Origin of the sequence: Sphingopyxis selenitireducens (genome assembly GCF_051550705.1) — a bacterium.
Lineage (GTDB): Bacteria > Pseudomonadota > Alphaproteobacteria > Sphingomonadales > Sphingomonadaceae > Sphingopyxis.
Map to the genome: position 1 here is coordinate 286,245 of NZ_JBPULG010000001.1, position 55,468 is coordinate 341,712.

At 63.8% G+C, this 55,468-nt stretch carries 58 protein-coding genes and 1 tRNA gene (1 of these 59 running past the window's edge); 19 read left to right on the forward strand and 40 right to left on the reverse strand.

What is annotated here, in order from left to right; all coding sequences use genetic code 11:
• The 4 genes in view from ACSYDV_RS01250 to ACSYDV_RS01265 are tightly spaced (each overlapping or abutting the next) and all read left to right on the forward strand, a layout consistent with a single transcriptional unit that may run on beyond the window.
• Positions 1-210 carry the final stretch of a hydroxymethylglutaryl-CoA lyase gene (locus tag ACSYDV_RS01250; protein ID WP_438321924.1) on the forward strand. The gene continues 768 nt to the left of window position 1, outside the view, so only the last 210 of its 978 coding nucleotides appear in the window; the start codon falls outside the window, past its left edge; its stop codon occupies positions 208-210.
• Complete coding sequence (locus ACSYDV_RS01255; protein WP_438321925.1) at positions 207-890, forward strand: isochorismatase family protein; 684 nt, start codon at positions 207-209, stop codon at positions 888-890. The genes ACSYDV_RS01250 and ACSYDV_RS01255 overlap by 4 nt, the downstream gene beginning before the upstream one ends.
• Complete coding sequence (locus tag ACSYDV_RS01260) at positions 887-1,777, forward strand: polysaccharide deacetylase family protein (protein WP_438321926.1); 891 nt, start codon at positions 887-889, stop codon at positions 1,775-1,777. Before ACSYDV_RS01255 ends, ACSYDV_RS01260 begins: the two co-directional genes overlap by 4 nt.
• On the forward strand, positions 1,774-2,691 hold the full coding sequence (locus ACSYDV_RS01265) for a polysaccharide deacetylase family protein (RefSeq protein ID WP_438321927.1): 918 nt from the start codon (positions 1,774-1,776) through the stop codon (positions 2,689-2,691). The genes ACSYDV_RS01260 and ACSYDV_RS01265 overlap by 4 nt, the downstream gene beginning before the upstream one ends.
• Positions 2,692-2,710: 19 nt before the next feature.
• On the opposite strand, the gene ACSYDV_RS01270 is transcribed toward ACSYDV_RS01265, so the two are convergent.
• The 4 genes from ACSYDV_RS01270 to ACSYDV_RS01285 all read right to left on the reverse strand — a co-directional run bounded on the left by ACSYDV_RS01270 (position 2,711) and on the right by ACSYDV_RS01285 (position 5,972).
• Positions 2,711-3,040, reverse strand: coding sequence for a hypothetical protein (locus ACSYDV_RS01270; RefSeq protein ID WP_438321928.1), 330 nt, complete (start codon positions 3,038-3,040; stop codon positions 2,711-2,713).
• Positions 3,037-4,176 (reverse strand): class I SAM-dependent methyltransferase, encoded by a 1,140-nt coding sequence (locus tag ACSYDV_RS01275; RefSeq protein ID WP_438321929.1) that lies wholly within the window; start codon positions 4,174-4,176, stop codon positions 3,037-3,039. Before ACSYDV_RS01275 ends, ACSYDV_RS01270 begins: the two co-directional genes overlap by 4 nt.
• 13 nt (positions 4,177-4,189) lie before the next feature.
• The gene (locus ACSYDV_RS01280) at positions 4,190-5,119 is read right to left on the reverse strand and encodes a hypothetical protein (protein ID WP_438321930.1); all 930 of its coding nucleotides are present in this window, start codon (positions 5,117-5,119) and stop codon (positions 4,190-4,192) included.
• A 97-nt stretch (positions 5,120-5,216) separates the two neighbouring features.
• Positions 5,217-5,972 carry a GntR family transcriptional regulator gene (locus ACSYDV_RS01285; RefSeq protein WP_438321931.1) on the reverse strand — a complete coding sequence of 252 codons (756 nt, stop codon included), beginning with the start codon at positions 5,970-5,972 and terminating at the stop codon, positions 5,217-5,219.
• Positions 5,973-6,085: 113 nt separating this feature from the next.
• Here ACSYDV_RS01285 and ACSYDV_RS01290 point away from each other — a divergent pair, with 113 nt between their 5' ends.
• A complete protein-coding gene (locus ACSYDV_RS01290; RefSeq protein WP_438321932.1) occupies positions 6,086-6,490 on the forward strand; it encodes a GlcG/HbpS family heme-binding protein in 405 nt (134 codons plus the stop codon).
• Positions 6,491-6,550: 60 nt separating this feature from the next.
• Here ACSYDV_RS01290 and ACSYDV_RS01295 read toward each other — a convergent pair whose 3' ends face one another.
• From ACSYDV_RS01295 to ACSYDV_RS01370, 16 genes are all read right to left on the reverse strand, one after another.
• Positions 6,551-7,402, reverse strand: a complete 852-nt coding sequence (locus ACSYDV_RS01295) for an SDR family NAD(P)-dependent oxidoreductase (RefSeq protein ID WP_438321933.1) — start codon at positions 7,400-7,402, stop codon at positions 6,551-6,553.
• A 16-nt stretch (positions 7,403-7,418) separates the two neighbouring features.
• A complete protein-coding gene (locus ACSYDV_RS01300) occupies positions 7,419-9,395 on the reverse strand; it encodes an oxidoreductase (RefSeq protein WP_438321934.1) in 1,977 nt (658 codons plus the stop codon).
• Position 9,396: 1 nt separating this feature from the next.
• Complete coding sequence (locus ACSYDV_RS01305; RefSeq protein WP_438321935.1) at positions 9,397-9,696, reverse strand: hypothetical protein; 300 nt, start codon at positions 9,694-9,696, stop codon at positions 9,397-9,399.
• A gap of 101 nt (positions 9,697-9,797) precedes the next feature.
• Positions 9,798-10,481: a hypothetical protein gene (locus ACSYDV_RS01310; RefSeq protein WP_438321936.1), complete on the reverse strand. Its 684-nt coding sequence runs from the start codon at positions 10,479-10,481 to the stop codon at positions 9,798-9,800.
• A 16-nt stretch (positions 10,482-10,497) separates the two neighbouring features.
• Positions 10,498-12,804: a TonB-dependent receptor gene (locus ACSYDV_RS01315; protein ID WP_438321937.1), complete on the reverse strand. Its 2,307-nt coding sequence runs from the start codon at positions 12,802-12,804 to the stop codon at positions 10,498-10,500.
• A 267-nt stretch (positions 12,805-13,071) separates the two neighbouring features.
• A complete protein-coding gene (locus ACSYDV_RS01320) occupies positions 13,072-13,662 on the reverse strand; it encodes a glutathione S-transferase family protein (RefSeq protein WP_438321938.1) in 591 nt (196 codons plus the stop codon).
• A gap of 32 nt (positions 13,663-13,694) precedes the next feature.
• The gene (locus tag ACSYDV_RS01325) at positions 13,695-14,504 is read right to left on the reverse strand and encodes an alpha/beta fold hydrolase (protein WP_438321939.1); all 810 of its coding nucleotides are present in this window, start codon (positions 14,502-14,504) and stop codon (positions 13,695-13,697) included.
• 2 nt (positions 14,505-14,506) lie between these two features.
• Entirely contained in the window at positions 14,507-15,934 is a 1,428-nt protein-coding gene (locus ACSYDV_RS01330; RefSeq protein WP_438321940.1) for an FAD-dependent oxidoreductase, read from the reverse strand.
• Between the two features lie 254 nt (positions 15,935-16,188).
• Positions 16,189-16,265: transfer RNA gene (locus tag ACSYDV_RS01335), tRNA-Met, on the reverse strand.
• Between the two features lie 55 nt (positions 16,266-16,320).
• The gene (locus ACSYDV_RS01340; protein ID WP_438322818.1) at positions 16,321-16,812 is read right to left on the reverse strand and encodes a 2'-5' RNA ligase family protein; all 492 of its coding nucleotides are present in this window, start codon (positions 16,810-16,812) and stop codon (positions 16,321-16,323) included.
• 145 nt (positions 16,813-16,957) lie between these two features.
• The gene (locus tag ACSYDV_RS01345) at positions 16,958-17,710 is read right to left on the reverse strand and encodes an alpha/beta fold hydrolase (protein WP_438321941.1); all 753 of its coding nucleotides are present in this window, start codon (positions 17,708-17,710) and stop codon (positions 16,958-16,960) included.
• A 53-nt stretch (positions 17,711-17,763) separates the two neighbouring features.
• On the reverse strand, positions 17,764-18,684 hold the full coding sequence (gene mltG / locus ACSYDV_RS01350; RefSeq protein ID WP_438322819.1) for an endolytic transglycosylase MltG: 921 nt from the start codon (positions 18,682-18,684) through the stop codon (positions 17,764-17,766).
• A gap of 282 nt (positions 18,685-18,966) precedes the next feature.
• Positions 18,967-20,226 carry a beta-ketoacyl-ACP synthase II gene (gene fabF, locus ACSYDV_RS01355; protein WP_438321942.1) on the reverse strand — a complete coding sequence of 420 codons (1,260 nt, stop codon included), beginning with the start codon at positions 20,224-20,226 and terminating at the stop codon, positions 18,967-18,969.
• Between the two features lie 166 nt (positions 20,227-20,392).
• Positions 20,393-20,629, reverse strand: coding sequence for an acyl carrier protein (locus ACSYDV_RS01360; protein ID WP_003039428.1), 237 nt, complete (start codon positions 20,627-20,629; stop codon positions 20,393-20,395).
• 103 nt (positions 20,630-20,732) lie between these two features.
• Positions 20,733-22,526 carry a tetratricopeptide repeat protein gene (locus ACSYDV_RS01365; RefSeq protein ID WP_438321943.1) on the reverse strand — a complete coding sequence of 598 codons (1,794 nt, stop codon included), beginning with the start codon at positions 22,524-22,526 and terminating at the stop codon, positions 20,733-20,735.
• 523 nt (positions 22,527-23,049) lie between these two features.
• The gene (locus tag ACSYDV_RS01370) at positions 23,050-23,568 is read right to left on the reverse strand and encodes a DUF3617 domain-containing protein (RefSeq protein ID WP_438321944.1); all 519 of its coding nucleotides are present in this window, start codon (positions 23,566-23,568) and stop codon (positions 23,050-23,052) included.
• Positions 23,569-23,672: 104 nt separating this feature from the next.
• On the opposite strand from ACSYDV_RS01370, the gene uvrB reads away from it, so the two are divergent.
• Together uvrB and ACSYDV_RS01380 are read left to right on the forward strand one after the other, a co-directional pair.
• On the forward strand, positions 23,673-25,859 hold the full coding sequence (gene uvrB, locus ACSYDV_RS01375) for an excinuclease ABC subunit UvrB (RefSeq protein WP_438321945.1): 2,187 nt from the start codon (positions 23,673-23,675) through the stop codon (positions 25,857-25,859).
• A gap of 96 nt (positions 25,860-25,955) precedes the next feature.
• Positions 25,956-27,464 carry a S10 family peptidase gene (locus ACSYDV_RS01380; RefSeq protein WP_438321946.1) on the forward strand — a complete coding sequence of 503 codons (1,509 nt, stop codon included), beginning with the start codon at positions 25,956-25,958 and terminating at the stop codon, positions 27,462-27,464.
• 38 nt (positions 27,465-27,502) lie between these two features.
• Here the strand turns inward: ACSYDV_RS01380 and ACSYDV_RS01385 are convergent, their stop codons facing one another.
• Positions 27,503-27,940 (reverse strand): hypothetical protein, encoded by a 438-nt coding sequence (locus ACSYDV_RS01385; RefSeq protein WP_438321947.1) that lies wholly within the window; start codon positions 27,938-27,940, stop codon positions 27,503-27,505.
• A gap of 108 nt (positions 27,941-28,048) precedes the next feature.
• Here ACSYDV_RS01385 and ACSYDV_RS01390 point away from each other — a divergent pair, with 108 nt between their 5' ends.
• On the forward strand, positions 28,049-28,798 hold the full coding sequence (locus ACSYDV_RS01390) for an NRDE family protein (protein WP_438321948.1): 750 nt from the start codon (positions 28,049-28,051) through the stop codon (positions 28,796-28,798).
• A 15-nt stretch (positions 28,799-28,813) separates the two neighbouring features.
• Here ACSYDV_RS01390 and infC read toward each other — a convergent pair whose 3' ends face one another.
• Together infC and ACSYDV_RS01400 are read right to left on the reverse strand one after the other, a co-directional pair.
• The gene (infC, locus tag ACSYDV_RS01395; RefSeq protein ID WP_438321949.1) at positions 28,814-29,350 is read right to left on the reverse strand and encodes a translation initiation factor IF-3; all 537 of its coding nucleotides are present in this window, start codon (positions 29,348-29,350) and stop codon (positions 28,814-28,816) included.
• Between the two features lie 172 nt (positions 29,351-29,522).
• Positions 29,523-30,659 (reverse strand): penicillin-binding protein activator, encoded by a 1,137-nt coding sequence (locus tag ACSYDV_RS01400; protein WP_438322820.1) that lies wholly within the window; start codon positions 30,657-30,659, stop codon positions 29,523-29,525.
• A gap of 61 nt (positions 30,660-30,720) precedes the next feature.
• Between ACSYDV_RS01400 and rsmI the strand changes: the two genes are divergently transcribed.
• From rsmI to ACSYDV_RS01420, 4 genes are read left to right on the forward strand one after another with little or no spacing between them, the layout of a single operon-like run.
• The gene (gene rsmI / locus ACSYDV_RS01405; protein ID WP_438321950.1) at positions 30,721-31,581 is read left to right on the forward strand and encodes a 16S rRNA (cytidine(1402)-2'-O)-methyltransferase; all 861 of its coding nucleotides are present in this window, start codon (positions 30,721-30,723) and stop codon (positions 31,579-31,581) included.
• Positions 31,578-31,928 carry a YraN family protein gene (locus tag ACSYDV_RS01410; RefSeq protein WP_438321951.1) on the forward strand — a complete coding sequence of 117 codons (351 nt, stop codon included), beginning with the start codon at positions 31,578-31,580 and terminating at the stop codon, positions 31,926-31,928. Before rsmI ends, ACSYDV_RS01410 begins: the two co-directional genes overlap by 4 nt.
• Before the next feature lie 53 nt (positions 31,929-31,981).
• The gene (gshB, locus tag ACSYDV_RS01415; RefSeq protein WP_438321952.1) at positions 31,982-32,932 is read left to right on the forward strand and encodes a glutathione synthase; all 951 of its coding nucleotides are present in this window, start codon (positions 31,982-31,984) and stop codon (positions 32,930-32,932) included.
• A gap of 19 nt (positions 32,933-32,951) precedes the next feature.
• Positions 32,952-33,563 (forward strand): DedA family protein, encoded by a 612-nt coding sequence (locus tag ACSYDV_RS01420; RefSeq protein ID WP_438321953.1) that lies wholly within the window; start codon positions 32,952-32,954, stop codon positions 33,561-33,563.
• On the opposite strand, the gene ACSYDV_RS01425 is transcribed toward ACSYDV_RS01420, so the two are convergent.
• From ACSYDV_RS01425 to ACSYDV_RS01445, 5 genes are all read right to left on the reverse strand, one after another.
• A complete protein-coding gene (locus ACSYDV_RS01425; RefSeq protein WP_438321954.1) occupies positions 33,560-34,468 on the reverse strand; it encodes a tyrosine recombinase XerC in 909 nt (302 codons plus the stop codon). The genes ACSYDV_RS01420 and ACSYDV_RS01425 overlap by 4 nt on opposite strands.
• Before the next feature lie 99 nt (positions 34,469-34,567).
• Positions 34,568-35,713: a radical SAM family heme chaperone HemW gene (hemW, locus tag ACSYDV_RS01430; RefSeq protein WP_438321955.1), complete on the reverse strand. Its 1,146-nt coding sequence runs from the start codon at positions 35,711-35,713 to the stop codon at positions 34,568-34,570.
• A gap of 149 nt (positions 35,714-35,862) precedes the next feature.
• Positions 35,863-36,489, reverse strand: a complete 627-nt coding sequence (rdgB, locus tag ACSYDV_RS01435; protein WP_438321956.1) for an RdgB/HAM1 family non-canonical purine NTP pyrophosphatase — start codon at positions 36,487-36,489, stop codon at positions 35,863-35,865.
• 121 nt (positions 36,490-36,610) lie between these two features.
• Entirely contained in the window at positions 36,611-37,327 is a 717-nt protein-coding gene (rph, locus tag ACSYDV_RS01440; RefSeq protein ID WP_438321957.1) for a ribonuclease PH, read from the reverse strand.
• Between the two features lie 48 nt (positions 37,328-37,375).
• Positions 37,376-38,176, reverse strand: a complete 801-nt coding sequence (locus ACSYDV_RS01445; protein ID WP_438321958.1) for a dienelactone hydrolase family protein — start codon at positions 38,174-38,176, stop codon at positions 37,376-37,378.
• A gap of 271 nt (positions 38,177-38,447) precedes the next feature.
• On the opposite strand from ACSYDV_RS01445, the gene hrcA reads away from it, so the two are divergent.
• Positions 38,448-39,491: a heat-inducible transcriptional repressor HrcA gene (hrcA, locus tag ACSYDV_RS01450; protein WP_438321959.1), complete on the forward strand. Its 1,044-nt coding sequence runs from the start codon at positions 38,448-38,450 to the stop codon at positions 39,489-39,491.
• Positions 39,492-39,495: 4 nt separating this feature from the next.
• Positions 39,496-40,041: a nucleotide exchange factor GrpE gene (gene grpE, locus ACSYDV_RS01455; protein ID WP_438321960.1), complete on the forward strand. Its 546-nt coding sequence runs from the start codon at positions 39,496-39,498 to the stop codon at positions 40,039-40,041.
• A gap of 181 nt (positions 40,042-40,222) precedes the next feature.
• On the opposite strand, the gene def is transcribed toward grpE, so the two are convergent.
• The gene (gene def / locus ACSYDV_RS01460) at positions 40,223-40,756 is read right to left on the reverse strand and encodes a peptide deformylase (RefSeq protein ID WP_438321961.1); all 534 of its coding nucleotides are present in this window, start codon (positions 40,754-40,756) and stop codon (positions 40,223-40,225) included.
• Positions 40,757-40,787: 31 nt separating this feature from the next.
• Positions 40,788-41,384: a recombination mediator RecR gene (gene recR, locus ACSYDV_RS01465; protein WP_438321962.1), complete on the reverse strand. Its 597-nt coding sequence runs from the start codon at positions 41,382-41,384 to the stop codon at positions 40,788-40,790.
• A gap of 195 nt (positions 41,385-41,579) precedes the next feature.
• Here recR and fmt point away from each other — a divergent pair, with 195 nt between their 5' ends.
• Together fmt and truA are read left to right on the forward strand one after the other, a co-directional pair.
• Positions 41,580-42,500: a methionyl-tRNA formyltransferase gene (gene fmt / locus ACSYDV_RS01470; protein WP_438321963.1), complete on the forward strand. Its 921-nt coding sequence runs from the start codon at positions 41,580-41,582 to the stop codon at positions 42,498-42,500.
• 151 nt (positions 42,501-42,651) lie between these two features.
• Positions 42,652-43,392 carry a tRNA pseudouridine(38-40) synthase TruA gene (gene truA / locus ACSYDV_RS01475; RefSeq protein WP_438321964.1) on the forward strand — a complete coding sequence of 247 codons (741 nt, stop codon included), beginning with the start codon at positions 42,652-42,654 and terminating at the stop codon, positions 43,390-43,392.
• 158 nt (positions 43,393-43,550) lie between these two features.
• On the opposite strand, the gene ACSYDV_RS01480 is transcribed toward truA, so the two are convergent.
• On the reverse strand, positions 43,551-44,081 hold the full coding sequence (locus ACSYDV_RS01480; RefSeq protein WP_088473059.1) for a CarD family transcriptional regulator: 531 nt from the start codon (positions 44,079-44,081) through the stop codon (positions 43,551-43,553).
• Positions 44,082-44,393: 312 nt separating this feature from the next.
• Between ACSYDV_RS01480 and ACSYDV_RS01485 the strand changes: the two genes are divergently transcribed.
• Positions 44,394-45,212: an SDR family NAD(P)-dependent oxidoreductase gene (locus ACSYDV_RS01485; RefSeq protein ID WP_438321965.1), complete on the forward strand. Its 819-nt coding sequence runs from the start codon at positions 44,394-44,396 to the stop codon at positions 45,210-45,212.
• A gap of 336 nt (positions 45,213-45,548) precedes the next feature.
• Here ACSYDV_RS01485 and ACSYDV_RS01490 read toward each other — a convergent pair whose 3' ends face one another.
• The 7 genes from ACSYDV_RS01490 to hisG all read right to left on the reverse strand — a co-directional run bounded on the left by ACSYDV_RS01490 (position 45,549) and on the right by hisG (position 53,269).
• Entirely contained in the window at positions 45,549-47,666 is a 2,118-nt protein-coding gene (locus ACSYDV_RS01490) for a sodium-translocating pyrophosphatase (RefSeq protein ID WP_438321966.1), read from the reverse strand.
• Positions 47,667-47,820: 154 nt separating this feature from the next.
• Positions 47,821-48,771, reverse strand: coding sequence for a tetratricopeptide repeat protein (locus tag ACSYDV_RS01495; RefSeq protein ID WP_438321967.1), 951 nt, complete (start codon positions 48,769-48,771; stop codon positions 47,821-47,823).
• A 133-nt stretch (positions 48,772-48,904) separates the two neighbouring features.
• Positions 48,905-49,834: a thiamine-phosphate kinase gene (thiL, locus tag ACSYDV_RS01500; RefSeq protein ID WP_438321968.1), complete on the reverse strand. Its 930-nt coding sequence runs from the start codon at positions 49,832-49,834 to the stop codon at positions 48,905-48,907.
• Positions 49,835-49,969: 135 nt separating this feature from the next.
• Positions 49,970-50,857 (reverse strand): SDR family NAD(P)-dependent oxidoreductase, encoded by an 888-nt coding sequence (locus ACSYDV_RS01505; protein ID WP_438321969.1) that lies wholly within the window; start codon positions 50,855-50,857, stop codon positions 49,970-49,972.
• 13 nt (positions 50,858-50,870) lie between these two features.
• Positions 50,871-51,323, reverse strand: coding sequence for a transcription antitermination factor NusB (nusB, locus tag ACSYDV_RS01510; RefSeq protein ID WP_438321970.1), 453 nt, complete (start codon positions 51,321-51,323; stop codon positions 50,871-50,873).
• A 10-nt stretch (positions 51,324-51,333) separates the two neighbouring features.
• The gene (gene hisD, locus ACSYDV_RS01515; protein ID WP_438321971.1) at positions 51,334-52,626 is read right to left on the reverse strand and encodes a histidinol dehydrogenase; all 1,293 of its coding nucleotides are present in this window, start codon (positions 52,624-52,626) and stop codon (positions 51,334-51,336) included.
• Complete coding sequence (hisG, locus tag ACSYDV_RS01520) at positions 52,613-53,269, reverse strand: ATP phosphoribosyltransferase (protein WP_438321972.1); 657 nt, start codon at positions 53,267-53,269, stop codon at positions 52,613-52,615. Before hisG ends, hisD begins: the two co-directional genes overlap by 14 nt.
• A gap of 38 nt (positions 53,270-53,307) precedes the next feature.
• Here hisG and ACSYDV_RS01525 point away from each other — a divergent pair, with 38 nt between their 5' ends.
• Positions 53,308-54,390 (forward strand): DUF2332 domain-containing protein, encoded by a 1,083-nt coding sequence (locus tag ACSYDV_RS01525; protein WP_438321973.1) that lies wholly within the window; start codon positions 53,308-53,310, stop codon positions 54,388-54,390.
• Here ACSYDV_RS01525 and ACSYDV_RS01530 read toward each other — a convergent pair.
• Together ACSYDV_RS01530 and ACSYDV_RS01535 are read right to left on the reverse strand one after the other, a co-directional pair.
• Positions 54,387-54,869 (reverse strand): DUF1465 family protein, encoded by a 483-nt coding sequence (locus ACSYDV_RS01530; protein ID WP_438321974.1) that lies wholly within the window; start codon positions 54,867-54,869, stop codon positions 54,387-54,389. The genes ACSYDV_RS01525 and ACSYDV_RS01530 overlap by 4 nt on opposite strands.
• 87 nt (positions 54,870-54,956) lie before the next feature.
• Entirely contained in the window at positions 54,957-55,154 is a 198-nt protein-coding gene (locus ACSYDV_RS01535) for a YdcH family protein (protein ID WP_088473174.1), read from the reverse strand.
• Between the two features lie 125 nt (positions 55,155-55,279).
• Between ACSYDV_RS01535 and ACSYDV_RS01540 the strand changes: the two genes are divergently transcribed.
• A complete protein-coding gene (locus ACSYDV_RS01540; protein ID WP_088473049.1) occupies positions 55,280-55,438 on the forward strand; it encodes a YdcH family protein in 159 nt (52 codons plus the stop codon).
• The last annotated feature ends 30 nt before the right edge of the window (positions 55,439-55,468 follow it).

The following is a 55,468-nucleotide window of genomic DNA, read 5'->3' on the forward strand; positions in this document are numbered from 1 at the left end:
CCCGGCGCCAGCGGCAATATCGTCACCGAGGATCTGGTGTTCATGTTGCAGGCAATGGGTCTGCGCACCGGCATCGACCTCAATGCCCTGCTTGCGGTCCGCGACATTGTCCACGCCGCACTGCCGGACGAAACATTATACGGGTTTACGCCGGACGCGGGCCTGCCGCTCGGCTTTGTGCCCGAAGCTGCCAATAAGGAGTTTGCATGAGCCTCGGAACGAAGATGGTCTCGGACGGCCGGACCGCGAAACAGATATTCGAAGACGTGATGGCCAATCCCGCGCGCGCAAAGTTCGGGTTCGGCGAGAAGCTGGCGATCGTGAACGTCGATTTCCAGAACGCCTATACGTGCATCGACGATTACAAGACCGCCTATGAGACCGATCCGCGCCAGATCGACTATACGAACATCATCTCGCGCCTCGCGCGGCGCGCGGGGATGCCCGTCATCTGGACGCACGTCGGTTACATGGACAATGCGGCCGACGCCGGGGTCTGGGGCACGCGCACCAACACGCCCGACAGTCTGCAGAACATCAAGATTCCGAGCCCGCGCCACGATTTCGACGCGCGCTGCGAGATCGATCCTGCCGTCGACGCCATTTACGCCAAGCGCATGCCGTCGGCATTCTTCGAAACGCCGCTCGCCAGCTACCTCGTGTGGCACAAGGTTGATACGGTGATCGTCACCGGCGGATCGACCTCGGGCTGCGTGCGCGCGACCGCGGTCGACGCCCTTTCACACGGCTATCGCACCATCGTTCCCATCGAGACCTGCGCCGACAAACATGAAAGCTATCATTTCGCGAACCTGACCGACCTTCAGCTGAAATATGCCGATGTCGAACCGGTGCAGACGGTGATCGACTGGCTGGAGGCGCGCGCATGAACGAAGGCGCCGCCGATCCCGGCCTTTATGATTTTAATCCGTGGCGGGGCCGACCGAAAATCCAATGGCCGGACGGCAAATCGGTCGCGGTGTGGGTGTCGCCCAACCTCGAATTTTACGAGATCGACCCGCCCGCCAACCCGCACCGCAAAAGCTGGCCCAAGCCGCATCCCGATATCGTCGGTTACAGCCACCGCGACTATGCCAATCGCGTCGGCCACTGGCGGATGGCCGAAGCGATGGAAAAGCACGGGTTCAAGGGATCGGTGTCGTTATCGGTTGCGCTGTGCGATCATATCCCCGACGTCGTCGAAAATGCGAATGCGCTCGGCTGGGAATTCTTCAGCCATGGCATTTACAACACCCGCTACAGCTATGGCATGGACGAAGCGCAAGAGCGCGCGATCATCGAGGATTCGATCCGCACCGTGCGCGATGCGACGGGACAGACGATCAAGGGCTGGCTGGCCCCCGCCCTCACCCACACTCCGCGCACGCTCGACCTGATCGCGGAATATGGGCTGACCTATACCTGCGACCTTTACCATGACGACCAGCCGCAGCCCGTGCATGTCCAGTCCGGCACGCTCATTTCGATGCCCTATAGCATCGAGGTCAACGACCATTATGGCTTCTTCGTCTATAATATGAGCCCGCGCGAATATGCCGACACGTTGATCCGCCAATATGAGCGGCTGGCAGCGGAAGGCGCGGCATCGGGCACGGTGATGTGCATTCCGCTCCACAGCTATCTGATCGCACAGCCGCATCGCATCCGCGCCTTTGAAGAGGTGTTGGAGCATATCGCGGCCGACGGCCGTGCATGGATCACCCGTTCGGGCGATATCGCCGATCATTATCTGACCCAGACGGAGGTGGGCACATGAGCCTCGATCCCGCTTATCTCGAATATCCCCGCCGCGCTCGCGGCATGGATCAGGACCTCTATTCCTGGTCAAAACTGGGCAACCGTGCGCCGATCGCCTGGCCTTGGGACAAGGGCGTCGCGGTGGCGCTGTTCGTCAACCTCGAATGGTTTCCGATCAACCCGACCGACAAGCCGTTTCGCGCGCCGGGGCACATGCAAACCGCCTATCCAGATTATCGCCATTATACCGCCCGCGAGTATGGCACGCGCATCGGCTTCTACCGCATGCTGGACGCCTTTGCACAGGCCGGCGCAAAGGCGTCGATCGCGGTCAATGCCGCGATTGCCGAACGCTACCCCTCGATCATCGCCGACATTATCGCCGGAGGGCATGAGATTGTCGCCCATTCGACCGACATGAACGGCACGATCGCATCGGGGATGGACGAAGCCGACGAGCGCGCGCTGATCCACTCGTCGCTCGACATGCTGGAAAAAGTGTCGGGGACGCGCCCTCGCGGTTGGCAGTCGATCGCCCGCTCGCAAAGCTGGAACACGCCGCGCCTTCTGGTCGAGGCGGGGGTCGATTATATGTGCGACTGGGTCAATGACGACCTGCCCTATCGGATGACCACCCCGGCAGGCGGCATCATCAATGTGCCGGTCAATCATGAGCTGTCGGACCGCCAGATCATCACTGTTCAGCAGCAGTCGGCCGACAGCTTCGCCGAACAGATGCAGGACGCCTTTGCGCTTTTCGCCGACGAATCCACGCAAGGCGGGCGGATGCTGACGATCCAGCTGACCCCCTATGTGATGGGCCTGCCGTTTCGTATCGAGGCGCTTGAACAGTTGCTCGCGTGGCTGGACGAACAGCCGCAGGCATGGTTCGCCACGACCGGCGAGATCGTCGACGCCTTCACTGCACCCTGACGCGGAAAACCCGGCGCGCTCAACGCGCGTCGGGATGTCCGTCGACGGCTTCGCGCGGATCGATGAGAACGCGCATCACGCGCATCTGCATGGCCTCGAGCGCTGCCTGCCGCTCGGCTGCGGCATCGCCATCGGGCAGCGCATTGCGCAGATCGTCGAGCGGCTCGCCGCGCGTTTCAGCAAGCAATCGCTCGAGCCGGTCGATGCGATCGTTCGACGCTGCCAGTTCGACCATGAGCGCGAGCGCGATATTCAATACCTGCTCTGCCTCCTGATTGCGCAGGCTGTACGGGCGGGCGCCCCGTCCGCTTTCAATGACGGCAGCAATGGCATCGGCCGAACCGGTCATACGGCGCCTCCCGCAGCGGGCTTGCGGCCGCTGATGACGTACCAGCGATTGATGTTGCTGACGGCTTCCATATTATGTTCCGCGATGTCGGCAGAGGCAAAGCCGGCGGCGGCCATGTCGGCGACCAGATCGGCCTCCCCATAGGTTTTCCAGAAAATTTCACCGTTGAAGGCGGTATCCCAGTTTTTCTCGACGCGATGGACGTCGGACGGCGCAAAGCGCGTGTCGACATCCTGAAAAATCACCAGCCCGCCGGGGCGCACAACGCGCAGCGCTTCCGCCATCGCCTGCCGGCGCTTTTCAGCGCTAATCTCGTGGAGCATATTGTGCGAAACGACGAGGTCGAAGCTGCCGTCGGCGAATTTCAGCTGCGCCGCATCCATCTGGTGAAAGGTCACCGGCACCCCGAGCGCTTCGGCCCGCGCATGGGCGTAGCGCAGCATCCCGGCGCCAATGTCGAGCGCGTGAACGTCGGCTTCGGGATACTCCGCCGCATAAGCCGCTGAGGCCGCGCCCGCCGAACAACCGAGGTCGAGGATACGGGTCGGCGTGAAATCGGGAAAGTCCGACCGCAGCAGGTTGAAGATAACTCCCGCCTTGCTGTCGCTTTTTCCAGCGCCCTGACCGAAGGAATAGATATTGCCGCCGGTTTCGTAAAAGGCGCCCGCGACGATGTCGTCGGAGCCGTCGTCGCGCGCATAGCCGCCGGGCTGGAGATGAATGTCGACGCTCGCGATTTCGGGCGACGGATCATATGCGGGATCGAGCTTCAGCGCGCCGAGCCTGGCCGGAGATTCCGCCAAAGCGCTTGCCGCGGCCTGCATCCGTGCACGATCGCGGAAGATCGGTTCGCCGACCGACAGCCAAATCATTTCCTGAACCGAGCGATTCACCGCGCTCCACATCCGGTATCCAGACGATTCAAAAAAGGCTTGCTCGATATCCTCGGGCGATTGCGGCTGGCGCCCTTGGCGCGCGGCGAAGGCGGGCGCACCCTCTTCCTCGAAACGGCGGACGTTCGCCGAGCGCACACGCGCGTTCAATATCTTGCGCAGCGAGACCACGGCCCGCTGGCGGCTTTGTTCTTCGGCTGTCGTTTCCGGCAACATCGGATGCTGGACATCACGAACCTTCATGACCCGGTTCCTTTCAATCTTCGATAAATTCCACACGCTCACCGGTCGGCCCGATCGCCGTCGCGGTCCGCCGCCCGTTATAGCCCGTGCCTTCATGCACCATGGCGGGCACGATCGCGACGTCAGCGACAAGGTCAATGTCGCTGACGCCAAAGCTCGCCATCGCGCACCCCGGCGGCAATTCCCCCGGGGTGCAAGTGCGCGGCCCCGCGATGCGGCCCGGTCCCGTCGGATAGGCGTCGAACTCGAGCAAATAGCCCGCCTCGCGAAGCCCGGCCGTCGTCATATCCATGATGGTGTCGGGGCCTAGGCCCTGCGCTTCCTGAATGATCCGGATCTTGCTTTGCCGCAGCGGTCGCCGTTTCAGGTCGAAGCGGTCGCAATACCAGAGGCGCAGCGCGTCGAAGTCGGACCCGGCGATCACGAAAATGAACGGCCGGTCGACGAAGGAGCGGGGCTGCGGCAGGATCGACGCCGCGCGGTCGCCGCTTTCCATGGTAAAATAGAGACACTCGCCCGCTGGCCCGATCGCCTGCATCGCTATGATCGACGGCATGAATTGCAGCGGGGTCGGCCCCGCGATGATCTGGAAGCCCGACTGGCGTAGCCGCGCATCGACGGCGTGGACATCGTCGACGATGATCTCGAATGCCGCCCAGCCGTAGGTGGTCAGCGGTTTGTAATCAGGCACCGGGCTAATCTGCACCGCCCGGACATAATCGTCGGGCGCGCCGTCGGTGCTCATCACGATATAGGGCCGCCCCGCCATCGCCGGCGCAGCCCAACTCGCCGCCAGCCCGGCGGACACCTCGCCGCGCTCGCGGACGCGATAGCCCAGCCATTCGCCATATTGATCTTCGATCGCGCGAAGGTCGGGCGCCCCGATCGTCGCGAAGCGGAACCGCGTCAGGCGCGGATCGCTTGTCGTTGTCCAATCACTCATCGCATCATCCCCGTCATGATCGGAGACTAGCATTAATTACTCATAATTCTATATCAAATCGATGTAGCGTAAGCCTCGGCCCGCCACGGCGGAAAAATCAAGGTTGGGCGGAATGAAGATCAAGGCGAATCTGGTAGCGATCGGGCCGGAACTGCGCGAAAACATGCTGCACGGCGCGCTTATTGACGTCGAACACGGTGCGGCTCACGCGCAGGATCGGCGACCCGATGTCGACGGCCAGGACGTTGGCCAGCGTGGCGTCGGCGAGCGAGGCCGAAATCGTCTGCGTGGCGGCGCCGATTTTGACGCCCGCCTTCTCGATCAAGCTCAGCATCGGGGTGTCGCGCAGCGTCTCCCGCGACAGTTCGACCCCCAGATCGGCCGGAATATAGCTGATCACATAGGACAGCGGCTGGTCGTCGAGCCAGCGGACACGCGCCACGCGCACCACCGGTTCCCCCACCTCAATCTCCAGCGCCTCGGTCAATGGTGGGCGCGCGGGAACGGTTTCCAGTTCAAGAATCTTGACCTTCGTATTGCGGCCAAAGGCAATCAGCGATTCGAGCGCCTGTTCGATGCTGCCCTCGATCGGCCGCGCAGGCGATTTGAAGGTGACATGCGTTCCCACACGCCGTTTGCGCGCCACCAACCCGGTATGTGCAAGCTCGTCGAGCGCGCGGCGCGCCGTGATACGCGAGACGCCGAAACTTTCGGCCAGTTCCTGTTCGGTCGGCATGCGCGACCCGAAGGCACGCTCCCCGCTCGTGATTTCCTCGCGAAGCTGAAGGAATATCTGATGATAAAGCGGAACCGCCTGCAGCCTGTCGACTGCCGTGATGTCGTCACCCGACATATTCAAAAACTTATCCCCTGCTCGCCACCGGATCACGGCCACTCCCGCGATCATTGGCGGGCGCCCTACACCATGCTCCCATAAAAGTTCAGCGCAAAGAAGGAAAAGCTTTCATGAAAAACAAACCGGTTCTCAATGCAGTAGAACTCGACGCAATGGTCGGGGCCGCGCTTGCGAAAGCGACCGAAGCCGGAATCGCCGCCACGGTCGCACTCTGCGACGACGGCGGCCATGCGCTCCGGCTCTATCGCATGGATGGAACGGGCGCGATGACGCCGGTCGTTGCAGCAGCGAAAGCCCGCACATCGGCGCTGATGCGCGCGCCCAGCGGAGCGCTGACCGCGCGACTGAAGGATGAACCCGAACTTTTGCGGCTGACCGAATATCTGCCGATGCCGGGCGGGCTGCCGATCATGTACGGCGGCCAGTGCATCGGCGGGATCGGAATTTCGGGCGGATCGGCCACGCAGGATGAAGCCATCGCCGAAGCGGGACGCGCCGCCCTGTCCACCGCCTGACGAACGCGCGCCGCGGCCCCTTTCCGCACGGGAACGGAGCGGCGGCGCGTGGCCCTGTTTCTAGTGCATTTCCTCGCCGCCCGAGACGTTCATCGCCTCGCCGGTGATATAGCGCGCCTGTCCCGAACAAAGGAAGGCGCAGGCGTTGGCGGTGTCCTCGACATCGCCGACGCGGCCGAGCGGGATGCGGCCGCGCATCGCCTCCAGATATTCCTCGACGCTCTGCCCGCGCATCTTCGCCATATAGTCGTTCTGCCACGCACCCAGCCCCGTGGTGACATGATTGGGACAGACCATGTTAACAGTGATCTGCTGCGGCCCCATCTCGATCGCCACCGATCGCGTCAGCCCGACAAGGCCATGTTTCGACGCGATATAGGAAGAGGTCAGCGCCGAACCCGATTTCGATCCGCGGCTGCCCACCGAAACGATCCGCCCGCGCCCCCATTTCGGCTGGTCATCCTGACGCTGCATCTGGCGTATCGCATGCTTCATTGCGAAGAAGGCGCCGCGCAGATTCACATCGAGCACCATATCCCACATGTCCTGCGTCTGATCAACGAAAGGACCGAAGAGGAAGCCGACGCCGGCATTATTGACCAATATGTCGAGTTTTCCGAAACGCTGGACCGCGCTGCCGATCAGCGCCTCGACCTCGCTTTCGACGCGCATGTCGGCCGTGCAGGTCGCGATATCGGGATGGATCGCGCGCAACTCCTCGGCCACCTCTTCGAGTTCTGCGGTTCGGCCGATGCCTTGATCGGGCGCCGTCGCATCCCTGGGGTCGCCCAGATCATGAAGGATGATGCGCACGCCGTCTTCGGCCAGCTTCCGCGCGATGCCCGCGCCCAGCCCGCCGTGGCGGCCGGCGCCGGTGACAACGGCCACCTTGCCTTCAAGATCGGGGTACATGCGCTTGTTTCTCCTGTCAGAATGTCATGGCGGTGCGATGGCCCTCGGCCGTCGCGGTGAGCACGCTCCGCGGGGCCCAGGCGTCGCCGATCGCGTGAACCTCGATGCCCGCTGCCTTCAACGGTCCGGCGAGCGCATCATTGGGGATGCGCGCGGTGGCATAGGTAAAGAGGGCAACGTCGGTGATCACCTGTTCCGCGCCATTATAGATGTTCGCGCAAGCGACCTCCGCTTCCTCGAACCGCGAGGATGGCAGCGGCCGCACCGAGCTGACGATCTCGATACCCTTGCGGTAAAGCCGGGCATAAATGCCCTGCCGCGTCACCACCGCCTCGTCGCTCGCGATGCGTTCGCGCTCGGTAAGGATCACGACGCGCTCGAAACGGTCGCAGAGCAGTTCGGCGGCGGCATAGGTGAAAGCACCGCCATCGGCATCGTGGATCACCGCAGTGCCGGGCTGCCGCACCGACAGCCGCGTCATCTGCTCCATCGCCTCGCGCAGGTCGGGGAAGAAGCCCTCGCCGCGATATTCCGCAGGCAGATAGTCCGGCCACGCCGGGGTCGCCCCGGTCGCCAGCACGACATGATCGGGCGCGAGCGCCAATATGTCTTCCAGCGTCGCCTGCCGGCCCCAGTGAAAATCGACCCCGCCGCGCTCGCCGCTGAGCCGCTGATAGTCATAAATGCTGCTAAGATTCTCGCCGCCGGGCAACAGCGCATGCAACCGCGCCTTGCCGCCGGGTTCGTCCGACGCGCCGAAAAGAGTGACGCGATGCCCGCGCGCAGCGGCGACCCACGCCGCCTCCATTCCCGCAACGCCCGCGCCGACCACGACGACATGTTTGGGCGTCGCGGCGGGCGACGGGCGCCAGTCGGCCTCGTCGCTTTCGCCGACACGTGGATTATTGTCGCAGCGCAGTCCGCGCCCAGTGGTGATCATGTGCCAGCAGGTATTGCACGAAACACAGTAACGTATCTGCGCCTCGCGTCCCTCCTGCGCCTTCACCCCCCACGCCGCATCGGTCACGAGCGGGCGCCCGAGCATCACCAGATCGGCAAGACCGTCGCGCACGATCCGTTCGCCCTCATTGGGATCGGTGATCAGGCCCAGCGCCCCCAGTGGCACCCCCGGCGCCGCTTTACCGAGCGCCGCAATCCGATCGAGATAGGGTGTGCGCGGTCCGTGAAGATCGGGAAGATGCTCGTACAGCGTCGTTCCGTGCGAGCCCCAGCAATAGGTGAGATAGTCGAAGCCACCCGCAGCATGGAGGTGGCGCGTAATCTGCTCGGCCTCGGCGAGATCGATGCCATCTGCCATACCGTCCTCGGCCGGCAGCTTCAGCCCGATGATGAAATCGGCGCCGCATTCTGCACGGAGCGCCGCGATCAGATCGGCCAGCAGCCGCGCCCGCCCGGCAAGGTCCCCGCCATATTCATCCTCGCGCCGGTTCGATCGGCGCGAGAGAAATTGATGGAATAAATGGCCGTGCCCGGCCGAAATCTCGACCCCTGCAAATCCGGCGGTCGCGATCCGCGCCGCCGACGCGGCAAACTCGTCGATCATCCGCCGCACATCGTCGGACGATAGCACGTGCGGAACCGTCCAGCTCAGATCGTCGGGAAGCGCCGATGGCCCGACGGCGGCATCGTTGCGAAAACCGGCGCGAAAGCCGCGGCCATTATCCTGAATCTGGCCCAGCATCAGCCCGCCCGCCGCCGCGACGGCGTCGGCCCAGCGCGCGAGCGCGTCGGCATTGATATCGCTGTGCACCGCCGGGCGCGTCGGCGCATTCTGCCGCCGCAGCATCGCCATCGGTTCGGTCACCAGCATCGCGGCGCCGCCGCGGGCGCGGTTCACATAATAGTCGATGAGCCGATCGGTAACGCGCCCCTGATCGGCAAAATGCGTCGACATCGATGCATGGACAATGCGATTTCGAAGGTCGCGCTGTCCGATACGGATGGGAGAAAAAAGATGGGGATAGGCCGTCATCTCAGCCAGGTTTGTGCATACGCATGACGCGCTGGAAATAGGCGTCGCGCCATGCCGTCCGCTCGGCCTCGACCGCCGCGTCGGCGCGATAAGCCTCGATCTCGGCGCGCGAGACGCTACCCTTGGCGTCCAGCAGGCGTTCTACCGTATCCATCCGTTCGCGCAGCACCGACACTTCCGTCATCAGTTCGAGGAAGAAGGTCATCATCTGGTCGATCGCGGGATCGTCGAAAAATTGCGGACGCTTTCCCTTGCTGACCCGGGGGAGTTTGACGTCCTTTGGATCTTCAACCTTGCTCATGCCATTCACCTTTGTTGGCTCTGCTCGCCGAGCGGGCGATCGCCCTTCCCGGCTCCCGTGAAAGAAAGCGCGATCATGTCACGCTTTCTTTCCTGATCCTATCACCAGACCGGTTCGCTGCCCGGCTTCTTCGTGGCGGCTTCGGACGATGCGCCCGCTTCCAGCCGCATCGTCAGATCCTTGATGAAGAGCGATTCATAATAGTTGGTGGCATCGCTGGCCGCCGCCGCCAAAATCTGCTGCATCTGCGGCACCGACGCCATATTCTTGCAGCCCTTGAAACGCCCGTTCAACCGCTCGCGCACATAGTTGACGCGCGCGGCCTGACGTCCGGCCAGCGCCGACTTCTGCCAATAGGCTTCGGTCAGGCACAGGTCCTTCGGCGCACCGTCGCGCTGATAGTTGATGAAGACGCCATAAACGAACTGCGCCTGCCGATAGCCGTCATCGGCCGCACCTTTCATGGCCTGCAGGCTTTCCTCGCGCTCGCCGCTGTAGAACAGCATGCGCGCCAGCTGATAGCGGACGCGCAGATTGCCCGGATCGGCGGCAGCAGCTGTACGGCACAGGCCGATCGCGGCCGGCAGGTCGATCTGGGCCTTCACATGGCCCGGCCCGACCTTGTCCGGATCGTCGGGATGCGCGGCGACCGCATCGCACGCCGCAACGGCGGCCGCCCCTTGCGGGACGGCCTCCATCGCTGTTCCGACACCAGCCCCCAGCGTGACAGCCCCTGCGACCGCCAGCACCCGAAGCGCATTCCTCAAAGCATCGGAACCGTTCATGCGATCGTCCCTTCGATCAGAAGTTATAGCCGAGCGTAATACCGACCTGACGCTTGCGCGCGAGCGGATACTGGAAGCCGCGCTCCTGGTTTGTCGTGCCGGGGACATTGTTCTGCGCCGGATTGGGGTTCACGACTTGCGGCACGTTCAGATTGAGCTGATCGACCCAGCGGATGACTGTCGAGGGTGCCCGGTTGTTGGTCACATTGTCGACGAACACCGAGAACTTCCAATTCTTGGCCTGAAGGCCCGCGCGCAGATTCAGCAGAATCTTGTCGCCGGTTTCCGCCAGATTATAAATCTGGTCGAACTTGCTTTCATTGAAAGACAGGTCGCCGCGCAAGCTGAAGTCGATCGTTTTCGATACCGGGCGCACATATTCGGCAAAGGCCGAAACCTGGTTGCGCGACACGTTAGGGACCAGATTGCCCGCGACCGACGGATCGCCGAACAGGTTTCCGGCCTCCGCATCGTCGAACTTCACAAACTTCGCGTCGTTCAACGAATAGCTGATGCCAGCGCTGAATTCCGGCGACAACTTCGCCTGCATTTCGATCTCGACGCCTTTGACTTCGGTTTCACCGGCGTTGATGATGTACGAACGGCTGCTGCCATCGGGGAAGATATAGGCCGAGCTCAGCTGCTGCTTGCTCCAGTCGACATAGAAGGCCGCAACATTGAGCAGCAGCGCGCCGTCAAGGAACCGGTTCTTCGAACCGATTTCATAGTTCCAGCTGGTCTCTTCTTCGGCGAACTGCACTTCGACGGGGAAACGCGGATCGGAGTTGAACGCGCCCGGCTTGTTGCCCTTGGCCAGCGTCGCATAGACCATCGAATCGTCCGACAGCTTATAGTCCATCGTGAAACGCGGGGTGGTCGACTTGAACTTGCGCTCGGCCAGCACATCGGTTGCGCTTTTGTAGTTTCCGATGCGGTCTTCTGCGTAACGCACTTCGACCGAGGCACTCAGACGATCGGTGATCGACGCGTTCAAGGCACCAAAGAAAGCGATGTTGTCGGTCCGGTCGATACCCGAATCGATCGTCGGTGCGGTGACGTCGAAATGCCGCTCTTCCAGCGCACGGCGGCGCTGATAATAGAATGCGCCAACCATCACGTCGAAGGTGTCGAGGAATTTGGGCGACTGAACGCGCAGTTCCGACGACCATTCCTCACGCTTGCCGACTTCGTTGCGCATCACATTGCCCGAACGCACGCCGTCGGCGACCGGACGCACAAAGCCCGGCGCATTCGGAACTGTCGTCCGTCCGAACGCCGTCGCGCCCTGATAGGTCGAGTCATGACCGAATTCGGTCTTGGTGTTGAAATAGCCACTGTTCGAGGTGATCGTGAAATCGCCCGCTTCATAGACCATGCTGAGGAAAGCGCGATAGCTGTCGCGGCGCAGGCCGACCGTGTCGCCCAGCCCTTCCAGATCGAGCGTCGTTTCATCATAGCGCTTGACGACACCGCAATAATATTGGCGCGCCGACTGCAGGTAGCAATTATTCTGGAACCGGTCCTGCGTCACGATCGCGGGATGGCCGTCGCGGTCGCGGATATAACCGCCGCTCAGCGTCGCGGTGAAGTTGCTCGTCGGACGGAATTCGAGCGACCCGTTGAGGTTGAAGCTCTTTTCATTGCCAACTTTACGGCCATCGAGCGAGTTGCGGTACATGCCACCAAACTCATAGTGGCGCGCGTGCGCCATATAATAGAGCTTGTCCTCGATGATCGGGCCACGCGACAGAAGGTTGAGTTCATAGTCGCCATATTGGGCGACCCGCGCGGTGATCGCATTCTCCGGGGTGTTCCCGCCCTTTTTGGTGACCAGGTTGATCGCACCGGCAAAGGTCGAACGGCCATAAAGTGCCGCCTGCGGCCCCTTGATCACTTCCACGCGCTCGACGAGGTCGAACGGGAAGGACAGGATCGATTCCGAAAAAGGAATGCCGTCGACGAACACCTGCGCATTGGGTTCGCCCAGCACATTGCCCATGCCGCGGATCACCGGACGGCTTGCGCCGCCCTGGGTGCCATAGCGATTGGCGCGTTCGAGCGAGAGGCCGGGCGTAAAATCGCCAACGGCCGAAAGATCGCGAACGCCGCGTTCGGCGATATCATCCGCCGTCATGGCCGAAACGGCAATCGGCACATCCTGGAGACGCTCTTCGCGCTTACGTGCGGTGACGACGATTTCGCCGGGATCGGCTTGGTCCAAGACCTCTGCATCGGCCGTGATTTCCGCCGCATAGGCCGTCTGCGATGCTTCGACCGCGAGCAGGCTCAAGCCGCCAACCAGTCCCAATTTAATTGCTTTCATTGATTCGCTTTCCCTCTTCCTTTGCCCCGCACGATCGGCAGAGCCATCCCGTTCAATCCTGGAATCGTCCAAATTGTTATAATTGACATACAAATCAACGCATAGACCAAACTCTCCCCGGGAGCGCCGAACATCGGTCCGAGCCCTCCTGCGAGAAAGCCAGCATATGCTTTATTTGACCTAGATGTATAACATATGTGTCATCGAGTCACGCCCTGTTTTCGTCCGTTTTCCGGGAGGGCGGTGGTGTGACAAATCCGCAACAATTCACCCCGCATAGGCGGGTCGCGCCATCGCGCGGTCGAGCCAGCCGGCAAGGTTCGGAAAGGCGGCAAGGTCCACCTTCCCCGGCTTCGCGATCGCCGTTACCGCGGCGACGTTGATATCGGCCACCGAAAAAGCATCGAACAGCCATTCGCGCCCGTCGAGCGCGGCATCGAGGACAGCGAGGGGCTTTTGCAAGTCGCGTTCAGCCGCATCCGCCACCGCCGCATTCCGCTGATCCTCGGGCCGGATCACGCGCTCCATCAAACAGGTCACGAGCGGTTTTTCGAGTTCTGCTACCGCCCACAATGTCCACTGCCAGATGCGCGCTTCATCCTCAACGGAAGCCGGATATAATGTGCCAGTGCCGTATTTTTTCGCGAGATACAGGCTTTGCGCCAGCGATTCAAAAATCGTCAGATCGCCATCGGTCAGCGCCGGAACCTTGCCGTTGGGATTGATCGCGAGATAAGCAGGCGCCTTGGCCTCTTCGGCGGACAGTTCGACATTTTCCACCGTCAGACCCAGCTCGCGCGCGACCCACAGCGGCCGCCGTGCGCGCGATCCGGGCTTTCCATAGATGGTGATCGTCATGTCATTATCTCCGCAGATTTGGGGAAGGACCGTCAGCCGGCCAGAAATTCAAGGATCGGCGCCGCCCATTCGGGCGTGCGTTCGAAGAGCATCCCGGCGCCCCCGGAAAACTCGGCATATTGCCATTCGGGCCGGCGGCTGACGAGCTTCTGCCCCATCGGAAACAGCCGGTCGGTCTTGCTCGATATCACCAGCGCCGGGCAGATGATGCGGTCGATGTCGGCGTCCAGATCATAGGCCGGGGCCGCGCGATGGCCGTCCTCTTTCCACGGACCATTGGCGAAATAGGCGACGATACCGACATGGATCGTTTCGTCCGTCCACGCCGGATCGGCGACGCCGCGCACCGCCGCCCAGCGATCGGTCAAATGGCTGCCGTCGGGCTTGATCTCCTGAACATCGTTCAGCGTCCCCGAACGCTCGGCCCGCTGCGCCGCATCATAATATGGCATATTGTCGGTCACGAGCGCCGACACCTTTTCCGGAAAGGCCGCCGCCAGCCGCGCTGCGACCAGCGCACCACCATGATGGCCGATGACAGCCGCCGGCCCAAGAGCCAGCCCGTCTATCACAGCCGCCACCGTGGCGGCATAAAGTTCGACGCTGGGCTCGCCATCGGGCGGGCTCGACATGCCGTGGCCGGGCAGATCGGGTACGATAACGCGAAACCCCTTTTCGGCCAGATATGGCATCGCGCGGCGATACTGGATCGACGACCAGGGCGCCTGATGGATCAGAACGACGGCGCGCCCGCTTCCCTGTTCGCGATAATGGACCTGCCCGCACGGGCCATCGACATAGCCGCGCCGCTCGCCGGGAAGAATATTGACCGAAGGCAGCATCGCTATGCCCCGACCAGCAGCAAACGCTGCCCCAGCAGGCGACCGAAGGTCATCGCCGGGGTGACCATCATCCCTCCCGCCGCGGCCTTGCCCATCGTCTGCGAGGATCCGAGCAGTTCGCCCGCCGCATAAAGGCCGGGGATCGGCGTCCCATCCTCGCGGATCACCCGCAAATCATCATCGACCGCCAGCCCGACCGCGCTCGATATCGAACATCCCTGCATTCGGATCGCATAAAAAGGCCCCTTGCCGATCGGCAACGGCGCATGAACCCGCCCGAAGAAGTCATGTCCGGTCGTCACGCCATAGTTGAAGCCGCCAACCGCCCGCCCCAGTCCGTCCGCGTCGATGCCCGCCGCCTCTGCCAGACCATCCAGCGTGTCGGCGCGAGCGAACGCCGGACCGTCGCGATCGAACGCCGCGAGCATATCCTCGCGCGTCCAGTCGATGATCAGCGGCGGCGCCGCATCGAGGATCGCCTGATCGAAGACGATCCAGTAACGCCGCCCCGGCTGGTCGAGCAGCGCCATTTCGCGCGCATCGACGCTTCGTATATCCTCGCGGATGAAACGCTGTCCGTCGGCGTTGACATAAATCTCCCACGGCTCGCGCCGTTCGGGGAAGGTTTCGGGCCGCGCCAGCATGCGCGCGGGAAAGCTGTCGGTGTCGAACAATGTGCCGAAGTTGCAATAGACCTTGTCGAAGCCGCACAGCCAGCCGCCGACCGATTGCCCCAGCCGCAGCCCCGCGCCCCGCGCATGGGGATAGGGCGCGGCGTTATATTGGGGATAGCCACTGAGTTCTTCGAACAATTCGGGCGCGCCGGCATAACCGCCGCTGGTCAGGACGACATGGGGGGCAGAGAAGCGATGCTCCGTGCCCGCAGCATCCTTCGCCGTGACGCCCGTCACCGCGCCATCGGCATCGACCTGCAGCCCGACGACCTCATGCTCCAGTTTGACCGTGATCGCGCCCGATGCCGCAAGGCGTTCGACGATCGGAACGAGCACGTCCTTGACGCTGAGACCGCCCTCCGCGCCCCAATAATAGCGCTTCTCGCGATAGGGTTCGTGTCCGAAACCCGCGACGGGATGATCGGGTATCGGCTCCAGCCCCTGATCCATCAGCCAATCGAACGTCTCGGCGGCATGATCGACGGCGAGACGGACCAGGCCGGGATTGGCCGTCCCCCGGCTGATCCGCATCACATCGTCGAAATGCGCGTCAGGGGTGTCGGAAATTCCCTTATCCTTTTGCAGACGGGTGCCCGCCGCGCTCATCTGTCCGGAGGCAACCCAAAGCGTTCCGCCCAGTTGGGCGGCAACGTCGAGCAACAATATGCGCGCGCCGCGTTCGGCAGCAAAGATCGCAGCGGGCAAGCCAGAGGATCCGCCCCCGACGACGATGATATCCCAGCTTTGCCCGCCCATGCCTCACTCCGCAAATGTTCCATTATTCAGAACAGTGTTTCATATAACGCTAGGCAGCAATCGCCAGCCCGTCAAGCACGAGAATAGCCGAGGGCATTCGCGACGCTTCTGCGCCCGGCGATGGAGGGGGCGGCTTTCGATCGATTGCGGACGTTCTGGTCCTCCCTGTGCCGCAGGCATGGGGAGGTGGCAGCGCCAAGCGCTGACGACCGGCAAACCTCCGATCGAAACGAGAACATTTGGGACTGTAACGATGGTAGCGGAGGAGGGACTTGAACCCCCGACACCCGGATTATGATTCCGGTGCTCTAACCAGCTGAGCTACTCCGCCCCGAAAGGCCGCCGCGTTGGGCGAGCCGCGCCTATAAGCAGGGTCTCGCTCCCGGTCAACACCATCTGCGCGCGCCGCGAAAATTGCGTGTCGATGCGGTTTCCCACGGCCCGCCGCGGTAATGATGGATTGCAAGGCCCGCGATCAAAAGCGGCCGCGGATGGAAATTGCGCGTCAAATCGGCGAGCAACGCCCGAGCCTCCGACCGCGCAACCTTGTTCTGAATCGTGATGTGGAGCCGCGGCACGCCCTGATCCTGCGCCGTGAGCGCGCCGGTGAAATGATCGGCAATATGTTCGCGGATCGCGAGCAGGTCGGGACTGTCGATACGAAAGGCGACGCCGGTGCCGAGCGAATAAATGTCACGGATCGTGGCGACCGGCGGTGGATTGTCGGCGGCGATGCGGCGAAGCAGCCGGTCGAGCTCGTCGAGGCATGATGGCGGCAGTTGGTGAAAAAGCGTGATGTGGGCGCGAAGATGGTTGCGTTCGGGCGGGAAGTGCGCGGCGCGGAGCGCATCGAAATGGCGCTGGTCCGCCGCACCCATCGTCGCGGTCACGATGATGGGCACGGCGCCAGCGGCCTGGACGGGAGGGGGGATGCCCGGGCCTGCTATCTCGAAGCGCCCAGATAGGGTCGCGCCGCGCCCGGGTCCAATGGAGTGCGCCGGTCACACTGATGGGATATCTCGATCACAGCCCGTTCCAGAAGGCGGTCAGGGCCGCCGCGACCTCGGCGGGTCGCTCGGCGATGGCCCAATGCCCTGCTCCTTCGATCACCGCCAGCGGGGTGCCGGTGTTCGCGGCGAAACGCTGCGCAACCGACAGATCGACATAGGGATCGGCCTCGCCCCAGATCAGCGTGCCGTTTTCCGGCAATATGCCAATGTCGCGCGCCCAGTCATGTTCGAAGCTCAGCCCCTTCGCCGAGCGATAGAGGCGAAGGATCGCGCGGCGCTTGTCCTTGTTCGCCCATTGCGCCGCCTCCTCGGCAGCGATGTCGTCGGGCATGCCCTGTCCCGCCAGCCCTTTGGCGAGTGCAGCGGGGCGGCTGATCGCCATGAAGATTTCGCCGAGAATCGGCGTGTTCCAGATCCGCGCGATGCGGTGACCGCGATAATCGGGGTCGATCACCGCATTGGACACGGCCCAGCTGCGGAAGAGATCGGGACGCAGCATCGCGGCGCGCTGCGCGATCAGCGCACCCCAGTCATGACCGACGATGTCGATCGGGCCATGCGCCGCGAACAGCGCCTCCGCCTGCCCCACGGCCCAATCGGCATAAGCCTCCTTCGTCGCGGGAAATCCGGCGGGGAGCGGCCCGGTAAAGCCGGGAAGCGCGGGCACAGCGACGGGCGTGTCGCCGAGATCCAGTGCCGCGAGCAGCGGACGCCAGATTGCGGGACTGTCAGGGACGCCGTGGAGAAACAACTTCGCGGTGGTCATATCGTCCCTCCCCTGTCCGCCGCCCCTGCAAAAGGCAGGTGCAGCGTCGTTCCTTATTCCATCTCGCCCCGTTCGCGCCGCAGCTGATACCATTTCTGCACATTGGCATTATGCTCGGCCAGCGTGCGGGCGAAGATATGGCCGCCGTCGCCCTTGGCGACGAAGAACAGATAATCATTGGGCTCGGGATCGAGCACCGCGGCGATCGACGCCTTGCCGGGATTGGCGATCGGCCCCTTGGGCAGGCCGATCATGCTGTATGTGTTATAGCCGTTCACCGCCTGAATTTCGCTGCGCAGGATGCGGCGGCCGAGCGGCTTGCCCTTGGTGATCGGATAAATGATCGTCGGATCGGCCTGGAGCCGCATGCCGACCGCGAGGCGATTGGTATAGACGCCGGCGACGGTGCGGCGTTCTGCGGGAACGCCGGTTTCCTTTTCGACGATCGAGGCGAGCGTGATCGCTTCGTTGCGGTCCTTGACCGCAGTGCGCGGGCTGCGCTTGGCCCAGAGTTCAGCGAACGCCTTGTCCATCGCGGTTTGCATGCGCTTGACGACGGCCGCGCGGCTCTCGCCGGTGGTGAAGGCATAGGTGTCGGGGAGGACGCTGCCCTCGGCAGGCACGTCGACTTTTCCGGTCAGGCGTTTTTCGGCCATCAGCCGGTCCCAGACCATGATCGACGGCATCCCTTCGGGGACCATCACGAAACGCTGGACTGTCTTGCCCGATTGCAGCAGTTCGAGGATATCGCCTGCATCCATGCCGGCCTTGATCTCATATTCGCCGGGCTTGATCGGATCGTCGCCGCCGAAGAAACGAACCTCGTTACGGAAGCTGGAGGCCGAGACGACGCCCGCCTCCTCCAGTATCTGCCCCGCCTTCGCGATGCTCGCGCCCTGCGGGATGACGACGACCGTGTCCTCGGGCGCGCCGCCCGAGCAGGCGGCGAGCAGAAGAGCAAACATCGTCATCATCAACCAGCGGAACGGATGCACGAAAATCTCCCAAACGGCGCAAAAGTGACAAAAGTTACAGACGCGCATGCCAAAAGCCGCCGTAGGCCGAAGCCCGACGACAGGGTGATAGAGCATGGCGGCACGATGTAGGAAAGAGAGTTTTCAATCCTCCCTGTTGCGAAGCAATGGGGAGGTGGCAGTCCCGCGGGACTGACGGAGGAGCGCAACGTCGGCGCCCCTCCACTACCGCTTCGCGGCGGTCCCCCTCCCCATTGCTTCGCAACAGGGAGGATAAATCGCTTAGTCGATCGCTTTGACGATGACGCTGGCGTTGGTGCCGCCAAAGCCGAAGCTGTTGTTGAGCGCGGCCTTCACTTCACGCTTTTTCGCCGTGTGCGGGACGAGGTCGACGCCGTCGGTACCCTCATCGGGATTGTCGAGGTTGAGCGTCGGGGGGACGATCTGATCGCGGATCGCGAGGATGCAGAAGATCGTCTCGACCGCGCCGGCGCCGCCGAGCAGATGGCCGATCGCCGATTTGGTCGAGCTCATCGACACGTCGCCGATCGCATCGCCGAACAGGCGCTTGACCGCGCCGAGTTCGATCGTGTCGGCCATCGTCGAGGTGCCGTGCGCGTTGATATAGTCGATATCGGCGGGGGTCATGCCCGCCTTTTTCAGCGCCATTTCCATCGAACGATAGGCGCCCGAACCTTCGGGGTGCGGCGCGGTGACGTGATAGGCGTCGCCCGACAGGCCGTAACCGACGACTTCGGCGTAAATCTTGGCACCGCGCGCCTTGGCATGTTCATATTCCTCGAGCACGACGACGCCCGCGCCCTCGCCCATGACGAAACCGTCGCGGTCCTTGTCATAGGGGCGGCTCGCCTGTTCGGGGCGGTCGTTATAGCTCATGTTGAGCGCGCGCGCCTGCGCGAAGCCCGCGATGCCGATCGGGCAGATCGTCGCCTCGGCGCCGCCCGCGAGCATGATGTCGGCGTCATCGTCGCGAATCATCCGCGCCGCGTCGCCGATCGAATGCGCACCGGTCGAACAGGCGGTGACGACGGCGTGGTTAGGCCCTTGCAGGCCATATTTGATGCTGACCTGGCCCGAGATCAGGTTGATCAGGCGGCCATGGACGAAGTGCGGCGAAACGCGGCCCGGGCCTTTTTCGGCGAGCAGCAGGCTTTCGCTTTCGATGCCCGGCAGACCGCCGATGCCCGACCCGATCGAGCAGCCGGCGCGCAGCTTGATGGCCTCGGACATATCCTCAAGGCCCGCATCCTCGATCGCCTGACCTGCGGCGTCGATGCCGAAGATGATGAAGGGGTCGACCTGGCGCTGCACCTTGTGATCGACGCGCTTGCCGGGATCGAAACCATATTCATGGTCGGGGCCCTTCACTTCGCAGGCGATCGTGCATTTCTGGTCCGACGCGTCGAAATGGGTGATTGTGCCCGCGCCCGATTTGCTGGCGAGCAGATTGGCCCATGTGGTTTCCACATCGGCGCCAAGCGGCGTCACCAAACCCAATCCCGTCACCACAACCCGGCGCATAATTCGTCCTTTCGTCGGCCATCCGCCACGGCGGCATGGCCCATATATGGTTCGCGCGTACCCAAGAAAAAGGCTTCCCGGTCACAGCGCACAGGCTCTGGACCGGGAAGCCGGAAACGCGTGGGCGGCGTCGCCGCCGCGTCCGGCTGGGCCGGACCGGGCCGCTTTAGCCCTTGTTCGCTTCGATATAGTCGATCGCATCCTTGACGGTGGCGATCTTTTCAGCCGCATCGTCGGGGATTTCGACGCCGAATTCTTCTTCGAACGCCATCACCAGTTCGACGATATCGAGGCTGTCGGCGCCCAGATCATCGATGAAGCTCGCTTCCTCGGTGACCTTGTCTGCTTCGACGCCGAGATGTTCGACGACGATCTTTTTTACCTTTTCGGCCGAATCGCTCATGCACAGTTCCTTTTGCTGACTATGTCGTGAATGTTGAAAAACGCCCTAGAGCGCAGCGGCGAGGCTGGCAAGAGGGCTGGCGACGGGTCGCAAACCTATGTGCCTACCCCCCGGCCCCATCGCGCGGCGCGGCTCGCGCTGGCCCCGGAGCCGCCGGAACGACGCCCGAATCGCGCAGCGCCTCGGCGGCGCGCAGGATGATGACCGGCGTAATCATGAACTGGCGCAGCACTTTTTCCGGCGGCGCATTTGCGGGCTGCTTCGTATATTCGGTCAGCTGCCGCCAAATCTTTCGCGCCCCGGCAAGGTCGCCGGTGCGGGCCAGAACGATCGCGCGCGTCATCAGATATTGCGGCTCCATTTTGCTCGGCGACGGGATCTGGTTGAGAATTTGAGTCGCGCGCTCCTGCTCGCCGCGCTGCGAGAGGACAAAGGCGAGTGCGACCGCGGGAACGCCCGGATAGGAAGCGTCGAGGTCGAGCGACCGTTGCAACAAAAGCTCGCCATCGGCCATCTGGGCGCAAGCGAGTTTGAACAGCCCCAGAAAGCCCGCCATGTCGGCGTCATAGGGATTGAGCGCCACCGCGGCGCCGCCCATCGCATTGCCGCCCGGACAATTGCCGGCGTAAAAATGGGCGCGCGCCATGGCGAACAGCCCGGCCGACGTATCGGGGCCGCTTTCATAAGCGCGTTCGGCGAACAAACGCGCCTCCGCCAACGCCTCGTCGCCCTCGGGCGTGCCCCGCCGGGGTTGCCAGTCACCATAGCGCAGCAGCGACAGCGCGGTCAGCGCGGGCGTGTCGAGCGGCTTGGCAGCGATCGTGGCACGCAGGCAGCGGTCGACCTGCCGTGCCGTCGTAGCGTTGCGCATCTGCCGCATTCGGTTGAACTGCGCGACACAGGGAAAGCCCGGCGCAAAATTATCCGGCTGACGCTGAATCTGGTCGCGCACGATCACGCCATAATCGCCGGCGATCTGGGCGATCGCAGGTTCGATCGCGGCATATGCGGGCATCTGATCGGTGGCCAGTCGAAGTCGCTGGGACCAGATGGTCCGCTGATCCGCGACGCGATTGAGCACCAGCGTGACGTCGACCGGCCCCTCGAGCGTCCGCACCAGCGACGCATCGAGCCGATAGTCGGCGCGCGGCGTGGCGGCGGTGCCGCCCGGCGCCTTGGCGCTGAGCAAATCGACCAGATCGAAACGCCGCAGCCCGTCGCGCAGCTTGCCGTCGAGTGCGCGCGCGAGCGCGCGCGATGGCGGCGTGTCGCCGGCTTCGGGGGCGCTGACCTCGAGGATCGGGCGCGGCACCGGATCGCCGGCAAACAGGCGATTCTGGCCGCCGAGCACCCACCAGCCGATAAAAAGGGCAAGTCCCGCGATGATGATACCAACGACCCAAAGTCCCAACCGGGGCTCCGAAGCGGCCGGAGCAGGCCGTGGCGGCGATGCGGCGCCTGAAACGGAAGCCGCCGCCGCAGGCTCTCTGGCAGCCACATCCTCGGGGCGCCCTTCCGCAGATCGTCCGGGCGGTCCGGTCCGATACTGGACGACGACTTCATAACTTCCCTGCGGCACGCGCAGGCGATGAACCCAGGGGGTATCGGAATAATAGCGATCGAGCAGGCTGCGCAGCCGTCCGACCATCACCCGCGGATAGCTGTCCACGGCGGGATCGAAATCGGCACTGCGCCCGAGCGCTTCGGTCGCGATCGCATAAGCTTTTGGCGAAGCCCGGCCGCCGCGCAGACGATGCTCGACCAAGAACTGAAGCAAGCGCGACAGGACGGGCGAACGAACGAACACCGGCGAGTTCAGCAGCCGCTGAAGCTCCTCGGCAATGATCCGATCGACGTCCCCGCCGTGTTGCGTGTCATTCGCTTTCGCGTCGTCCATGCGACCCCTCAAATGCCCCCTGAACGAGCTGGCTGGTAGATACGCCAATCAAGAAGTACGGCCAGTCATTGTTACCGGCTTGTAACGGTAACAGATGGGTCAGACCCCTTATCAGAAAATCCCGGCCACGCCAATCGGCCCGAAAAAGCGTCGAATAAGGTTAACAAAGAGTTATCAAATGGCGACATGCCGCGACGTGACCCCATGTAACTGCCCGCCCGCCATGGTTTCTGCGACTCTCTCATCGTCGCGGTGTCCCCCCACAGCGCCGCGGTCCGCCCTGAGACTTGTCTCGGTTGGACGGATTGAAGCCGGTGGGCCGAAATGCGCGAGCTGGTCCCTGGCGCTTTTCGAACCTCCCCCGGCTTCATGAACAGTGACTTCGCCGGACGGTATGGCAGCCCCACCTGCCGATCCGTCCGGCAAGTCCGCCACCTCCCAAGCTCTGACTCAAAGCTCCGGTGACGCAAAAGGGCGCCGGCATGGCCGACGCCCTTCCGGGTTTCCCCGCTACGATCGAGGCTTAGCCGGCGACCGGCGCGGCGCCTGCCTTGCACGGACCGGTGTGGGTGCTGGTCATCTGCATGACCATTTCCATATCGCCGCCGGTCGGCACCTTGCCCTTGGTGGTGATCGTCACGTCGGTCTTCTTGGCTTCCATCGTACCGGTCATCGCCATGTCGACGGTCTGACCGTTGGCGGTGCAGGTGCCCGCAACGTCGATCTTGCCGCCAGCAATGTCTTTCTTCGACCATTTGCATTCGCCGCCGCTGCCCGGGCCCTTGGCGAGTTCGGCCGCAATATCTTCCTTTTCGACCTGCTCCTTGGTGAAGCACTGGTCCATGCCGCTGGCGCCTTCCATCATCTTCGCCATGCCATCCTTCATTTCGGCGGGCATACCGGGGACGTCGAACTTCACCAGCTTGACGTCGGTCTTCCAGTTGCCGGCTTCGCGCTTCACAGGGCCGCTGGGCTCGCTCTTGCCACAGCCAGCCACCGCCAACGCCACGCCGAGCGCCGCAACCGTCATAAATTTCTTCATAAAATTCTTCCTCCTGTTGGATGAAATGGAAAACCCGGGGGGGTTCATTTGGTTGCGACCCATTATGATTGTCGTTGGGCGCCATCGATACCATATTGGCAGCAATGGCAATTCAGATTCGTACCTCGCTCGAGGAAATCGACACCAGCGGCGACTATGTCCCGCACCGGCCCGCGCGTCCCGAGAAGGTAGAGGGGGGCAAACGATTCGAACTGGTTAGCGAATATGAGCCTGCCGGCGACCAGCCGACGGCGATTCGCGAACTGGTGACCACTGCGCTCGACGGCGAACGCGATCAGGTGCTGCTGGGGGTTACAGGATCGGGCAAGACCTTCACCATGGCCAAGGTCATCGACGAGTTGCAGCGCCCCGCGCTGATCCTCGCCCCGAACAAGATCCTCGCGGCGCAGCTCTATGGCGAGTTCAAGAGCTTCTTCCCGAACAACGCCGTCGAATATTTCGTCAGCTATTACGACTATTACCAGCCCGAGGCCTATGTGCCGCGGTCCGACACCTATATCGAGAAGGAAAGCTCGGTAAACGAGGCGATCGACCGCATGCGCCACTCGGCGACGCGCGCGCTGCTCGAGCGCGACGACGTGATCATCGTCGCGTCGGTGTCGTGCCTCTATGGCATCGGGTCGGTCGAAACCTATTCGGCGATGATCTTTGACCTCAAAAAAGGGCAGGTCGCCGACAATCGCGAGATCATCCGCAAGCTCGTCGCGCTGCAGTACAAGCGCAACGACCAGGCGTTCGCGCGCGGCAATTTCCGCGTGCGCGGCGACAGCCTCGAAATCTTCCCGTCGCACTATGAGGATATGGCGTGGCGGATCAGCTTCTTCGGTGACGAGATTGAGGAGATTACCGAGTTCGACCCGCTGACGGGAAAAAAGATCGCCAATCTTAACCACGTCCGCATCTATGCGAATTCACACTATGTGACCCCGGGCCCGACGCTCAAGCAAGCCAGCGAGGCGATCCGCCACGAACTTGCCGAACGGTTGAAAGAGCTGGAGACCGAAGGCCGGCTGCTCGAGGCACAGCGGCTCGAACAGCGCACCCATTTCGACCTCGAGATGATCGCCGCGACCGGGAGCTGCGCGGGGATCGAAAATTACAGCCGCTTCCTCACCGGCCGCCTGCCCGGCGAGCCGCCGCCGACCCTCTTCGAATATCTTCCCGACAATGCCCTGCTCTTCGTCGACGAAAGCCATCAGACGATCCCGCAGATCGGCGCGATGTCGAAGGGCGATCACCGCCGCAAGATCACCCTTGCCGAATATGGCTTCCGCCTGCCCTCCTGCATCGACAACCGGCCGCTGCGCTTCTCCGAATGGGATTTGATGCGGCCGCAGACGGTCAGCGTCTCGGCGACCCCGGGAACGTGGGAGATGGAGCGCACGCAAGGCGTCTTCGCCGAACAGATCATCCGCCCCACCGGCCTCATTGACCCGCCGGTCGAGATCAAGCCGGTCGAGGAGCAGGTCGACGATCTGATCGTCGAGGCGAAAAAGACCGCCGCGGCGGGGTATCGCACCCTCGTCACCACGCTGACCAAGCGGATGGCCGAGGATCTGACCGAATTCCTCCACGAAGCGGGGCTGAAGGTCCGTTATATGCACAGCGACGTCGAGACGCTGGAACGCATCGAGATTATCCGCGACCTGCGGCTGGGCGTGTTCGACGTGCTGATCGGGATCAACCTGCTGCGCGAAGGGCTCGACATCCCCGAATGCGGACTGGTCGCGATCCTCGACGCCGACAAGGAAGGCTTTTTGCGCAGCGAAACCTCGCTGGTGCAGACGATCGGCCGCGCCGCGCGCAACGTCGACGGCCGCGTCATTCTCTACGCCGATCGCATCACCGGCAGCATGGAACGTGCGATGCGCGAAACCGACCGCCGCCGCGAAAAGCAGAACAGCTACAACGAAGAGCATGGCATCACGCCGACGACGATCAAACGTAACATCGGTGACATCATCGCGCATGTCGCGTCGAAGGATGGCGTCACGATCGAGATCGGCGACGACAAGCCCGCGCACATGGTCGGCCACAATCTGCGCGCCTACATCCAGGAACTCGAAAAGAAGATGCGCGACGCCGCGGCGGATCTGGAGTTCGAGGAAGCCGGCCGCCTGCGCGACGAAATCCGCAAGCTGGAGGCCGATGAGTTGGGCCTGCCGGCGGACGAACAGGTCGCGCCGCGTGTCGGCCGCTCGAACGAGGGCAAGCCGGGGACGCGCAAGGGGCGCTTCGGAAAGCAGAGCAAGACCAAGTGGGGGCGGTAGCCCCTTCGACGAAACTCCGGTTGTAACCGACAAGTAACCTTGTCGCCCCTTCGCCCGCTGCCTAGGGTCGCCCCCGAAAACCGGGGAGAAATATCAATGAAAACGGGTCTGTCGCTTATTGCTCTGGCGCTTGCCGCTGCCGCGCCCTCTATCCTTTATGCACAGGACGCGCCTTCCGCCGACAAGGCGAAGGCGGAGAAGTCTGCCGACTATGAGCCGCAGGTTCGCACCACCAAACTCAGCGGCACTTTTGGCGGACAGCGGATCAACTATGCCGCGACGATCGGTGAGACGATCATCAAGAACAAGGATGGCGTGCCCGAAGTCGCCGTGGTCACCACCTCCTATGTCAAGGAACCGCGCGATCCGAACCGGCCGATTACCTTCCTGTTCAACGGCGGCCCGGGTTCGGGCACCGTATGGCTGATGATGGGGGCGTTCGGGCCGAAGCGCGTGGCGATCCCCGGCGATGCCCGCGACGATGGCGCGCCTCCCTATCCGATCGTCGACAATCCCGACGCGTTGATGGACGTCACCGACGTGGTCTTCATCGACCCGCCGGGCACCGGCTTTTCGCACCTGATCGGCAAGGCGAACCCCGAGGATTATTACGGCGTGACGCAGGACGCCAAGCTGGTGGCCGAGGTGATCCGCCGCTGGCTGAATGATAATGGCCGCTGGAACAGCCCCAAATATCTGGGCGGCGAAAGCTATGGCACGACGCGTTCGGCCGCCGTCGCCAACCAGTTGATGAACGAGACATACAATGATGTCGCCCTCAACGGCATCATCCTGATTTCGACCGTGCTGGATTTCGCCGCGGGCGCCGACACGCCGGGCAACGAGCTGTCACCGATCACCAACCTGCCTTCGATGGCGGTGACCGCGCTCTATCATGGCAAGGCGACCGGCGCTTCGCCCGCCGCCTTTGCCGAGGAAGCGCGGCAATGGGCGATCGGCCCCTATGCCACCGCGCTGCTCAAGGGGCAGAAGTTGCAGGGCGAAGAACGCGCCGCGATCCGCCGCGACCTCGCGCGCTTCACCGGCCTGTCCGAGACCTATCTGGAGAGCGCCGACCTGCGCGTCACCCCCAGCCGTTTCTACAAGGAATTGCTGCGCGATCGCGGGCTGACCGTCGGGCGGCTCGACAGCCGCTATACCGGCAAGGATTATGACAGCGCGGGCGAGAGCCCCGACAATGACCCGAGCTTCTATGGCATCGACGCAGGCTATACCGCCGCGATCAACAGCTGGAGCCGCGACGGGCTGGGCTTCAAGACCGACCGCGAATATCAGTCGATCGGCCGGATCGGCGGACAATGGGACTGGCGGCTCGGCGGACGCGACACCAACGCCTATCTCAACGTCGCCCCCTATATCGGGCAGGCGCTGCGCGAGAACTCAGGTCTGAAGGTGCTTGTCGCACAGGGCTATTATGATTTCGCGACGCCCTTTTTTGCAGCCGAATATGCGCTGTCGCGTACCGGAATCCCGCAGGATCGCATCAGCTATACCTATTATGACGCGGGCCATATGATGTATATTCGCGACGAGGATCGCCACAAATTGTCGGCCGACATCCGCGCCTTCATCCGGGCGCGATAGCAAGGATCAGGGGCGCCGCGATGGCGCCCCTTTTCGTTTCAGCGCAGCACGCCCGCCGCGGCCTGCCGCCGCGAATAGAAGATCAGTGCGAGCAGGACCACCCAGACGACGACACTGGTATAGAGTGGGACGTCGCCGAGCAGCTGCTTCAGCCTGTCGGCATTCAGCACCAGCTGATAAAAGGTCACACCCGCAAGTCCGACCGCCGAAACGAGGAAAGCGGTCAGCGCGCGCCGCGACCGCAGAAGCAGCAGCAGTGACCCGGCAAGCGAGCCGAACCCGCCAAGGGCCCAACAGAGATTTGCCCAGGCAGGCGTGCCGAGAAAGAAGGCGCGCTGCGCATCATTATATTGCGACAGCCAGAAGTCATTCTGCATGTTCGTCAGCGTGAAATCGACTGCCGGAAACAGATTCCACAGCAGCGAAAGCCCGCCGACCACCCACAGATGCCACGGCGTTTTCCTGATTTCGATCATAACCACCTCCCCCTCCAGAAAGATCGGCCGAATCTATCATCCTTTGCCTCCGCCATCAATGCAGTGTATTATTGCCACAATACAGCAAGGATGCGACCGAAATGGTCGATGCGTGACAGGCGGCTTGGCAAGGCGCCCGCAAAGCGCGATAGGCGCGCGATGTGCGTCGTCGCCCTTGCCTGGCATGTCCATCCCGACTGGCCGCTGATCCTGATCGGCAACCGCGACGAATTTCACGGGCGCGCCAGCGCGCCGCTGGCGGCCTGGGACGATGCCAGCGGCATTGTCGCCGGACGCGATCTGCAAGCGGGCGGAACCTGGCTCGGCGTCCATCCGGAGAGCGGGCGTGCCGTGGTCGTGACCAATGTGCGCGGCGCCCCGCCCGACCCCGCCAAGGAATCGCGCGGCGCGCTGGTCGTCGACATGCTGCGCGGCGACGGCCGCTTCGCCCATCCATCCGCGGCCGACCTCGACCGTTTCAATGCCTTCAACCTGTTCGCGGTGGGGGGCGAAGAGGTGCGGTTGCTCACCAACCGGCCCGGGCCGCAGATCGCGGCACTCGCTCCCGGCGTCCATGCTCTTGCCAACGAACCCGTCGACAGCCCCTGCCCCCGCGCCGACCGGTTGCGCGTGGCACTGGAGGCGGCGATCGCGTTGCGGGCCGCCCCCGAAACGCTGCTGGATCTGCTCACCGCCGAGGACAGTCCGGCGCTGTTTCTGCGCGGCGACGTCTATGGCACGCGCTGTTCGACCCTGCTCGCGATTGCCGCCGACGGAACCGCACAAATGATCGAGCGCCGATATGAAGCGGGCGGCCGTCCCGGTGGAACGACCGCCCTCAAATTTTCGATCGGCTGATTGGCCGACAGGCGCTTATTTCGGCGCGATGACCATCAGCATCTGACGGCCTTCGGTGCGCGGATGCGCCTCGACCTTCGCGATTTCCGACGTCAGCTCGGCAACGCGCTGAAGCACATTGAGGCCAAGCTGGGTGTGGCTCATTTCGCGGCCGCGGAAACGCATGGTCATCTTGACCTTGTCGCCTTCGCCAAGGAAATCGAAGACCTTCTTCATCTTGGTGTCGAAATCATGATCGTCGATATTCGGACGCATCTTGATCTCTTTGATTTCCTGCGTCTTCTGGCTCTTGCGCGCCAAATTCGCCTTTTTCTGAGCTTCGTATTTGAACTTGCCCACGTCGAGGAATTTGCACACCGGCGGATCAGCGTTCGGGGAGACTTCAACCAGGTCGAGGCCCACTTCGGCCGCCTGTTCGATTGCTTCGGCAGTCAGCATTACGCCCAGATTTTCACCTTCCTCGTCGATCACGCGGACTTTCGGGGAGGCGATAAATTCATTGTATCGCGGGCCATTCTTGGGCGGTGTAGGTCCAAGCGGGCGACGGGTCATGGGCGGGCGTATAGCTGTATCTCCTGAATGTTAACGACAGGCGCGCGGGATTCGCGCATTCGCGCGCGCAATGCCCATATAGTGCGCGCAGGCGCGCCGTAAAGGCCGCCTGTCGTTTATTGGCATCGCTTTTCGTCCGACTGTGGCGCCTATGCCACGCCCGGAGCCCCGGCTACCATTTGGTCGGGGCAGAATCGACGACCCGGAACCCCCCGGCACCGATCTCGCTGACCTCCAGCGCGCGAATCGCGATACCGCGATCGTTGAAGCGGAAGATGCCATCGATCCCGCCGAAACCATCGGCGGCAAGCAGCCGGTTCGCCGGGAAACTGGTTCCGGGTTTCCAGTCGCGCGCGATGCGGACCGTCAGCAGCACCGAGTCATAACCAAGGCTGGCGAGGCGATAGGGCGCCTTGCCGAAGCGGGTGCGATATTTGCTCGCAAGCTGGCCATACAGCCCGTCGGACACGCTTGCGAACCACGATCCCCGCATAACCGGATTGCTGCCGAGCGACGCGTCGGTGTTCCAGAGTTCGGTGCCCAATATCTGCCGCTGTCCGCCGCTTTTGATCACCGGCACCGCGCGGATCGCATTGCCACCCGAATCGGCAACCAGCACCGCGTCGATCGCGCCGGCATTGGCGATCCGCCGCGCCGCGCCGGTCAGCGCGGTCGCGCTGCGGTCATAGCTTTCGACCGCGACCAGCGTGCCGCCGGCATTGGCAACCGCGGTGCGGAAAGCGGCCGCCGAACGGTCGCCATAGACATTTTTGGGGACGAGCGCGCCGAAGCGCACATGTCCCTTGCCGCGCGAATAGGCGACGACGCGCTCGACCGACTGGCCGGGGACAAAGCCCATGATGAAGACGCCATTGCCCGCGACGCTGCTGTCGTTCGAAAAACTGATCACGGGGACCTTCGCGGCGCGCGCGACCGGCGCAACCGCGGCAACATCTTCGCTGAGGAGCGGACCAAGGATCAGCTTGTTTCCGTCGGCGACCGCCTGCCGCGCAGCAGCGGCGGCGCCGAGTGCGGTGTCATAGGTGGTGATGCGAACGCGTTCGGTACGCGAGTCGAGCAGTGCCAGTGTCGTCGCATTGGCGATCGCGGTGCCGACGTCGGCATTGGCGCCCGTCTGCGGGACGAGCAGCGCGACGCGGTGCCGATCGGTGTCGGTGGGCAGGCCCGGCCCGACGCCATCATCGGGGCGTTCGGGCGGCGCCACCGTGGTGGGGCCGCCGCTTTTGGGCACGACCTGACACGCCGAGAGCAGCCCGGCTATCGCCACAACGCCGAGTCCGCGCAGCATTTGCCGGCGCGGCGACGCATAGTCTTGGCGCTGGGCGGCAGTTTCTGCCATTTTCGGCGTCATGCCAGATTCGAACATTTCAAATTCTCCCTTGCCCGGCCTCTATATCGTGGCGACGCCCATCGGCAACCTCGGCGACATCAGTGCACGTGCCGCCGCGACGCTGGCCCAGGCCGATGTGATTGCGGCCGAAGACACGCGCGTGACAGCCAAGCTGTTGTCGCATCTGGGTTTGCGTGTGCCGATGACCCCCTATCATGATCATAGCGACGAACGCACGCGCGCCGCTCTGGTTGCGCGGATGGCCGACGAAATTGTCATTCTCGTGTCAGACGCGGGAACCCCGCTGATCTCCGACCCCGGGTACAAGCTGGTACGCGACGCGCGCGCTGCGGGGCGCCATGTCACCACCCTGCCCGGGCCGTGTGCCGCGATCGCCGCGATCACCCTCTCCGGCCTGCCGAGCGACCGTTTCCTGTTCGCGGGCTTCCTGCCCTCGAAGGCAAAGGCGCGCGCCGACACGCTCGCCGAATTCGCAGGGCTGCGCGCGACGCTGGTTTTCTATGAAAGCGGTCCGCGCCTGTCAGCGTCGCTGACCGCACTCGCCGAAGGGCTCGGCAACCGCGAAGCGGCGGTGGCGCGCGAGATCAGCAAGATGTTCGAACAATGCGTCACCGGCACCTTGCGCGAACTCGCCGAACGCTATGCCGACGCGCCGCCAAAGGGCGAGATCGTCGTCATTGTCGGCCCGCCGGTCGAGGCGGCGGCCGAGGAAGCCGACGATGCGACGCTCGACGCGGCGCTGCGCGAGGCAATGGCCGACAAACCCGTCGCGCAGGCGGCGAAGGCAGTCGCCAAACGCTTCGGGCTCGACCGGCACGAAGTTTACGCGCGTGCGCTAGCCCTCAAGGACAAGGTTTGAAGCGCGCCGAGGCCGAAGCGCGCGGGCGCCGCGCCGAGCGCCGCGCCGCGTGGTGGTTGCGGCTCCACGGATGGCGCATTTTGGGCGAGCGGCTGCGCGTCGCCGCGGGCGAAGTCGATCTGGTCGCAAGGCGCGGCCGCATCGTCGCCTTCATCGAGGTGAAGTGGCGCGAACGGCCCGAAGACCTCGACCTTGCGGTCGATCATTGGCGGCTGCGCCGCGTCGCGGCGGCTGCCGAAATGCTCAAGCCGCGCTTCGCCCGGCCGCATGATGACATACGGATCGACGTGATGCTGCTTGCGCCGGGACGCCTGCCGCGCCATCTGGTCCACGTCTGGCAGCCATAGTCGAACATCTTGCCTCAAGATTGAACGTCCGGTTGCCCCCAAAGGAGATACGCATGACCCTGCGCGCCGCCGTGCAAATGGACCCGATGGATAGCCTCAACATCGGGGGCGACAGCAGCTTTGCCCTGATGCTCAGCGCGCAGGAGCGCGGCTATGAGATCTATCATTATGATGTGCGCGGGCTGACGTGGGAGGCCGGCCGGCTGACGACGAAGGCGCACCGCGTCCTCGACGTAAAGCGCGAGGCAGGCGATCATTACAGGTTCGGCGAAGCGGTGACGCTCGACCTTGGCCGCGATGTCGATGTCGTGCTGATGCGGCAGGACCCGCCCTTCGACCTTGGCTATCTGACCGGCACCTGGTTGCTCGAACGGATCGCGGGCGCGACTCTGGTGGTCAACGACCCTGTCTCGGTCCGCAACGCCCCTGAAAAAGTCTTCGTGCTCGACTTCCCCGAATTTATGCCGCCGACGATGGTCACGCGCGACCTCGACGCGGTGAAGGATTTTCAGGCCCGCTATGGCGCCGTCGTGATCAAGCCGCTCCACGGCAATGGCGGCAAGGCAGTGTTCCGTATCGACGCCGACGGCGCCAACCTCGGCGCGCTGGTCGAAATGTTCGGACAGGTCTGGCCCGAACCCTTCATGGTCCAGCAATTCCTGCCCAGCGTTGCCCATGGCGACAAGCGCATCGTGCTGGTCGATGGCGAGGTCGCAGGCGCGATCAACCGCAAGCCCGGCGAAGGCGAGTTCCGGTCGAACCTCGCGGTCGGCGGCTATGCCGAAGCCGCCGAACTGACCCCGCGCGAGCAGGAAATCTGCGACGTTCTGGGGCCGCAGCTTCGGGAGCGCGGACTGATTTTCGTCGGCATCGACGTGATCGGCGGCGAATGGCTGACCGAAATCAACGTCACCTCCCCCACCGGTATCGTCGCGATCGACCGCTTCAACAACAGCGATACCGCGGGCATGATCTGGGACGCCATCGCGCGTCGCCTCCGCTGAACAGGATAATTCCCCCGACATGACCGAATTCATTCTCAATCTGATCCACAGCTGGGGCTATCTCGGCATCGCGGTCCTGATGTTCCTCGAAAATGTGTTCCCGCCGATCCCGTCAGAGGTGATCATGAGCGTCAGCGGGGTCATGGTCGCGCAGGGGCGTTTCGATTTCTGGACGCTGGTCGCGGTCGCGGTCGCAGGAACGACGCTTGGCAACTGGGTGTGGTACTGGATCGGCCGCTGGTTCGGCTATGCACGGCTGAAGCCGCTGATCGACCGCTATGGCCGCTGGCTGACGCTCGACTGGGACGAGGTCGAGAAATTGCACGACTGGTTCCTGAAATATGGATCGGGGATCGTCTTCGTCTTCCGCTTCGTGCCCATTGCGCGAACGATGGTGTCGCTGCCCGCCGGGATGGTTCGCATGTCGCAGGTCAAATTCCTGATCTGGACCGCCGCCGGATCGACGATCTGGATCAGTGCGATCGCGGGCGCCGGCAACTGGTTCGGGAAGCAGTTTGCCGAGGTCGATCGCTTCATCGGACCGGTGGTGGTGCTCGCGATCGGTTCGATCGTTCTGCTCTATATCTACCGCGTCATCACGTGGAAGCCCAAGGTACAGAGCGACAGCTAACCCGCGCGCGGGTGGGCGTTGCGATAAATGTCGAGCAGATGCGCGGCGTCGACGGCAGTATAGACCTGCGTCGATGCCAGGCTCGCATGACCAAGAAGCTCCTGTAAACTCCGCAAATCGGCCCCGCCCGCGAGCAGATGTGTCGCGAAACTGTGGCGCAGCGCATGCGGTGTCGTGCGTTCGGGGAGCCCCATCGCACGCCGCGCCGACCGCACATTGGCGCGAACCACACCCGGCGCCAGCGGACCACCCCGCGCGCCGAGGAACAGCATATCTTCCTTGCCGATCGGCCAGGGGCAGGCCGCAACATAGCGCGATACCGCGTCCGCCACCGCAGGCAGGATCGGGACGATCCGCGTCTTGTCGCGCTTGCCCGTAACGCGCAGCGTCTCACCCAGCGGCAGCGCCGCGCCGGTCAGCGACAGCGCCTCGCCGATCCGCAGCCCCGCGCCATAGAGCAGCAGCAACAGCGCAAAGTCGCGCGCACCGGTCCAGCCCTGACGGGCGTTATCCTCGACATCCTGCGCGAGCGTCAGAGCCTCAACGGGAGACACCGGACGCGGCAGCCCTTTTTTGACGCGCGGACCGCGCAGTTGCGGCACGCTGCCCCCCGATCCGCCGACGAAGCGCAGGAAACCACGGAGCGCGCTCAATTCGCGCGCGGCCGAGCTATTGCCCAGCCCCTCGGCGCGGCGGGTCGCCAGATAGGCGCGCAGGTCATTGGGAGTGAGCTTGCCCAGCATCGCGCTGTTGACTTCGCCGCCGCGATGTTCGGACAGAAAGGCGCTGAACCGCCCGGCCGTCGCGATATAGGCGCGGCGCGTATGCTCCGACCGGCGCTTTTCATGCGCCAGATGGGCGTCCCAGTCGCGGATGATGTCAGCGGCCAACCTACTTCCCCTCATTCCGTTCGTGTCGAGCGAAGTCGAGACACCCATCGGTTCAGCGCTGGTCTGAGGGGCATCTCGACTTCGCTCGATGCGAACGGGTTTGTGGAGATCAAGCTAGTGGGTTTTGACCACCTCGGAAAGGATCGAGTCGAGCAGAAGGATGCCGTCGTCAGTGACCATCAGCCGATCTTCAACCTGACGCATCAGCCCTTGCCCCACCAGCCGCGCCACCGCATCGCCATCGACGAACGCACTGCGCGCCAGCCCGCTGCGCATCTCGATCCGCGCAAGATCGACGCCTTCGGTCAGCCGCAGCCCCATCAGCATCGCCTCGGTCGCGCGCTCGTTCGCGGGCAGGTCGGTTTCGACCTTCAGGCCATGGCCGTTGCGCTCTACCGCCGCGATGAAATTCTCGGGCTTTTTGTGGCGTTCGGTCGCCTGCCCGAGCCGCCGCCCATGCGCGCCGGGACCAACCCCGGCATAATCAGCGTAGCGCCAGTAAGCGAGATTGTGCCGGCTCTCGTGCCCGACGCGCGCATGGTTCGACACTTCGTAACGCGGCAGGCCCCCAGCGCGCGTCATCGCGTCGGTCAGCTCGAACAGGTCGGCGGCATCGTCGCCGTCGGGGATGGTAAGGTCGCCCTTTGCCGCCAATGTCGCAAAGCGCGTGCCGGGTTCGATAGTGAGCTGATAGAGCGACAGGTGGTCGGTGCCGAAGGCCAGCGCGTGCGCAAGTTCGCCTTCCCACGCGGCGAGCGACTGGCCCGGGCGCGCATAGATGAGGTCGAAGCTCACCCGCGCAAAATGATCCTGCGCGGTCGCGATGGCGCGCCGCGCCTCGTCGCCGCCGTGCGCCCGCCCCAGAAACGCGAGAACTTGCGCGTCGAAGCTCTGAACCCCGATCGACACGCGATTGACCCCCGCGGCCGCGAGGTCGGCGAAATTGGCGACCTCGACCGAATTGGGGTTCGCTTCCAGCGTGATTTCGACATCATCGGTCAGGCCCCATTCGGCCTCGGCCGCCGCGATCACCGCCGCGACGGTCGCGGGCGGCATCAGGCTGGGGGTGCCGCCGCCGAAAAAGATCGACCCGACGCGGCGATCGGGCAGCAGTGCCGCCTCGTGCCGCAGATCGGTAAGCAGTGCTTCGCGCCACACCGCCTGATCGACGCTCTCGCGGACATGGCTGTTAAAGTCGCAATAGGGGCATTTCGACACGCAGAACGGCCAATGGACATAAAGGGCGAGCGGTTCGGCCATGTGCGGCCCCCTACTCCCTTTCGCCAGTCCGGTGAAAGCCGAAATCCCACTCACTCGTCATGCTGAACTTGTTTCAGCAGCCATGGCCCAACGTCGTGACCTGCGATCATGGCCCCCGGATCAAGTCCGGGGTGACGAAATTATAATGGTCAGAACACCCCCGCCACCAGCTTCGCGAATGCATCGGCGCGGTGGCTGATTGCATGTTTCTCTTCGGGTGCGATTTCGGCATAAGTCAGCGTGTTGCCAGCCGGAACGAACACCGGATCATAACCGAAGCCAAGCAGCCCGCGCGGCGGCCAGGTCAGGCTGCCCTCTGCGCGGCCCTCGAATACTTCGGCATGGCCATCGGGCCATGCGAGCGCGAGGGTGCAGACGAAACAGGCGCTGCGGTCGACGTCCGCCCCCCGTTCGGCGAGCAGACCCTCGACCTTACCCATCGCCATATACCAGTCGCGGCCGGGCGCACCCTCGAACGGCTGACGCTCGGCCCAGTCGGCGGTGTAGACGCCGGGACGCCCGCCAAGCGCGGCGACTTCCAGTCCGCTGTCGTCGGCCAGCGCGGGAAGGCCCGAAGCCGACGCGCTCGCATGCGCTTTCAGCAGCGCATTTTCGACGAAGGTCGTGCCGGTCTCCTCGGGCTCGGGAAGCCCGAGGTCGCCCGCCGACACCGGCTCGATCCCGTAGGGCGCGAGCAGCGCACGAATTTCGCGCACCTTACCGGCATTATGGCTGGCAATGACGAGCTTTCCGGGGGTGAGTTTGCGGTGGGCCATGAACTGGTGTCTCCATCTTCCGTCATGCCGGGGTTGACCCGGCACCCGCCTTTTCCTTCAGGAAGGCAGGCCCCGGATCAAGTCCGGGGTGACGAAAAGGTATCCGGGTGACGAAGGGTGATTACCGCCCCGTCGCCTTGTCCTGCGCCGCGAAGATTTCGGTGCAACCGATGCGCGCAAGACGGAGCAGACGCAGCAAGCCTTCCTCATCATAGGTCGCGCCCTCGGCGCTCGCCTGCACTTCGACGATCTGGCCCTTGCCGGTCAGCACGAAATTGCCGTCGGCTTCGGCGACCGAATCCTCGTCATAATCGAGGTCGAGAACCGGGGTGCCTTTGTAGATGCCGCACGAAATGGCGCCGACCTTGTCGACGATCGGGTCTTCGGCGATCGTTTTCGCTTCGAGCAGTTTGTCGACCGCGAGGCGCAGCGCGACCCATGCGCCCGAAATCGACGCAGTGCGGGTGCCGCCATCGGCCTGGATCACGTCGCAATCGATGATGATCTGACGCTCACCGAGCTTCTTCATATCGACGACAGCGCGCAAGCTCCGCCCGATAAGCCGCTGGATTTCCTGCGTCCGGCCCGACTGCTTGCCCTTCGCCGCTTCGCGGCTGCCGCGCGTGTGCGTCGCGCGGGGCAGCATGCCATATTCGGCCGTCACCCAGCCCGCGCCCTTGCCGCGCAGGAAGGGCGGCACCTTCTCGTCGACGCTGGCGGTCACCAGCACCTTCGTATTGCCGAAGCTGACGAGGACGCTGCCCTCGGCATGGATGGTGAAAGCGGGTTCGATCGCGATGGAGCGCATCTGGTCGGGCGCACGGCCGGAGGGACGCATGGAGTTTCCTTTCAATGGATGATTGGCGCCGCGCATAGGCGCACCGCGTCAATCGCTCAACCGCATACGAAAAAATTCGAGGATTTCGTCGCGCGCAGCGGCGGTCGGCTGGCCCGCTTCATCGATCAAATGGATGGTGACGACGCTGTGCGGGTTCTTCATCGGGCTGTCGGGATTCGCCGCACTGTCGGGCAGCACGCGGCCGATGAAACGATCCCCGAGCGCATCCTCATAGGCCGCAAAGCGCGCCGCCTTGCAATATTTGTCGCCCTCGAAGCGGTACGCGAGGACGGTCAGATCCTCTGCCTCCATCCGCGCCTTGACCGCGGCAAGCTCGTCGGGCGCGATGTGCAGCCCTGCAGGATTGTTGAGCGGCAGCGATGGCTGCGCAAGCACGGGCGCGAGCACCGAGGGTTCGAGCATCATCGACAGCGCGAAATTGCCGGTGAAGCACATGCCGATCGCGCCGACGCCCTTGCCGCCGCACTCCTGATGCGCCTGCGCCGCAAGCGCGCGCAGCCACTGGGTCGCGGGCGAGCTTTCATTCGACTGGAACGCACGGAACTGGCGGCTGATGCAGCCGCCGAGCATGGTGAAGACCGCCCCGGGCATGCGCGGCACCGCACCATCCTTGCCGAAGATATGCGGCATATAGACGGTGAAGCCCGCATCGACGACCCAGCGCGCAAAACGCGCGACATGCGGGCTGATCCCCGGCATTTCGGTCATCACGATGACGGCGGGGCCGCTGCCCATCGTATAGACGCGCTGCTTGCGGCCGAGCAGGATGATGTCGCGATGGTCGAAATCGTCGAGCGGGTCGTCCTGATTTAGCGGTCGAGTTGTCATGGCGTTCTCCCCCGGGCGGGAGGCTAAGCATAAGACCCGCCAATTGCATCCCTTTTTCCTCGTCCCCTTTTTCCTCGTCATCCCCGCGAAGGCGGGGATCCAGCTTTCTACTTCTTCGTGCCTTTGCGCCTTTGCGTGAAATCAGAAAATCTCACGCAAAGGCGCAAAGGCACGAAGAAGGGAACAGAAAAGGGAGCGGGATCCCCGCCTTCGCGGGGATGACGATTGGCGGGCGCTTGCCGCCGCCCCTCTCCATCCCTAAATCCCTTGTATGACCACGCCGCCGATCACCGAACTTACCACGCGCGCCCGCGACGTGTTCCGGATGGTCGTCGACGCCTATCTGGAAACCGGCCAGCCGGTCGGGTCGCGCACGCTGTCGAAACTCAACGCGCTCAACCTGTCGCCCGCGTCGATCCGCAATGTCATGCAGGATCTGGAGGAGTTCGGTCTGCTCGCCAGCCCGCACACCAGCGCGGGGCGGCTGCCGACCGAGCAGGGCCTCCGCCTGTTCGTCGACGGGATGATGCAGGTCGCCGAACCCTCGGCCGAAGATCGCGCGCAGATCGAGGCGAGCCTGTCCGACGCGGGACCGATCGAAAGCGCGCTCGCGCAGGCGACGTCGGCGCTGTCGGGCCTGTCGGCGTGCGCGGGCCTTGTCCTCGTCCCCAAGCACGAGCGCGTGCTCAAACAAATCGCATTCGTGCCACTATCGGCGAACCAGTCGCTCGTCGTGCTGGTCGCGGGCGACGGCGCGGTCGAGAATCGCGTGATCGATATTCCCGTGGGTCTCAACCCCTCGGCGCTGGTCGAGGCGGGCAATTATATCACCGCGATGCTCGCGGGCCTCACGCTGACCGAGGCGATGGCGCGGGTGCGGCGCGAGATCGAGGCCGAGCGGATCGCGATCGACCGCGCGGCGCAGGATCTGGTGTCGCGCGGGCTTGCCATCTGGTCGTCCGACGGCGCCGACCGTCCGGTGCTGATCGTGCGCGGCCAGGCCAATCTGCTCGACGAGAGCGCGGTCGGCGACCTCGACCGCGTCCGGCAATTGCTCGATGAACTCGAAACCAAGCAGGATATTGCGCACCTGCTCGACAGCGCGCGCGAGGGCAGCGCCACCCGCATTTTCATCGGGTCGGAGAATAAGCTCTTCTCGCTGTCGGGATCGTCGGTTATCGCCGCGCCCTATCATGGCAGCGACGGCCGCGTGGTCGGCGTTGTCGGGGTGATCGGCCCGACGCGCTTGAACTATGCGCGGATCGTACCCATGGTAGATTTCACCGCACAATCACTCTCCAGACTGATACGATAGGTTTATGACAAATACAGAGAATGACACGCCGATCGAAGACGGCGCCAACCCCGAAGTTGAAACCAGCGCGCCCGCCGAAGGCGCGGTCGACGAGGTGGCAAAGCTGACCGAACAGCTCGCGACCGCGCAGCAGGACATCCTCTATGCGCGCGCCGAGACGCAAAATGTGCGCCGCCGCGCCGAGAAGGAAGTCGCCGACGCGCACGCCTATGCCGCGACCAAATTCGCGCGCGACATCCTGTCGGTCGCCGACAATCTGGGCCGCGCGCTCGCCTCGCTCAGCGACGAACAGCGCGCCGACGAGGCGATCAAGCCGCTCGTCACCGGGCTCGAAGCCACCGAGCGCGAGTTGATGAGCGTGTTCGAACGCCATGGCATCACGCGCATCGCTGCGATCGGCCTGCCGCTCGATCCCAACCAGCATCAGGCGATGCTCGAAATCCCCAGCGACAAGGACGCCGGCACGATCGTGCAGGAAATGCAGGCCGGCTATATGATGAAGGACCGCCTGCTGCGTCCCGCGATGGTCGCGGTCGCGAAGGCGGGGTAAAGAAAAACCCTCTCCCAATGGGAGAGGGTTGCGCAGCCTTGGCGGCTTTGCCGCTTAGGCGAAGCTGGGTGAGGGGTTCAGCCAGCGCGTGCGAACGCGAGGTTCCATCCCCTCACCCGCAGCAACTAGCGAACAAGCTCGCAAGTTTCGCTGCCCTCTCCCGGCGGGAGAGGGATTAGGCTCAAGCCGCCTTGCGCATCTTCATGAGTTTCTTCAACACCATGTCGCGCTTCAGCCGCGACAGATGGTCAATGAAGAGAATGCCTTCCAGATGGTCATGCTCGTGCTGGATGCACGTCGCCATCAGGCCGGTCATGCGTTCCTGATGAGACTTGCCGTCCTCGTCCTGCCAGTCGACGGTGACTTCGGCGGGGCGCGTTACATCGGCGTACTGCTCGGGGACCGACAGGCAACCCTCCTGATAGACGCTATGCTCTTCGCTCTCATCCGAAAAGACGGGGTTGATGAAGACGCGAGGGGTGCGGATGACCTTCTTGCCCTCTTCATCCTCGGGATCGGCTTCCTGCAGATCGATGACCAGGATGCGCTTCGGCACCCCGACCTGAATCGCGGCGAGCCCGATACCGGGGGCGTCGTACATCGTCTCGAACATGTCGGCGACCAGCGTCTTGAGCTCGGCATCGAACGTCTCGACGGGCTTGGAAATGACGCGGAGCCGGGGATCCGGGGTCTCTATGATTGGAAGTATGGCCATGATGCGCAGGTATGATCGCGGAGGCCCGCCGTCAACCCACCGGTCGCCGTGCCCGCAGGGCCTGTGCCAGCGTCCCCTCGTCGAGATAATCAAGCTCACCCCCAACCGGCAAACCATGCGCCAGTTGCGTCAGCCGGATCGGATAGCCCTCGAGCCGCTCCGCCAGATAATGCGCCGTCGTCTGCCCCTCCAGCGTTGCGTTCATCGCCAGCACCACCTCGTCGATCCCGCCCGCCGCGACGCGCGCGACGAGCGCGTCGATGGCCAGGTCCTGCGGGCGGATGCCCTCCAGCGCCGAGAGCCGCCCGCCCAGCACATGATATTTGCCGGGGAACAGCCGCGACTTGTCGAGCGCCCACAGGTCGGACACCTCCTCGACGACGCACAGCGACCGCGCATCGCGACGCGGATCGGCGCAGATCGCGCACGGATCATGCGTGTCGACATTCCCGCAAATGGTGCAGGTGACGAGCCGTTCGGACACCGTCTGGAGCGCCGCGAGCAGCGGCGCAAAGGCGCTTTCGCGCTTCTTCATCAGATGCAGCACCGCGCGCCGCGCCGAACGCGGGCCGAGCCCGGGAAGCCGGGCGAGTTGCTGGACGAGCGCTTCGATTTCGGTGGAGGCCATGGGGTGGTGGTAGTGGGCGGCGGAGGTACGTGCAATATCCCTTCCCTACCCCCCTCTTCGTCACCCCGGATTTGATCCGGGGTCCATGACGACAGCGCGGTGATGGATGCCGGATCAAGTCCGGCATGACGATGGAATGGAGCGACCGGACGCCACGCTTGCACCGCGCAGCATCCTGAGCCAAAGCCCCTCCCCATGCGTATCGCCTTCATGGGAACGCCGCCCTTTGCGGTGCCGACGCTCGCCGCGCTTCATGCGGCGGGACACGAAATTATGGCTGTCTATACCCAGCCCCCCCGCCCCGCGCAGCGCGGCAAGAAATTGCAGCAGAGCGCAGTGCATGTCTGGGCCGAGGCGCACGGCCTGCCCGTCCGCACGCCGAAGAGCCTGAAGGGCGCCGACGAACAGGCGGAATTCGCGGCGCTCGACCTCGATATCGCGGTGGTCGCGGCCTATGGCCTGATCCTGCCGCCGGCGATCCTCGACGCCCCCAGCGACGGCTGCCTCAACGTCCATGGGTCGATCCTGCCGCGCTGGCGCGGCGCGGCGCCGGTGCAGCGCGCGATCCTTGCGGGCGATGCCGAGACCGGGGTGACGATCATGCAGATGGACGTCGGGCTGGATACCGGCGCGATGCGGCTGATCGGGCGGACGCCGGTTACAGCCAAGACAGCGGGTGAGCTGACCGACGAACTTGCGAATATGGGCGCGGAATTGATGGTGAAGGTGCTGAGCGACATCCACGCCTTTGCTCCCGAGCCACAGCCCGACGACGGCGTCACTTACGCCGCGAAGATCGACAAGAGCGAAGCACGGCTCGATTTCCTGACCAGCGCAGTACAGGTCGAACGGCAAATTCGCGCGTTCAACCCGGTGCCCGGCGCCTTTTTCGAACTGGACGGCGAGCGGTACAAGATTTTGGCGGCCGAAGCTGTGCATCCCGCCGAGACCGTCGCGGGGGCGACGCCGGGCGTCACGCTCGACGATGCGCTGACCATCGCGTGCAACCCGGGCGCGATCCGCGCGACACGGGTGCAGCGTGCGGGCAAGCCCGCGATGGATGCCGGCGAATTGCTGCGCGGGCGCGCGATCACCATGGGAACGCGACTGGCCTGACAAAACACGCAATAGATAGAGACCATCTCTATCTATTGACGACAGACTTCTCCCTTCGTCACCCCGGACTTGATCCGGGGTCCATAGCTGCGCCAAACCGCATGGATGCCGGATCAAGTCCGACATGACGAATTTCTGGAAAGCTTACCCGATGACCCGCTTCGCCCTCACCATCGAATTCGACGGCCGCTCCTATATGGGCTGGCAGCGGCAAGCGCATGGCCCCAGCGTTCAGCAGGCGATCGAGGAAGCGATCCACCGTTTTACTGCCGAAACAGCTTCCGTGTTCAGCGCCGGGCGCACCGACGCCGGGGTCCATGCCATCGCGATGCGCGCGCATGTCGATATCGAAAAGCCGCTGACCCCGTTCAAGCTGACCGAGGCGCTCAACGCCCAGCTTCGCCCCGCGCCGATCGCGGTGGTGGCGTGCGAAATCGTTCCCGATGACTGGCACGCGCGCTTTTCCTGTATCGGACGGTCCTATGAATATCGCATCGTCAACCGCCGAGCGCCGCTGACGTGGGACAAGGGGCTGTCGTGGCAGGTCGCGCGGCCATTGGACGCCGACGCGATGCACGCCGCGGCGCAGCAGCTCATCGGCCTCCACGATTTCACCACCTTCCGCTCGGCGCATTGCCAGTCGCAAAGCCCGGTGAAGACGCTCGATAAACTGACTGTGAGCCGCCACGGCGAAGAAATCATCATCGAGGCTGCTGCGCGCAGCTTCCTGCACCATCAGGTGCGCTCGATGGTCGGCTGTCTCGCACTGGTCGGCTATGGCAAATGGTCGGCGCGCGATCTGAAGGCGGCGCTCGAAGCGGCGGATCGCAACGCGCTGGGTCTGAACGCGCCGCCCGACGGGCTGTATTTCGTGAGCGCGACTTATCCGTAGTCCGTCATTGCGAGGAGCGTAGCGACGCGGCAATCTCCAGCTGGCGCCCGGCAACAACGATGGCTGGAGATTGCTTCGCTCCGCTCGCAATGACGGCGCACAACGAAAAAGGGCGGCCCTTTCGGACCGCCCTTTTTGCTTGTCGCTATGACCGAGGCTCAGAGAGCTTTTTCGGCATAATAGAGCGGCGCATGCTCGTTGAGGATCTGAAGGATCTTCGCCTGCGCGGTCTTTTCGTCGCTTTCTTCCATCGCGCCCAATTCGCGGGCGAGGCGGCTCGAGGCGGCTTCGAAGATCTGACGCTCCGAATAGCTCTGCTCGGGCTGGTCGTCGGCGCGGAACAGGTCGCGGGTCACTTCGGCGATCGACACGAGGTCGCCCGAGTTGATCTTCGCTTCATATTCCTGCGCGCGGCGCGACCACATGGTGCGCTTGACCTTCGGCTTGGTGGTCAGGACCTGAAGCGCTTCCTTCAGCGTCTTGTCCGACGACAATTTGCGCATGCCAACGCCTTCGGCCTTGTTCGTCGGCACGCGAAGCGTCATTTTCTCTTTTTCAAAGCGCAGGACATAAAGTTCCAGCTGCATACCGGCGATTTCGGACTTCTGCAGCTCGATGACGCGCCCCACGCCATGCTTGGGATAAACAACATAATCGCCGACTTCGAACAAAAGCGTGCTAGCGGACATTCAGCTTCCTTTCTGTGCCTTGACCTCGGTTGGAAAGTGCGACAACAACATGGCCTCCCACCCTCTTCCGGAGGGCGATGAACCGTTGTGCGGCGCTAGCCAGTCAACGTGGCAAGGGATATGGCTCCATCGGAAACGCCGAACATGCCCCAGCCCGGAGACGGGAAGAGGCAGAATGTCGGCGTGTTGATATTTATTATATCAGATTCGCAACAAAATTGCCACCCCCGCACGGAAATCCGCGCATCCGCGGCTTGACGCCCCTCTCCGGCCGTTTCACGCTGGCACAAATCAGCAAATGGAGAGGCCGCAATGCAAGATCAAATCTGGTGGATTACAGGGGCTTCGTCGGGGATTGGCGCAGCGCTGGCGCGTGCCCTGGCCGCACGCGGCGCGAAACTGATCCTGTCGGGGCGCAATGTAGCGGCGCTTGAGGCGGTGGCCGCCGATTGCGGTGCCGGAACGATGATATTGCCCTTTGAGGCGACGGACTATGCCGCGATTCCCGCAATCGCCGAGCAAGCTTGGGACTGGTGCGGCCGCATCGACGGGCTGGTCAACAATGCCGGCATCTCGCAGCGTAGCCTCGCGATCGAAACCGATTTTTCCGTCTATGAACGGATCATCGCGGTCGACCTGCTCGCGCCGATCGCGCTGACGCAGGCGCTGCTGCCGCGTATGATTGCAGCAGGCGGCGGGCAGATTATTGCCATCTCCAGCGTAGCGGGGATCGCAGGCGTGCCGCTGCGCAGCGCCTATTCGGCTGCCAAGCACGGGCTGATCGGCTATCATGACGCGGTACGCGCCGAAAATGAGCATCTGGGGCTGAAAGTCCTCGTCGTCGCGCCGGGGTCGGTGCGCACCAACGTCAGCCGCAATGCGCTGAACGCCGACGGCAGCGTGCGGGGGACCAGCGACGCCGCGATCGAAAATGGCCTGTCGCCCGACGATGCGGCGGCGCAGATGCTGGCGGCAGTCGATGCGGGGACGCGCGAACTGGTGGTTGCGGGGGGGATGGAGACGGCGATCGCCGGGCTGCGCCGCAGCAACCCCGACGCGCTGTTCGACCAGATGAATGCGATGGTGAAGGCGGGCTATGCGCAGCAGATGAAGGCGACGTCGGATTCCTGAATGGCGGCCAACCGGCGTCTGGTTAACTACGCACTGGACCCCGGCTTGCGCCGGGGAACAAGATCGGCCGTCAATGACTAAAAGTCGACCTTACTGATTTCGTCACCCTGAACTTGTTTCAGAGTCCACGGCCTGCCGGTGCCTTTGGCGCGGCGCCGGACGAGAGACCTGACCATGGATGCTGAAGCAAGTTCAGCATGACGAAGTTTAAAGGGCAGCTTAACCCCAAAACCGACATACAAACCCCGGATCAAGTCCGGGGTGACGATCGCGATAAACAAAAAGCCCCGCCGGATCGCTCCGACGGGGCTCTTCTTTACCCGCAAAGGCAGCGCGTTATGCCGCGCCGTGTGCCAGTGCCGCGAGGAGCAGGATCGCCACGATGTTGGTGATCTTGATCATCGGGTTGACCGCCGGACCCGCGGTATCCTTGTACGGATCGCCGACGGTGTCGCCGGTCACCGCGGCCTTATGGGCTTCGCTGCCCTTGCCGCCGTGGTTGCCGTCCTCGATATATTTCTTGGCATTGTCCCATGCGCCGCCGCCCGAGGTCATCGAGATGGCGACGAACAGCCCGCCGACGATCACGCCGAGCAGAAGCGCGCCGAGCGCTTCGAGCGCCGCCGCCGGACCCGCCACTGCGCGGATCACGAAATAGACGACGATCGGTGCGAGCACCGGAAGCAGCGACGGAATGATCATTTCCTTGATCGCCGCCTTGGTCACCAGATCGACCGTGCGCGCATAGTCGGGCTTGGTTTCATAGGTCATGATGCCGGGGTTGTTCTTGAACTGCTCGCGAACATCCTTGACCACCTCGCCCGCCGCACGGCCCACGGCGGTCATACCGAACGCACCGAAGAGGTAAGGCAACAGCGCGCCGAGCAGCAGCCCGACGATGACATAGGGCGACGACAGCGAGAAGGTCAGCGGCTCGGTCAGCCCGAGCTTCGCCGAATATTCGGTGATGTCGGCGGTGTAGGTGCCGAACAGCACCAGCGCCGCGAGGCCCGCCGAACCGATGGCATAGCCCTTCGTCACCGCTTTCGTCGTATTGCCCACGGCGTCGAGCAGATCGGTCTTTTCGCGAACGCTGTCATCGAGCCCCGCCATTTCGGCAATGCCGCCGGCATTGTCGGTAACCGGACCATAAGCGTCGAGTGCAACAACCATACCCGCAAGTGCCAGCATTGCGGTTGCCGCAAAGGCGATGCCGACAATCCCTGCAGTCTGATAGGCGACGACGATACCGACACAGATCACCAGCGTCGGCAGCGCGGTCGATTCAAGGCTGATCGCCAGACCCTGGATGACGTTGGTGCCATGGCCCGTTTCCGATGCCTTGGCGATCGAACGCACCGGGCGATAATTGGTGCCGGTGTAATATTCGGTGATCCAGATGATCAGCCCGGTGATGACGAGGCCGAGCAGCGAGCAATAGAAAAGGTCGCTGCCGTTGAAATCGGTCCCGGTGATATCGGTCGCCATGTCGCCTTTCAGCACATAGCTGGTCGAGAACCAGATCGCGGGGATCGAAAGAACCGCGGTGACGAGGAAGCCCTTGTACATCGCGCCCATGACATTCTTTCCGCCGCCGAGACGGACGAAATAGGTTCCGATGATCGAGGTGATGATGCAGACACCGCCCATCAACAGCGGCAGGCTCATCAGCGGGAGGAGCATGTCGCCCGTTCCCTTGAGCAGCAGCGCCATCAACACCATCGTCGCACCGACGGTGACGACATAGGTTTCGAACAGATCGGCCGCCATACCGGCGCAGTCGCCGACATTGTCGCCGACGTTATCGGCGATGACCGCGGGGTTGCGCGGATCATCCTCGGGAATGCCGGCCTCGACCTTGCCGACAAGGTCGGCGCCGACGTCGGCGGCCTTGGTGAAGATACCGCCGCCGAGACGCGCAAAGATCGAGATCAGCGAGGCGCCGAACGCCAGCGCGACAAGCGCATCGACGACGGTGCGGTCATCGCCGCCGACGGTGAAACCCCCGGGGCCGGTCAGATACCAGAAGAAGACCGAGATCGCGAGCAGCGCGAGCCCTGCCACCAGCAGCCCGGTGATCGCGCCGGCGCGAAACGCCATGGTCAGTCCCGCCTGTAATCCGGTCTGCGCCGCCGCTGCGGTGCGGACATTGGCCTTCACCGAAATATTCATGCCGACGAAACCGGCGACACCCGACAAAATGGCACCGATCAGAAAACCCGTCGCCGAAATCGCGCCGAGAAAATAACCGACGAGAATGGCGACGACGACGCCGACGATGGCGATGGTGCGATATTGGCGGCCGAGATAGGCCTTGGCGCCCTCCTGAATGGCGGCGGCAATTTCCTGCATTTTTTCATTACCGGCCGAGGCGCCCAGCACCTGCCGGGAGGTAATGAATCCATAGAGCACGGCGATAATGCCGCACGCTATCGCGATCAAAATCGGATTCATGCGTGACTGTTCCTTCCCATTGAGAAGGGCGACGCAGAGATAGCAGTCGAGCACGTCCGACTTATTGATTGCCGGTTCGCCCTCTCCCCCGTGCGACCGCCCCAAATTTTGGACGCCAAGTTATGGGAAGAAAGCCAGCCAAGGGCAAGGCCGGTTATTCGGCAGTTTTCCGGGACTTATGCTGAGCGGCCCCGGCGCCCGCATCGCGTTCGAGGTCCAGCGCCTTTCGCGCCTCCCCGGCGGAGTCGGTGTCGGGGTCCAGTTCCAGTGTTCGTTCGAGCAACGCGATCGCGCGCGCAGAATCGCGCTCGACGCCCTTTCCGGTCTGATATGCCCGTCCCAGCGTGAAGCAGCTTTCGGCCTGCCCCATCCCGCACGCTCGATCGAAAAGTTCGAGCGCCCGCTGACGGTCCGGGCGCACGCCGCGCCCGTCGTTGACCAGCATGCCCAGATTGCCGCACGCCGCGCCATCGTCGGCGGCGCAGCTTTGCTCGAACAGCGCATAAGCTCTTTTATAATTGCGCGGCATGCCAAGGCCGTCGCGGTGCAGCACGCCCAGATTATAACAGGCGTGCTGGTCGTCGGCCTTGCAGGCGCGCTCGAAAAGCCGCGCCGCCCGCCGCTGGTTCGGCGCAACCCCCTTGCCCAGCGAATAGGATGCGCCGAGGTTCGCGCATCCATCCATGTTGTCGAGGTCGCACGCCTGCTGGAACAGCTGCGCGGCGCGCTTGGTATCCACGGGAACCCCGTCGCCGTTGATGTAGGAAAGCCCGAGGTTCGAACAGGCGGTCGCCTCGCCGCCGTGGCACGCAAAGGCATAATAGGCGGCAGCGCGCTCATCCGACTGTTCGACGCCCCGGCCCGCACCATAGGCATATCCGGACATGCTGCAGCCCGTCATGTCGTCCAGATGACAGGCGCGCGCGAAAAGCGCGGTCGCGCGCACGTCATCCTGCGGGACATCCTCGCCTTCGTGGTAATTATAGGCGAGCCGCGTGCAGGCCTTGGCATCGTCTGCATCACATTCGGCGGTCAGGGCCGCAATGTGATCGGGCGTTTCGTCGTCAGCGGTTGACGGGTCGGGATCGACCGTTTGCGCCTGCACGATTGCGACCTCTGGGGACGCAACCGCCTGCACAGGAAATGCCGCGCACAAAAAGCCTGAGAAGCAGACCGCCAACATCCGAACCGATTTCAAAGCGAAATTCTCCCACTGCACCACCGGTGCGGTACCTCGACTAGTGCATGAAGCCCAAACGTGCAGGCAGCGCGATACGCTGGGCATGGTGAGTCAGGACAATTCCCTCGCCGACGCCCGCATGGCCGATCGGCGTCACGGCGATGTCGAGCCCCGCCGAAATCTCGCGAATGCGCGCCGCCACGGCCGGGTCGGCGGCGAAAAGCAGCTGATAATCGTCGCCCGCCGTCGCCGCCGCCAGCCTGGTATCGAGTATGTCGGGACGCACCGCGAGCAGCGCCGCCGACAGCGGGATGGTTTCGACCATGATACCGAACTGGCACCCGCTGGCATCGGCCATGCGCTGCGCATCGATCAGCAGTCCGTCGGACACGTCCATCATCGCATGAACATGGCGTGCGACCGCCTGGCCAAAGGTCACCTGCGGCTGCGGGCGATTATAGGCGGCCACGCACGCCTCGTTCGCCTCCACCTGCCCCAGCCGCATCGCGAGGCCAAGCCCGGCATTGCCGATCGTCCCCGTCACCCATAGCTGGTCGCCCGGCCGGACGCCGCTGCGCGCGGGCGCGCCGCCCTCTGGCGCGCGGCCGATCGCGGTCAGGCCAAAACTTCGCGGCGCTCCCATGGGTACGCGCACCGTGTCGCCACCGATCAATATGACCCCGAAGCGGCGCAGCACATTCTCCAGCCCGTCGACAAAGGCCGCGTCCCACGCATCGTCGCCGAGGCTATAGCCGACGAGCACGCCAACCGGCACGGCGCCTTTGGCGGCAAGGTCGGACAGGTTCACCGCGACGAGTTTCCACGCCACATCCTGCGGTGTGTCGTCGGGCAGGAAATGAATGCCCTCGACGATCATGTCGTGGGTCAGGACCAGCCCCTCCCAGACCGCAGCGTCGTCAGCGAGCCCGCGCGCGGCGGGATCGGTCGCGATGGCGCGCAGGCGGGTGATGAAATCGGCTTCGCTCAAAGCATAACCTCCGTTCGCCCTGAGCTTGTCGAAGGGCCGTTCTTCCTTTTGCCGCGGTATCAGAAAAAGGACCGTCCTTCGACAAGCTCAGGACGAACGAATCTTTGGAAAAACTCAGTCAGAGAAACACTGGCTCTAACGTGACGACCGCCGCTCGGGTTCCGAAACCGCAATACGCGACCACGCGGCCGCCACGGCCTCGGGCGTGTCCGCCGCGACGGCGCGCAAATTGCGGGGATAATCGACCCCGCTCGCCTCAATCGGACGCACAGCATGAAATTGCCCGTTGCTGGCGCGCAGAACCCAGCCCGATTCGCGGCAATCGCGCGAAACCAGCCAGACGGCGCCCGGGGCAATCGCTTCGGGGTGCAATTCGTCGGGTTCATCCTCGACGCCCCACATGCGCGTCTTGGCGACCGGCGAGATCGCGTTCACGCAAATATGATGATCGGCGCCTTCGAGCGCCAGCACATTCATGACCCCGACCTGTGCGATCTTCGACGCCGCATAAGCCGACAGGCCCTTCAACGCATATTGCGGATAGAGCGCGCGGTCGGACGTCGTGAACAGGATGCGGCCATGCTCCTGCGCCACCATCGCGGGCCATGCCGCCTGCGCCAGCCACAGCGGCGCTTCGACCTGAAGCGCAAGCGCGCGTTGCAGAAAGGCCGGCTCCAATGTCTCGATGCTTTGATAGCCAACCCATCCGGCATTGTGGATCAGCACGTCGATCCGGCCATGCGCGTCCAGCACCGACCGGACGAGGGCGTGACAGCCATCCCGCGTATCGATCGCGTCATGCGCTGCCGACGCCTGCCAGCCCGCGCGCCGCAATGCGTCGGCGGCGCCTTCGGCGATGGCAGGATCGCTGCCCTGACCGTCCGAATCGGCGCCCACATCATGGATCACGACCGCCGCGCCGCGCTCGGCGAGCAGCCGGGCATAGGCATGGCCGATGCCGCGCGCCGCGCCGGTGATCAGCGCGACTTGTCCGTCAAAACGGATCGGGTTGATTTCGGTCACGCCCGCATTCGCCTCAGGCGCTCTTCCGCACATCCTTGCCGATCGCGTCGAGCAGGCCGTTGGCAAAGCCCGCCTCGCGCGCGTCGAAGAAAGCCTTGGCGACATCGACATATTCGCTGACCACCGCGCCGATCGGCACGTCGCTGCGCGCCAGCAGTTCATAGGAACCGGCGCGCAGGATCGCCTTCATCGTGCGGTCGAGCCGGTCCATCGACCAGCCGCTGGCAAGCCGCGAGACGATCGCCACGTCGATTTCGTCCAGCCGTGCGAGCGTACCCTTCACCAGATCATCGAAAAATTCGGTATCGGCGTCGGCATATTCATCGTCTTCGATCGTCGCGCCGATGCGGTGCTGATGGAATTCATGGATCAGCTTGGCGATCGGGGTCGCTTCCATCTCATGCTGATAGAGCGCCTGAACGGCGGCGAGACGGGCGGCGGAGCGGGACTGGGAGCGTTTCTTCATGGTTCTTTTCTTAGCTGAGACGCTGGCTGACCGATAGCGCGTGGGCGGGAAGCCCCTCGGCGCCGGCCAGCGCGACTGCGGCGGGCCCGATCGCGGCGAGCGCCGCCGGATCGAGCGCAAGGAAACTGGTGCGCTTCATGAAATCGGTGACCGACAGTCCGCTCGAAAAACGCGCGCGGCGGCCGGTCGGCAGCACATGGTTCGGACCCGCGACATAATCGCCGATCGCTTCGGGCGTGTGGCGGCCGAGGAAGACCGAACCCGCGTGGCGCACTTTGGCGAACAGCGCGTCGGCCTCGTCGGCATCGACCGCCAGTTCGAGATGTTCGGCGGCGAGCCGGTCGCAGAGCGGGATCGCGTCGGCGAGCGCAGGCACGATGATGATCGCGCCATTGGCATCCCAGCTTTCGCGCATCGTCGCGGCGGTCGTCAGCATCGGGATGATCGCATCGACCGCGGCAGCGACCGCATCGGCGAAGGCCGCATCGTCGGTGAACAGGATCGACTGGCTGGTCGGATCATGCTCGGCCTGGCTGAGCAGGTCGGCGGCGATGACATGCGGTTCGTTCTTCGCGTCGGCAACGACGACAATCTCGCTCGGCCCGGCGACCATGTCGATACCGACGACGCCGTAGAGTTGGCGCTTCGCCTCGGCGACCCACGCGTTGCCGGGGCCGGTGACGACATCGACCGGGGCGATTTTGTCGGTGCCATAAGCGAGCGCGGCAACCGCCTGCGCCCCGCCAACGCGCCAGATTTCGTCGACTCCGCCGATATGCGCCGCAGCCATGACGACGGGATTGACCTCACCGCCGGGCGTGGGCGTCATCATCACAATGCGGCGGACGCCCGCGACCTTCGCGGGCAGGATGTTCATCAGCACTGACGAGGGATAGGCCGCGCGCCCGCCGGGGACATAGACCCCCGCAGCATCGACCGCATTCCAGCGCGCGCCAAGGCGGGCGCCGGTGTCATCGCGGTAATCGCGGTCCTCGGGCAGCTGCGCGGCATGATAGGCGCGGATGCGTGTCGCAGCGAGGTTCAGCGCATCGCGAAGTTCAGGCGACAGCGCCTCATAGGCTGCGGCGCATTCCTCCTTCGAAATGCTCCACCCGCTTGCATCAAGGTCGAAGCGGTCGAACTTTGCGGTATATTCGGCGAGCGCGGCGTCGCCCTCGGCCTTTACCCGCGCGACGATCGCCGCGACGTCGGCCGACACGTCGGACGCGCTTTCGCGCCGGTCATCGACCAGCGCGTCGAACGCGGCCGCAAAGCCGGGCGCCGAAGCATCAAGCCGCCGCATCGCCCACCGCCTGCCGGAATTTCTCGACCAGCGCCGGCACCTCGGCCGAGCGCAGTTTGAATGCCGCCCGGTTGACGACGAGCCGCGCCGAAACCTGCGAAATCACCACCTGCTCGGCGAGCGCGTTCTCGACGAGCGTCTTTCCGGTCGAGACCAGATCGACGATGTGCGAGGCAAGTCCCAGCTTCGGCGCAATTTCCATCGCGCCATTCAGCTTGATACATTCGGCCTGAATGCCCTGCCCCTCGAACCAGCGGCGCGTCGTTCCCGGATATTTGGTCGCGACGCGAATATGGCTCGCTCCGATTCCCGGCGGCGCGCTGTCTGCCGGGCCAGCCAGCGACAGGCGGCAATGGCCAATGCCAAGGTCCACCGGCGCATAAAGCTCGCTATAGTTGAACTCGTCGACGACGTCTGACCCGACGATCCCCAGCTGCGCCGCGCCATGCGCGACAAAGGTCGCGACATCGAACGCGCGCACCCGGATCAGCGAGATATGCGGCTGGTTGGTCCCAAAGATCAGCGCACGGCTCTTCGGATCGAAGAAGTCCGCCGCAGGTTCGATACCGACGCGCGCGAGCAGCGGCAGCGCCTCGTCGAGGATCCGTCCCTTGGGGATGGCAAAGATGATCGGTTCGGGCATAAGCGTCGCGCACATAGGCGGCGACGGGAAAAAGGGCAATGAGCGAGCGATACGAGTTTCTCGATATGGCCGGTGCCGGACGCGAAGCGATCCGCGCGGCCTTTGCCAATCAGGTCATTTATTGCCGCGCCAACGACGCTCCCATCACCGCGCGGATCGTCGCCGCGCTCGCGACGCTGATCGACAATCCCGCAAGCGAGTTCGCCCGGCGGATCGCCAATTGGAAAGGCGCCCCGCTCGCCGACGCGCTGCCCCTGCGCGCCGCCGGCGGCCTCCACGCGCTCCACCTTGCGGGAACCGCGCACGAACTCGCCCCCATCTATGCCGATGCCGAGGATATCAACGATGCCACGATCGTTGCCGGAGTCGCCGCGCGGCACGAGGCCGCCTTGCTGCCATGGCTCGACGGACCGCCGCAGACCAACGAAGCGGGGCGGTCGTCGAACTTCATCGCCGCGATGCTGTGGCTCACCGAACAGGGGCTGCCGCCGATGTTCGACTGCCTCGAAATCGGGTCGAGCGCGGGAATCAATCTGATGATCGACCGCTATCATTACGATCTCGCCGGGGCGCATGTGGGACCGCAGCCCGGGGTGATGGCCTTCACTCCCGAATGGCAGGGCCGTCATCCGCCGCAGCACAAGATCGGCTTTGCGGGCCTGAAAGGCTGTGACGTCGCGCCGGTCGATCTGACCGATCCGGCGCAGGCTTTACGGCTGAAGGCTTATGTCTGGCCCGAACATCATATCCGCTTCGCGCGTATCGAGGCCGCGATCGCGGCGGCCGAGGCGCAGAAGCCCGATCTTGTCCAAAGCAACGCCGCCGATTTCATCGAGGCCGAACTCGCGAAACCGCAGGCCGAGGGCACGACACGCGTGCTGATGCACTCGATCGTCTGGCAATATGTCCCCGCCGACCAGCAGGTGCGCGTCGCTGCGGCAATGGAGGCCGCGGGCGCCCGCGCGACCGCCGGGCGCCTCCTCGCATGGATCGCGCTCGAGGCGAACCGCACGGTGCATCTTCACGAACTGGTGGTGCGCCACTGGCCAGGCAACGGCGCCCCGAAAATGCTGGGCCGCGCACATGCCCATGGCGCATGGATCGAGTGGCTGGCGACCTAAAGCCGGGCTTCGAGCTGTGCCATCAATTGCTGCACCGGCGTCGCCGCAGGCGCCTGCCACCCGGCCTCCAGCATCGCGATGCGATCGAACAGGCGCTCGCTCGCCGCGATGATGCGGCGGACGGGCTCGTCGAAGCGGTCGCAAATATCCCAGTCGGCAGCGACCGGATCACCGATCCGCGCCGCACTGTCGTTCACTGCCGCGCCGGGATCGCCCGCAATCATCGCCCGGCGGTGGAGCAGCCAGGCGATGATGTGCATCAGCCGCGTCGTCGTTTTCAACGCCTCGCAGGCAAGGTCGATCAGGAACAGTGCCGCCTCGCGCTCGTTACCCGCCGTCGTCCGGTTCAGTTCGCGCTGGTCCGCGAAAGCCGCATGCGCCTCGTCGGCCAGCAGCATCGCATCGATATAGAGGTTTTCGACCTGCGCGCGCTGTAACGGAAGGTTGGTGTTGTCGATATGCGATTGGGCGCTGAGCATGGACCCGGAATGGCACGGCCCCGCCTTGATCCGCAATGGCGGTAACCATGAAAAACGCCGCTGTCCCGTTTTGAATCAGCCCGGCGCTCAGGCGATGATGTCAGGAAGCAGCTGATCCTCGCACCATTGAATTTCGTCGCGCAGCCGCAGCTTGCGTTTCTTCAGCCGCGCAAGCTGCAACTGGTCGGGCACTGCGCCGTCGGCAAGCGCGATGATCGCGGCATCGAGATCACGATGCTCGACGCGAAGTAGCTCGAGGCGCTGGGAAATTTCGTCGGGGTTCACGGACACCCTCCTGCCACGATCACGGTTGGTCCGCAACGGGCACCGTCTGGCCGAATCGTCACGACATAGGGGGCGATTCGTGATTTACTCGGCCCTGCCAATCGAGTCGAAAAGGAGAATGGCCAATGAGCATGTCGCACCTTTCCGCCCTGAAGTCCCGTCACGCGGACCTTGATGTGAAAATTGCGAATGAAGAGCGCCGCCCCGCCCCCGATGTGGGCCTGCTGGCGCAAATGAAGAAACAAAAGCTCAGGATAAAAGAAGAGATGGTCACGATCGCCTGATCGACCATTCAGCCGCTACCGCCGGCTGAT

Coding starts and splice junctions, on each gene's coding strand:
- ACSYDV_RS01255 (WP_438321925.1), top strand. CDS start 207: ATGAGCCTCGGAACGAAGATGGTCTCGGACGGCCGGACCGCGAAACAG.
- ACSYDV_RS01260 (WP_438321926.1), top strand. CDS start 887: ATGAACGAAGGCGCCGCCGATCCCGGCCTTTATGATTTTAATCCGTGG.
- ACSYDV_RS01265 (WP_438321927.1), top strand. CDS start 1,774: ATGAGCCTCGATCCCGCTTATCTCGAATATCCCCGCCGCGCTCGCGGC.
- ACSYDV_RS01270 (WP_438321928.1), bottom strand. CDS start 3,040: ATGACCGGTTCGGCCGATGCCATTGCTGCCGTCATTGAAAGCGGACGG.
- ACSYDV_RS01275 (WP_438321929.1), bottom strand. CDS start 4,176: ATGAAGGTTCGTGATGTCCAGCATCCGATGTTGCCGGAAACGACAGCC.
- ACSYDV_RS01280 (WP_438321930.1), bottom strand. CDS start 5,119: ATGAGTGATTGGACAACGACAAGCGATCCGCGCCTGACGCGGTTCCGC.
- ACSYDV_RS01285 (WP_438321931.1), bottom strand. CDS start 5,972: ATGTCGGGTGACGACATCACGGCAGTCGACAGGCTGCAGGCGGTTCCG.
- ACSYDV_RS01290 (WP_438321932.1), top strand. CDS start 6,086: ATGAAAAACAAACCGGTTCTCAATGCAGTAGAACTCGACGCAATGGTC.
- ACSYDV_RS01295 (WP_438321933.1), bottom strand. CDS start 7,402: ATGTACCCCGATCTTGAAGGCAAGGTGGCCGTTGTCACCGGCGCCGGC.
- ACSYDV_RS01300 (WP_438321934.1), bottom strand. CDS start 9,395: ATGACGGCCTATCCCCATCTTTTTTCTCCCATCCGTATCGGACAGCGC.
- ACSYDV_RS01305 (WP_438321935.1), bottom strand. CDS start 9,696: ATGAGCAAGGTTGAAGATCCAAAGGACGTCAAACTCCCCCGGGTCAGC.
- ACSYDV_RS01310 (WP_438321936.1), bottom strand. CDS start 10,481: ATGAACGGTTCCGATGCTTTGAGGAATGCGCTTCGGGTGCTGGCGGTC.
- ACSYDV_RS01315 (WP_438321937.1), bottom strand. CDS start 12,804: ATGAAAGCAATTAAATTGGGACTGGTTGGCGGCTTGAGCCTGCTCGCG.
- ACSYDV_RS01320 (WP_438321938.1), bottom strand. CDS start 13,662: ATGACGATCACCATCTATGGAAAGCCCGGATCGCGCGCACGGCGGCCG.
- ACSYDV_RS01325 (WP_438321939.1), bottom strand. CDS start 14,504: ATGCTGCCTTCGGTCAATATTCTTCCCGGCGAGCGGCGCGGCTATGTC.
- ACSYDV_RS01330 (WP_438321940.1), bottom strand. CDS start 15,934: ATGGGCGGGCAAAGCTGGGATATCATCGTCGTCGGGGGCGGATCCTCT.
- ACSYDV_RS01340 (WP_438322818.1), bottom strand. CDS start 16,812: ATGGGTGCGGCGGACCAGCGCCATTTCGATGCGCTCCGCGCCGCGCAC.
- ACSYDV_RS01345 (WP_438321941.1), bottom strand. CDS start 17,710: ATGACCACCGCGAAGTTGTTTCTCCACGGCGTCCCTGACAGTCCCGCA.
- mltG (WP_438322819.1), bottom strand. CDS start 18,684: ATGATGACGATGTTTGCTCTTCTGCTCGCCGCCTGCTCGGGCGGCGCG.
- fabF (WP_438321942.1), bottom strand. CDS start 20,226: ATGCGCCGGGTTGTGGTGACGGGATTGGGTTTGGTGACGCCGCTTGGC.
- ACSYDV_RS01360 (WP_003039428.1), bottom strand. CDS start 20,629: ATGAGCGATTCGGCCGAAAAGGTAAAAAAGATCGTCGTCGAACATCTC.
- ACSYDV_RS01365 (WP_438321943.1), bottom strand. CDS start 22,526: ATGGACGACGCGAAAGCGAATGACACGCAACACGGCGGGGACGTCGAT.
- ACSYDV_RS01370 (WP_438321944.1), bottom strand. CDS start 23,568: ATGAAGAAATTTATGACGGTTGCGGCGCTCGGCGTGGCGTTGGCGGTG.
- uvrB (WP_438321945.1), top strand. CDS start 23,673: ATGGCAATTCAGATTCGTACCTCGCTCGAGGAAATCGACACCAGCGGC.
- ACSYDV_RS01380 (WP_438321946.1), top strand. CDS start 25,956: ATGAAAACGGGTCTGTCGCTTATTGCTCTGGCGCTTGCCGCTGCCGCG.
- ACSYDV_RS01385 (WP_438321947.1), bottom strand. CDS start 27,940: ATGATCGAAATCAGGAAAACGCCGTGGCATCTGTGGGTGGTCGGCGGG.
- ACSYDV_RS01390 (WP_438321948.1), top strand. CDS start 28,049: ATGCGTGACAGGCGGCTTGGCAAGGCGCCCGCAAAGCGCGATAGGCGC.
- infC (WP_438321949.1), bottom strand. CDS start 29,350: ATGACCCGTCGCCCGCTTGGACCTACACCGCCCAAGAATGGCCCGCGA.
- ACSYDV_RS01400 (WP_438322820.1), bottom strand. CDS start 30,659: ATGCTGCGCGGACTCGGCGTTGTGGCGATAGCCGGGCTGCTCTCGGCG.
- rsmI (WP_438321950.1), top strand. CDS start 30,721: ATGCCAGATTCGAACATTTCAAATTCTCCCTTGCCCGGCCTCTATATC.
- gshB (WP_438321952.1), top strand. CDS start 31,982: ATGACCCTGCGCGCCGCCGTGCAAATGGACCCGATGGATAGCCTCAAC.
- ACSYDV_RS01420 (WP_438321953.1), top strand. CDS start 32,952: ATGACCGAATTCATTCTCAATCTGATCCACAGCTGGGGCTATCTCGGC.
- ACSYDV_RS01425 (WP_438321954.1), bottom strand. CDS start 34,468: ATGAGGGGAAGTAGGTTGGCCGCTGACATCATCCGCGACTGGGACGCC.
- hemW (WP_438321955.1), bottom strand. CDS start 35,713: ATGGCCGAACCGCTCGCCCTTTATGTCCATTGGCCGTTCTGCGTGTCG.
- rdgB (WP_438321956.1), bottom strand. CDS start 36,489: ATGGCCCACCGCAAACTCACCCCCGGAAAGCTCGTCATTGCCAGCCAT.
- rph (WP_438321957.1), bottom strand. CDS start 37,327: ATGCGTCCCTCCGGCCGTGCGCCCGACCAGATGCGCTCCATCGCGATC.
- ACSYDV_RS01445 (WP_438321958.1), bottom strand. CDS start 38,176: ATGACAACTCGACCGCTAAATCAGGACGACCCGCTCGACGATTTCGAC.
- hrcA (WP_438321959.1), top strand. CDS start 38,448: ATGACCACGCCGCCGATCACCGAACTTACCACGCGCGCCCGCGACGTG.
- grpE (WP_438321960.1), top strand. CDS start 39,496: ATGACAAATACAGAGAATGACACGCCGATCGAAGACGGCGCCAACCCC.
- def (WP_438321961.1), bottom strand. CDS start 40,756: ATGGCCATACTTCCAATCATAGAGACCCCGGATCCCCGGCTCCGCGTC.
- recR (WP_438321962.1), bottom strand. CDS start 41,384: ATGGCCTCCACCGAAATCGAAGCGCTCGTCCAGCAACTCGCCCGGCTT.
- fmt (WP_438321963.1), top strand. CDS start 41,580: ATGCGTATCGCCTTCATGGGAACGCCGCCCTTTGCGGTGCCGACGCTC.
- truA (WP_438321964.1), top strand. CDS start 42,652: ATGACCCGCTTCGCCCTCACCATCGAATTCGACGGCCGCTCCTATATG.
- ACSYDV_RS01480 (WP_088473059.1), bottom strand. CDS start 44,081: ATGTCCGCTAGCACGCTTTTGTTCGAAGTCGGCGATTATGTTGTTTAT.
- ACSYDV_RS01485 (WP_438321965.1), top strand. CDS start 44,394: ATGCAAGATCAAATCTGGTGGATTACAGGGGCTTCGTCGGGGATTGGC.
- ACSYDV_RS01490 (WP_438321966.1), bottom strand. CDS start 47,666: ATGAATCCGATTTTGATCGCGATAGCGTGCGGCATTATCGCCGTGCTC.
- nusB (WP_438321970.1), bottom strand. CDS start 51,323: ATGAAGAAACGCTCCCAGTCCCGCTCCGCCGCCCGTCTCGCCGCCGTT.
- hisD (WP_438321971.1), bottom strand. CDS start 52,626: ATGCGGCGGCTTGATGCTTCGGCGCCCGGCTTTGCGGCCGCGTTCGAC.
- hisG (WP_438321972.1), bottom strand. CDS start 53,269: ATGCCCGAACCGATCATCTTTGCCATCCCCAAGGGACGGATCCTCGAC.
- ACSYDV_RS01525 (WP_438321973.1), top strand. CDS start 53,308: ATGAGCGAGCGATACGAGTTTCTCGATATGGCCGGTGCCGGACGCGAA.
- ACSYDV_RS01530 (WP_438321974.1), bottom strand. CDS start 54,869: ATGCTCAGCGCCCAATCGCATATCGACAACACCAACCTTCCGTTACAG.
- ACSYDV_RS01540 (WP_088473049.1), top strand. CDS start 55,280: ATGAGCATGTCGCACCTTTCCGCCCTGAAGTCCCGTCACGCGGACCTT.